We start from the raw sequence: 53,055 nt of genomic DNA, 5'->3' as shown, positions 1-53,055 counted from the left end.
GCCGACCCGCGCCGCCGGGATGCCCCGGGCGATGTTCAACGCCTCGTTGAGGTCGCGGGCATCGACCAGGTAGAAGCCGGCCAACTGCTCCTTGGTCTCGGCGAACGGGCCATCGGTCAGGCTCATCTGCCCGCCACGCACGCGCACCGTGGTGGCGGTCTGCACCGGCTTGAGCGCCTCGGCGGCGAGCATGCGCCCGGAGCCCTGGATGGATTCGGCGTAGGCCATGCATTCGGCGTCTTCGGGGCTGTCGGGCAGGCTGTGCAGCAGCCCTTCTTCACAATAGACCAGGCACAGGTATTTCATGGTCGTCTCCAGCGCGGGGGAAGCGATGTTTGCCGACGGGCGGCGGCTCAGGGCTTGAGGTCGAACAGCGCCTTCTGGGTTTGCATGTCGAACGGCGCCGACCAGTGCTCGTGGATCACCTGCCATTGCCCACCGCGACGACGATAGCCCACGGTGGCACGCATGAAGCCGCACTGGCTCTCATCGTCCGACGGGCCGCAGCGGTTCAACCAGTGGGCCAGGGCCAGGTCGCCATCGGCATGCACAGTCAGTTGCGCCACTTCGAAGACCATCGGGCCGGTGCACAAGCCCATGCACATTTTCCAGTGCTCGAGGTAGGGGGCCTTGCCCTTGAATTGCAGGGACTGGATGGCGTCGAAGGCGACGATGTCATCGGCGTAGGGGGCGGCGATGCCCTCCAGGTCACGTTCGCGCACAGCGTGAACCCAGCGCTCGATCAGTTGTTGGATCTCGGTTTCGGCGGCAGTGCTCATAGGGTGTTCCTCCAATCGCTCAGGCGCGGGTGGCGCCGGTGCATCCGGCGCCTTCACTCATGGTCGATGGGGGATTGGGGAAATCGACAGGGGTGGGGGATATTTTCTTTGGCGGTTTGTCGAGGGGATTGAGGGCGGCTCAGAGGTGCATGACATGAGGTTTTCCTGCGCTCGCTTTCTGCGGCACCAGAAGGCTCAAGCGCACACTTCGCGATTCGAGCGCAGACAGCCTGCCCCTGAAAATCACTCCCCCTTCAACACCCGCGCATACCGCTCGCGATCCACATTCGCCCCACTGAGCACCACCGCCACCCGTCTGCCAGCCTGGCGCGCACGCTCCTGTAGCAAGGCCGCCAGCGCCGCCGCGCCCGCCCCTTCAGCGGTGTTATGGGTGGTTTCGTGGTACAGCCGCATGGCCTCGGCGATCTCCTCGTCACTGACCCGCACGATCCGCGCCGCATGCTCGCGCACCAGGGCGAAGGCATCAGGGTGCGGCACTCGGCAGGCCATGCCATCGGCGAAGGTGTCGGCCGTGGCGGTGGTGACGATGCGCCCACGCTCGAAGCTCTGGGCGTAGGCATCGGCCGCGCTCGACACCACGCCGACGATCTCGGTCGACAACCCCAGCAGGTTGCGCGCCTGGATCAGCCCACAGATACCCGAGCCCATGCCGATCGGCACGTAGACGCAATCGAGGTCGGCCACCGCCTCGAACAGCTCCAGCGCGTAAGTGGCCACGCCGCGCACCAGCTCCGGGTGGAACGACGGCACCATCAGGTAGCCGCGCTCCTCGGCAAGCCGCGCGGCCTCCTCCCGGGCCACATCGAAGTCCACGCCATGCTCCACCAGTTCCGCACCCAAGGCGCGCATGGCGGCATTCTTCTCTCGCGAGTTGCCCTCGGGCACCACGATCACCAGCGGCAGTCCGGCCTGGCGCGCGGCCAGGGCCATGCTCTGGCCGTGGTTGCCACGGGTGGCGGTGACCAGCCCGCGCGGCGGCTGACCGCCTGCCAGCAGCGAGCGCACATAGACCAGCCCGCCGCGTACCTTGAAGGCGCCGGTAGGCGCATGGTTCTCGTGCTTGACCCACAACTGGCAGCCCGCCCGTTCGGCCAGCAACGGCCAGACGCGCTGCGGGGTGGCGGGAACATGCTGGTGGACGAAAGCAGCGGCTTCGCGCAGGGCGGGCAGGTCGAACATGACGATCAATCCTTCATCGTGGTGGGTTGATCCGATCCTAAGCGCGGCGCATTGTATGGGTAAAACCCTATATTGCATGGGCGGCAATTTTCGTGTGGATCCCTCAATTGGTTGACGACGACCAGCCCCGCTACCTGGCCCTGGTCGAGGCCATCGCCAGCGCCATCGAGCGCGGCGAACTCAAGGTGGGCGAGCGCCTGCCGCCACAACGGCGCCTGGCCTGGAAGCTCGGCCTGAACCCCAGCACCACCCAGCAGGCCTACCGCGAGGCCGCCGCGCGCCACCTGGTGGCAGGTGAGGTGGGCCGGGGCACCTACGTGCTGGCCGGCAGCAAGGAGGCCACGTTGTTCCGCCTCAAGCAGCACGACCAGGCACGGCGGGTGATCGACCTGTCGACCAACGTGCCGGTGGCCGGCCCGCACAACCGCGATCTGCAATACAGCTTGCAGGCCCTGCTCACCGACGACAGCGCATTGCTCGACCATTACCTGGGGCCCGAGCAATTGCTGCTTGGCCGCCTGCATGGCGCACGTTGGCTGGCCCAGCGCGGCCTGGCCGTGACGCCGGACGAACTGCTGCTGTGCGGCGGCGCGCAGCAGGCCCTGGCCACGGTGTTGCAGTCGTTGTGCCAGGCCGGCGAGCCGGTCATGGTCGAAGCGCTGACCGCCCCGGGCATCAAGGCCGCCTGCCGGCAACTGCGCCTGCCGGTGCATGGCGTGGCGCTCGACCACCAGGGCCTGCGCCCGGACGAACTGGAGCGGGTGGCGCGCGCCAGCGGAGCGCGTGTGCTGGTCACCACCCCGACCCTGCACAACCCTACCGGTGCGTGCATGGACGACACCCGCCGCCAGGCCTTGGCCGAGGTGGTGAAGCAGCATGGCCTGTGGGTGATCGAGGACGATGTCTATGGCGCGCTGAGCGACCGGCCGCCACTCTATCCGCTGCTCGACGGCCAGGGGGTGCTGGTCACCAGCCTCTCGAAAACCGTCGCAGCAGGCCTGCGCCTGGGGTGGATCGCCGCCTCGCCGGCATTGCTCGAGCAGATCGACCCGCACACCCGCGCCACCCACTGGCCGGTATCGCCGCTGAACCTGCGCATCGCCTGCCAGTGGATCGCCGACGGCACGGCGGCGCGGCGCCTGGCCTGGCAACGCGAGGAAATTGGCGAACGCTGGAAGCTGGCGCGGCGGGTGTTGGGCGAGGCGCTGATCGGCGCGCTGCCGTCACCGCATGTGTGGGTGGCGACGCCGGGCAGCGCCGAGGTGCTGGTCACGGCATGCCGGGTGCGTGGGGTCGAGGTGGTGCCTGCCAGCGTGTTCGCCCTGGGGGCCACGGAGGTGCGGGCGGTGCGCATCAGCCTGTCGGCGGCGGTGGGCCGGGCGGAGTTGAAACAGGGGCTGGAGGTAGTGCGGGAGGTGTTGGCGGGTAGCTGAGGGGATGTCCGTGACGGCCCTCATCGCGGGGCATGCCCCGCGATGAGGGCCATGAAACATCAGCCCTGGTTACAGCCCTCACCCATCACCCGGTAGCGAATGGTGTGCACCTGGCCCTGGTGGTCTTCGTAGGTCATGGTCGCCGGCTCTACCTGGCAGGTTTCCGGGATGCCCGACAAGTTGATCACCCGCTTGATATCCAGGTGCATGCCGTATTCGTATTGCACGACGGGCTCGGTCGAGGTGGCATTGGCCTCGTGCGCCAGGGCGAACGAAGACATACCGACCAAAGCAAGTATCAGTAGTGGTTTCATGAAAGGTTGGCCTTGAAAGCAATCCAGCTGATCGATTGACTTCTTATGCCGTCCTGGCGCGGAGAAGTTGTCATCGCAAGCGATGACACGAAGCACCGATCCCGCTTCATCTAACGGCGGAAGGGATGGAGGGAATTCTACGCCCGCCCCGGAATACTTGAACCCCGCACTCGGATATTCACCCTTGCAAGATTTGCAACAATCTGCGACAAAGCCGCCCCATGAATCCACCCCACTATCAGCTCCTGGGCAGCGACCAGCGTCGCCTACTTGACCGCTTCTACCGCGAACAGGGCTCGCGCATGCGGGCAGTGGCCGAGGGTCAGCTGTGGGTGGCGCGGGCCGGTACGCTGGTGGCCGGGTTGAACCTGAGCGCGGTGGAGGACGGCCAGTGGCTCACCGGGCTGTTCGTGGCGCCCGCATGGCGCAGCCAAGGCGTGGCAGGCGGGCTGGTCGACGCGGCGCTGGCGGGCACCACGACGTCGACCTGGCTGTTTTGCCACCCGGACCTGCAGCGGTTCTACCAGCGCCTGGGTTTCGCCGCCACTGAATCGCTGCCCGCGGCATTGACCTCGCGCCTGGAACGCTACCGACGCGGCAAGCGCCTGGTAGCGATGGCGCGCACTCAATCGTCGCTCGGGTCGAGCCCAGGGAACAGCACCTCGGTGTAGCCGAACTTGGCGAAGTCCTGGATACGCGAGGGGTACAGGCGGCCGATCAGGTGGTCGCACTCGTGCTGCACCACCCGGGCGTGGAAACCGTCGGCGAAGCGGTTGATCGGGTGGCCCTGGGGGTCGATGCCGTCGTAGCGGATGTGCTTGTAGCGCGGCACCACGCCGCGCAGGCCAGGCACCGACAGACAGCCTTCCCAGCCGTCCTCGACCTCGTGGGACAGCGGCGTGATCACCGGGTTGAGCAGAATGGTCTGCGGCACCGGCTCGGCATCCGGGTAGCGCTCGCTGCGCTCGAAGCCGAAGATCACCAGTTGCAGGTCGATGCCGATCTGCGGCGCGGCCAGGCCGACACCGCCGACGTGGCGCATGGTCTCGAACATGTCGTCGATCAGTTGCTGCAGCTCGGCGCTGCCGATCAGGTGGTCAGGCACGGGCGGGGCGATGCGCAGCAGGCGCTCGTCGCCCATCTTGAGGATGTCACGAATCATCGGGTGTTCGGCTCGCGGGTCTGGGGTTCGGGGTCCACGGGGTGTGCATGGCCGAGCACGGTGATCGTTTCCTGGGGCTTGGTGCTTGTGAAATCCTTCTCGCCGGGGTCTTTGCCCTCGGCCGACATGTGCTCGATCACCGCGTTCATCTCCGCGCCCAGCAATAGCACGGCGGCAGAGATATAGAAATACAGCAGGAGCACGATGATCGCGCCGATGCTGCCGTACATCGCGTTGTAGTCGGCGAAGGTCTTTACGTAGTAACCGAAGGCCAGCGAGGCGATGATCCACACCACCACCGCCAGCACCGAGCCGGGGGTGATGAAACGAAACTTCTGCTTCACGTCGGGCATCACGTAGTAGATCAGCGCCACCGCCACCATCATCAGGATGATGATCGCCGGCCAGCGCAGGATGGTCCACACCGTGACGATCACCTCCTGCATGCCGATCTGGGCGGCGATCCACTCCATCACCTGCGGCCCCAGCACCATCAACGCGGCGGCGGCCAGGAGCATGCCGGCGATGCCGACGGTGTAGATGATCGACAGCGGGATGCGCTTCCACACCGGGCGCCCCTCCGGCACGTCGTAGGCGGCGTTCATCGCGCTCATCATCAGGCGCACGCCGGCCGAGGCGGTCCACAGGGCGATGACGATACCCACCGAGAGCAGCCCGCCCTTGGACTGCTGCAACTGGTCGATCACCGGGTTGACCTGTTCCAGCGCCTGGGGCGGCAGCACCAGCTCCGATTGCAGGCGCAGCCAGGAGAAGAAGTCCGGCAGGTGCAGGAAGCCGATCAGGGCGATGAGGAACAGCAGGAAGGGAAACAGCGAGAAAAGCATCTGGTAGGCCAGCGCGGAGGCATAGGTGGACATCTCGTCATCGAGGAATTCGCTGACGGTGCGCACCAGCACGCGGTGCAGGGGCAGGCCGCGCAGGTCGGGAAAAATCATAGCGTCTCCTTTCGCCGCTTGATCGTCGTGGTTGCAAGTCTAATAGACCACGGCGATGGCGTACTGCTCCGTCGGGATAATCAGAAAATACGGCGGCCTCATCGCGGGGCGAGCCCGCTCCCACAGGTGCCCCGCCGGATTCACGCTCAGCGGGGTGCTGTGGGAGCGGGCTCGCCCCGCGATGAGGCCGCCCGGTCAAGCACCGATCAAGGCTTCTTCACGGCGTCCTTGACCTTGCCCACCACCTGCTGGGCCTCGCCCTTGCGTTCCTGCAGCTCGCCTTCGGCGCGCAGGCGCTCATTGCCGGTGGCCTTGCCAACGCCTTGCTTGACATTGCCGGCCGCTTCATTGGCCAGGCCTTTCACTTTGTCTTTGGTACCACTCATGGGAATTGCTCCTGAGGCAAAGACACGAGAAAACGTGTCGACAAAAGGTCGACCCCCGCCCCTTCGCCAGAGTTTCAATGCATTTCATCGGCGCACGCCAAACGGCAGGCGCGCTTGCCCGGCGCCCGCCCACCCCGCACAATGGCGGGCCTCACCAAGCGTCAACACGCAGGAACCTGCATGAAACTCGACAAACCCACCGCGATTGCCCGGCGCAATCAAGCGCTGGCGCGGCCGGTGCTCGACCGCGACAACACCCTGTTCGCCATCCTCGACAAGAAGCGCAACCTGTGGTGGTTCGAAGTGCCCGTGGCGCTGTTGCGCAAGGGCCAGCCCGACTGGGTCAACCTGCTGCTGCACACCCCGGAAAGCGACGAGTTGCGGCACCTGAAGGTGCCGATCAACTTCCTGCGCGCTCACCAGGAGCACATGGAAGTGCGCCACCCCGGCAAGCGCCGCTCGACCATCAGCCTGGCCCTGAGCGCCGACCGCGACTCACTGCTGCGCGACACCCGCCCCGGCGGCGAGCAGCTGGATTTCAGCCCATTCGTGCAGGGCTGATCAGGCCTTCTCGATACGGTCGTCATGGATGACGATGCGGCCCTGCTTGAACAACGCGCCAATGGCCTTCTTGAAATTGCCCTTGCTGACGTTGAACAACTGGCTGATCAGCGCCGGGTCGCTCTTGTCGCACACCTGCAACACACCGCCAGCCGCCTCCAGGCGCTGCATGATCTGCTCGGACAGACCATCGGCCAGGGCCTGGCCGACCGGCTGCAGGCTCAGGGCGATCTTGCCGTCGTGGCGCACTTCCTTGATGAAGCCCTTCTCGTGCATGCCTGAGCGCAGGAACTTGAACACCTCGTTCTTGTGGATCAGGCCCCAGTGGCGGTTGTTGATGATCGCCTTGAAGCCCATGGGGGTCTGCCCGGCCACCAGCAGCTCGACGGGCTGGCCGACCTTGTAGTCGGCCGGGGTGCGGTCCAGGTAGCGGTCCAGGCGCGCGGTGGCGGTGATGCGCCGGGTGCGTTTGTCCAGGTACACGTGGACCACGCAGTAGTCGCCGATCTTCAATGGCCGCGACTCTTCCGAATACGGCATCAGCAGGTCCTTGGACAGCCCCCAGTCGAGGAAGATGCCGGCACCGTTGATGTCCTTGACCTTGAGGCTGGCGAACTCGCCGACCTGCACCTTGGGCTTTTCGGTGGTGGCGATCAACTGGTCTTCGCTGTCGAGGTAGATGAACACGTTCATCCAGTCGTCCAGCTCCAGCGCCGCGTCCTTGGGGAAGTAGCGCCGGGGCAGGAGGATCTCGCCGTCGGCGCCGCCGTCCAGGTACAGGCCGAATTCCACGTGCTTCACGATTTGCAAACTGTTGTAACGCCCAAGCAGAGCCATTTCCGATGTTCCTCAAGACAAGGCGGCTATTCTACACCTGAACCCAAGCCGCTGCCCGACCCGGGGGGGAACCACCCGGCGCAGGCTGCGTCTACTGCCTGGCACGCCCCAGCAAGGATTCGCTCATGCCGCTTCGCCTGACCAAGCCCCTGCTCGTCGCCCTCGCCTTTCTCCTGGCCCTGGCGGCGTGCAGCCGTATCGACCTGGCCTACCGCAACCTCGATCGCCTGGTGCCTTGGTCGCTGGGCGACTACCTGGACATGAACCGCGAACAAAAGGCCCTGCTCGACGAACGACTCAAGGAGCACCTGGCCTGGCATTGCCGCACGCAGTTGCCCGGCTACCTCGACTGGCTCGACCAGGTACGCCTGATGGTCGCCAACGATGCGGTCACCGACCAGGCCCTGCAACAGCGCACCACCGAGGCGCGCCAGGCCATCGGCCGGGTCGCCGAGGCGATCACACCCTCCGCCACCGAACTGCTGCGCGGCATGAGCCAGGCGCAGGTGGAGGAAATGCGCGAGGCCTTCCGCGCCGATATCGACAAGCGCCAGAAGCAGTACGTCGACACCCCGCTGCCGCGCCAGATCGAAACCCGCGCCGCACGGATGGAAAAACGCCTGAAACCCTGGCTGGGCGAACTCAACGCCACCCAGCGCCTGCGTGTGATGACCTGGTCGCAGGCACTGGGCGACCAGAACCGCCAATGGATCGCCAACCGCGCGCACTGGCAGCAGCAGTTGTTGCTGGCGATGAACCAGCGCGAGACGCCAAGCTTCGAGCCGCGCCTGGCGCAGTTGCTGCAGCGCAAGGAGAGTTTGTGGACGCCGGAGTACCGCATGGCATTCCAGAACACCGAACAGCAGGCGCGCAACCTGCTGGTGGACCTGATGCGCGAGAGCACGTCGGCGCAGCGCCAGTACCTGCAGGAACGGCTTGGCAAGGTGCGCAGCGATTTCGGCGAGCTGAAGTGCCTGAAGAACTAGCGACCACCCTGGTCATCGCGCTTTACGCCGGTACGGGAACACATCGATCACCTTCCCCTCCCGAATCTTCCCCTGCAACCCCTGCCAGTAATCGGCGTCGTACAACTCCCCGTGCAACCGGCTGAACAACCGCCGCTGGCCGATATCGGCGAACAGGAACGGCGGAAACTCCTCGGGAAACACGTCGTGCGGGCCGATCGAATACCACGGCTCACCCGACATCTCGTCCTCCGGGTAGCGCGGCGGCGGGATATGCCGGAAGTTCACCTCGGTGAGAAAGCTGATCTCGTCGTAGTCGTAGAACACCACCCGCCCATGCCGGGTAACGCCGAAGTTCTTCAGCAGCATGTCGCCGGGGAAGATGTTCGCCGCCGCCAGTTGCTTGATCGCCAGCCCGTAGTCTTCCAGCGCCTCGAGCACCTGCGCCTCGCTGGCCTGTTCCAGGTACAGGTTCAACGGGGTCATGCGCCGCTCAGTCCAGCAGTGGCGGATCAGCACCGTATCGCCCTCCAGCGCCACCGTCGAAGGCGCCACCTCCAGCAGCTCGGCCAGGCACTCGGGCTCGAACTTGCCGCGAGGGAAGCGAAAATCGGCGAACTCCTGGGTATCAGCCATGCGCCCGACGCGGTCGACGCTCTTCACCAGGCGGTACTTCTCGATCACCGTGGCGCGGTCGACCGTCTTCGACGGTGAGAAGCGGTCCTTGATGATCTTGAACACCGTGTTGAAGCCCGGCAGGGTGAATACGCTCATGACCATTCCTCGCACCCCCGGGGCCATGATGAAGCGGTCGTCGGTGCTGGCCAGGTGGTTGATCAACGCCCGGTAGAACTCCGACTTGCCGTGCTTGTAGAAACCGATCGAGGTGTACAGCTCGGCGATGTGCTTGCCCGGCAGGATGCGCTTGAGGAAATTGACGAACTCCGCCGGCACCGGCACGTCGACCATGAAGTACGAGCGGGTGAAGGAGAAGATGATCGACACCTCGGCCTCGTCGGTGATCAGCGCGTCGGCCTCGATGCCGTGGCCTTCGCGGTGCAGCAGCGGAATCACCAGCGGCCACTGCTCGTCCTGGGTGTGCAGGCGGCCGACCAGGTAGGCGCCCTTGTTGCGGTACAGCACCGGCGAGAACAACTCCACGGCCAGGGCTGGGTCCTTGCACACCCAATCGGGCAGGCATTCGCGCAGCTGTGCCTCCAGGCGCGCCAGGTCGCCGTGCAGGTCGCCGTAGGGCACGTCGAACGGGTAGTCGTCGAAGATCGCCCGCAACAGGCCGCCGAGGTGGCCCTGAAGCGAGTAGGTACGGGTTTGCGCGGCGCGTTCGTGGCTGCGCATGGCCGGCCGGGTGGTATGGATGAACATGCAACCGTCGCTGATCTGGTCGTGGCTGAACAGGCTGCAGAACAGCGAGTTGTACCAGGTCTCGGACAACTCGTCGTCCAGCCGCGGGTCGATCAGGTGGATGTAGGCGCTCTTGACCAGCGGCCACTGCTCCACGTCGAGCAACACACCGGGCTCAAAGCCTTCGCGCAGCCAGCCGTTGACCTCGGCGACCTTCTCTTCATAAAGATTGATGCGCGCTGCGGCGGCCTGCTGGATGGCCTGCCACTGGGCCTGCTCGAAGCGCTGGCGGGCGCCAAGAGTGATCTGGCGGAAGTGTTCGCGGTAGTTGTCGAAGCCATCGAGGATCATCCGGGCGATGGCGGCGGCCGGCCATGACTGGGACATACGGGGGGTCTCTGCGCGGGGTTCAACGGGTGAGCTTAGCCCGATCCAGATGATTCGCAGGTTTTGCCGGCCCTATGGCGCAAGCCAAATACCTGCGCAAGAAACGGCAGGCAACCCTACCCTGCCTCACGTACACTCCCGCCCCTGCCTGACTGCCGGAGCCCCCTGTGACCCCCATCGCCCTCGCCCGCCTGCTGACCCTCGCCGCCGTCTGGGGTGCGAGCTTTCTGTTCATGCGCATCATCGCCCCGGAACTCGGCACCGTGCCCACGGCCTTCTTCCGCGTGTCGATCGCCTGCCTGGGGCTCGTGGCGATCGTCGCCGCCGCGCGCATACGCTGGGATTTCAACGGCAAGCTCGGCGCCTGCCTGCTGCTGGGGATGATCAACTCGGGCATCCCGGCGACCTTCTACTCGGTGGCCGCCCAGGTGCTACCCGCCGGCTACTCGGCGATCTTCAACGCCACCACACCGCTGATGGGCGTGCTGATCGGCGCGCTGTGCTTTCGCGAAGCGATGACCCTGCCTAAGCTGTGCGGCATCTTCCTCGGCCTGTTCGGCGTCGGCATCCTCAGCGGCGCCGGCCCCGTGGCGCTGGACCTGGCGCTGCTGCAAGGCGCCCTGGCATGCCTGGCGGCGACCACCTGCTACGGCTTTGCCGGGTTCCTCGCGCGGCGTTGGGTCAGCGGGCTGGACAGTCGCCTGTCGGCCTTGGGCAGCATGATGGGCGCCACGTTGATGCTGGTGCCGCTGTTCGCCTGGAGCGCACTGACCCAGCCGCCCGCCAGTTGGGGCGGCTGGCAGGTGTGGCTGTCGTTGCTGGGCCTGGGGCTGTTGTGCACGGCGTTCGCCTACATTCTGTACTTCCGCCTGCTGGCCGAGATCGGACCGGTGAAGGCCAGTACCGTGACCTTCCTGATCCCGGTGTTCGGGGTGTTGTGGGGGGCGTGGCTGCTGGATGAGCCACTGTCGATGGCGCACCTGTATGGCGGGCTGTTGATTGGTGCGGCGTTGTGGCTGGTGTTGCGGCCGGCGCGCGGCTGAAGATCGCGTCGCGATGGGGCCGCAATGCGGCCCCCCGCGCACTCAGGCCTCAGCCGCCTTCATGGCTGGCCTGCGGAACACGAACAACAACCCGACCACGATCAAGCCCATTCCCAGCAGGCTCAACGGCGCCAGGCGATTACCGAAGATCAGGAAATCCATCACCGCGGTCACCGCCGGCACCAGGTAGAACAAACTGGTGACATTCACCAGGTTGCCCCGGGCGATCAGCCGGTACAGCAGCAAGGTGGCCAGCAACGACACCACCAGCCCCATCCACAGCAACGCCGCGACGAAGCTGCCCGACCACTGCACGTGCAGCGGCTGGAACGGCGCGAACAGCGCGCACATCAGCAACCCCGCCAGGTACTGCAACGGCAAGGTGCCCATGGGGTTGTCGGCGATGCGCTTCTGCATGATCGAACCGCAGGTCATGCTGGCCAACGCCAGCAGGGCGAACAGCATCCCGGCCAGGGACACCCCGCCCAAGTTGATGCCCTCGCACACCACCATCACCAGCCCACCCAGGCCAAGCCCCAGGCCGAACAAGCGGCTCCAGGAGCGTTGGCGCTCCATCAGCGCCACGGTGAGGATCGGTTGCACCCCCATCACCGTGGCCATGACACCGGGGGTCACATGGGTATTGAGCGCCAGCAGGTAGAAGATCTGGTAGGCGCCCAACAGCACACAACCGGTGGCCAGGGCCTGAAGGATCGCGCCGCGCCGGCGCGGCCAGCGCAGGCCGAGCATTGGGCCGACCAGCAGCAGGCCGCTCAGCGCCAGCAGCGAGCGCAGCAGCAGGAAGGCGAAGGGGCTGGCCTGGGCCAGGCCGAGCTTGGAGACGATCGCCCCGCTGCTCCACAGCAGGACGAACAGGCTGGTAGTGGCCGCCGAGGCCACGGATGCTTTGGAAAGGAAAGACATTGATGCCACCTGTGTTTGGCGAATGAGCCGAACGGCGGGCCTTGTCGCAGAACGAGGAAAGGGCCGGCCGTGTTCAGTGGGTTGCGTAGGTGATGGGATGCGGCCAGAAGCCGATCAGCCCAGCACGACCACGCAGGGAGGCGCTGCTACGCCCCGCACGACGCCACTGACAGGTGGTGGGTAGTGACTGATCATCGCCGGCTGCTGGCTGCCACGCACGACCACGCCCGCGACAGGCGCGAGGACGAAAGCGGTGGTGGGAGGGAGGGCTGGCATGAACAGGTCTTCGGATGAAGTGAATGTATCGGAATATATCGGTGAAGCCATCGAGGGGCAAGCCCGCTCCTACAAGGAGCGGGCTTCGTCGGCGCAGACGCCGCGCGGCCTCAGAACAACCACTTGATCAACAGGTACGCCATCACCACCGCCAACACCGGCCGCAGCACACGGTAGGCCTTGGGGTTGGCCCGCTTGAACTGCTTCACGTGGGTGCTGATCCGGTTGCTGAAGCGCTTGCTCCAGGCATACGCCTGGTTGATCCCGCCCACGCGCTCGTCATCGGTGTTCTGCGGCGCCGTGGCGCGGCCGAGGAAGGCGCTGACCTTGCGGTTGATGCGGGTCATCAGCGGGCTGCTCAGTGGCCGCTCGATGTCGCAGAACAGGATCACCCGGGTCACGTCGGTCTCGTTCTTCACCCAGTGCACGTAGGTCTCGTCGAACATCACGTCCTCGCCGTCACGCCAGGCATACACCTCGCCGTCGACGTAGATGCGGCAGTTGTCCGAGTTCGGCGTGGACAGCCCCAGGTGATAGCGCAGGGAGCCGGCGAACGGGTCGCGGTGCGGGTTCAGGTGGCTGCCGCCAGGCAGCAAGGCGAACATCGCGCCTTTCACGTTGGGGATGCCGCTGACCAGCTCGACGGTCTTCGGGCACAGCGCCTCGGCCGACGGCAGCGGTTTGTCGTACCACTTCAGGTAGAAACGCTTCCAGCCCTTCTTGAAGAACGAGCCGAAGCCGGCGTCGTTGTCTTTCTCGGCGGCGCGGATGTAGCCCTCGTCGAACAGGCGCATGGCCTCCTCGCGGATCACCTGCCAGTTGTCCTTGAGCACGTCCAGTTCGGGGAAGCGCTGGCGGTCCAGGTAAGGCTTGGACGGCACGCCGGAGAACAGGTACATCAGGCTGTTGTAAGGGGCGAACAGCGCAGAATGGTTGACGAACTGGCGCAGTACCGGCAGGCGCGCCTTGCCGCGCAGGTGCACGAACAACACACTGCCAAAGAACACCAGCAGCACGCCGGCCTTGGCGAGGAAGGAAAAGGTCATGCAACACTCCTTTGAGGGGAAATCTGGCCATCCCCGGATAGCCGGACATGATAAACCCATCAGGAGCAGCTGCAAGCTGCGAGCGGCAAGCTTCATAGGCAAAGCCGCGACGCCTTGACCCGGATCAGCCCATCCCCACCCGCAGCTCGAAACTCGAAACTCGAAACTCGAAACTCGAAACTTACTGCTGGTTCTCCTGCTCGGTGAACAGGTCGGCGAACAGCATGCTCGACAGGTAGCGCTCGCCGGAGTCCGGCAGGATCACCACGATGGTCTTGCCCTGCATCTCCGGTTTCTCGGCCAGGCGAACCGCGGCCGCCATCGCCGCGCCACAGGAAATGCCACAGAGGATGCCCTCCTCCTGCATCAGGCGCAGGGCCATGGCCTTGGACTCGTCATCGGTGACCGTCTCGACCTGGTCGACCAGCGATAGGTCGAGGTTTTTCGGCACGAAGCCGGCGCCAATGCCCTGGATCTTGTGCTGGCTGGGCTTGAGTTCGTCACCGGCCAGGGTCTGGCTGATCAGCGGCGAGGCCACGGGCTCGACGGCCACCGAGAGGATCGACTTGCCCTGGGTCTGCTTGATGTAGCGCGACACACCGGTGATGGTGCCGCCCGTGCCGACGCCGGCCACCAGCACATCGACCGCGCCGTCGGTGTCGTTCCAGATCTCGGGCCCGGTGGTCTTCTCGTGGATCGCCGGGTTGGCCGGGTTGTCGAACTGGCCCGGCTGGTAGTACTTGGACGGGTCCGAGGCGACGATCTCGTTGGCCTTCTCGATGGCGCCCTTCATGCCCTTGGCGGGCTCGGTCAGCACCAGCTCAGCGCCCAGCGCCTTGAGCACCTTGCGCCGTTCCAGGCTCATCGACGCGGGCATGGTCAGCAGCAGCTTGTAGCCACGGGCGGCGGCGACGAACGCCAGGCCGATGCCAGTGTTGCCCGAGGTCGGCTCGACGATGGTCATGCCCGGCTTGAGCTTGCCGCTGCTTTCGGCGTCCCAGACCATGTTCGCGCCGATCCGGCACTTGACCGAATAGCCCGGGTTGCGCCCCTCGATCTTGGCCAGGATGGTCACCCCACGCGGGGCGAGGCGGTTGATCTGCACCAGCGGCGTATTGCCGATGGAATGGGCGTTGTCTGCGTAGATGCGGCTCATGGCAGCGGTCCTTGAACGGAGCGGGAAAGCTTCAAGGGTAAGCCTGCCCCGGGGGGCCGTAAAGCCCGTTCGAACCGACCGGCGCGCGCTGCGGTCAACCGCACATGCCGCCCGTGGAGAGCCTGTGATGAAAGCCCGCTACCGCTGGCCACTGGTCGCGCTGGGCAGCCTGCTGGCGCTGCTGGTGGCGCTGCACCTGGCGCTGCCCTACCTGGTGCGCGACTACCTGAACGACAAGCTCGCCGACATGGGCGAATACCGCGGCCAGGTCGCCGACGTGGACCTGGCCTGGTGGCGCGGCGCCTACCAGATCAACGGCCTGAAGATCGTCAAGGTCACCGGCAAGGTGCCCGTGCCACTGCTCGACGCGCCGTTGATCGACCTCTCGGTCAGTTGGCATTCGCTGTGGTACGACCAGGCGGTGGTCGCCGAAGTCGTCTTCGTCGAACCGGTGTTGAACTTCGTCGATAGCGCCAGCAAGCAGAACGCCCAGACCGGCCAGGGCACCGACTGGCGCCAGCAACTGGAAAAGCTCGTGCCCATCACCCTCGACGAAGTGCGCATCGACAACGGCACCCTGACCTTTCGCAACTTCACCTCCAAGCCCCCAGTCGACCTCAAGGCCAGCCAACTCCAGGCCAGCATCCGCAACCTGACCAACGTGCGCGATGAAAAGGGCCGGCGCGATGCCAGCTTCGAGGCCACCGCCCTGTTGCTGGGCGATGCCCGGGTGGAAAGCCGCGCCACCTTCGACCCGTTCAGCGACTTCGACGACTTCGAGTTCCGCCTGCGCGCCACCGGCATCCAGCTGCGCCGGCTCAACGACTTCGCCAGCGCCTACGGCAAGTTCGACTTCAATGCCGGCCATGGCGACCTGGTGATCGAGGCCCAGGCCGAACAGGGCCGGCTCAATGGCTACATCAAACCGCTGTTGCGCGATGTCGACGTGTTCAACTGGCAGCAGGATGTCCAGGACAAGGACAAAGGCTTCTTCCGTTCGGTCTGGGAAGCGCTGGTGGGGGCCAGCGAGACGGTGCTGAAGAACCAGCCGAAGAACCAGTTCGCCACCCGTGTGGAACTCAGCGGCAGCGTGCACCAGCAGGACATCAGTGCGTTCGAGGCGTTCTTGCAGATCCTGCGCAACGGCTTCGTGCAGGCGTTCAATGCACGCTACGAGCAACCTGCGCCCAATTCCGACTGAGGGCGGGGTGACGGACCATTCAGGGACTGAATGACCGGTCTGCGTTTCCAGCTGCCAGGGGGCGGGTTATAGTCGCTGACGACCTATAGATAATTGCTGCCAGTGCCCCGCGATAGGCCCGGCACTGCCCCCAGAGGATCGGTTCATGAAGTTCGAAGGCACCCGCGACTACGTCGCCACAGACGACCTCAAGCTCGCGGTCAACGCGGCGATCACCCTGGAACGCCCGCTGCTGGTCAAGGGCGAGCCCGGCACCGGCAAGACCATGCTCGCCGAGCAACTGGCCGCCTCGTTCGGCGCGCGCCTGATCACCTGGCACATCAAGTCCACCACCAAGGCCCACCAGGGCCTCTACGAGTACGACGCGGTCAGCCGCCTGCGCGACTCGCAACTGGGCGTGGACAAGGTCCACGACGTGCGCAACTACCTGAAGAAGGGCAAGCTCTGGGAAGCCTTCGAGGCCGAAGAGCGGGTCATCCTGCTGATCGACGAGATCGACAAGGCCGACATCGAGTTCCCCAACGACCTGCTGCAGGAACTCGACAAGATGGAGTTCTACGTCTACGAAATCGACGAGACCATCAAGGCCAAGCAGCGCCCGATCATCATCATCACCTCCAACAACGAGAAAGAGCTGCCCGACGCCTTCCTGCGCCGCTGCTTCTTCCACTACATCGCCTTCCCCGACCGCGAGACGCTGCAACGCATCGTCGACGTGCACTACCCGAACATCAAGCAGTCGCTGGTCAGCGAAGCGCTGGACGTGTTCTTCGACGTGCGCAAGGTGCCGGGCCTGAAGAAAAAGCCTTCCACCTCCGAACTGGTCGACTGGCTCAAGCTGCTGATGGCCGACAACATCGGCGAGGCGGTGCTGCGCGAGCGCGACCCGACCAAGGCCATCCCGCCACTGGCCGGGGCCCTGGTGAAGAACGAGCAGGACGTGCAACTGCTCGAGCGCCTGGCCTTCATGAGCCGGCGCGGTAACCGCTGAGGGGCTGGCCATGCTGCTCAACCTGTTCAACGAAATGCGCGCGGCCAAGGTGCCGGTGTCGGTGCGCGAACTGCTCGACCTGCTCAATGCCTTGCAGCAGCGCGTGGTGTTCGCCGACATGGACGAGTTCTACTACCTCGCCCGGGCCATCCTGGTGAAGGACGAGCGGCATTTCGACAAGTTCGACCGCGCCTTCTCCGCCTACTTCAAGGGCCTGGAGAACCTCGACCGGCACCTGGAGGCGCTGATTCCCGAGGACTGGCTGCGCAAGGAGTTCGAACGCTCGCTGAGCGACGAGGAACGCGCGCAGATCCAGTCGCTGGGCGGCCTCGACAAGCTGATCGAGGCATTCAAGAAACGCCTCGAGGAACAGAAGGAACGCCACGCCGGCGGCAACAAGTGGATCGGCACCGGCGGCACCAGCCCGTTCGGCTCCGGCGGCTTCAACCCCGAGGGCATCCGCGTCGGCGACGCTGGCAAGCGCCAGGGCAAGGCGGTGAAGGTATGGGACCAGCGCGAGTACAAGAACCTCGACGACCAGGTCGAGCTGGGCACGCGCAACATCAAGCTGGCCCTGCGCCGGCTGCGCAAGTTCGCCCGCGAAGGCGCCGCCGAGGAGCTGGACATCGACGGCACCATCGACCACACCGCGCGTGACGCCGGGCTGTTGAACATCCAGATGCGCCCGGAGCGGCGCAACACGGTCAAGCTGCTGTTGCTGTTCGACATCGGCGGCTCGATGGACGCCCACGTGAAGGTCTGCGAAGAGCTGTTCTCGGCCTGCAAGACCGAGTTCAAGCACCTGGAGTACTACTACTTCCACAACTTCGTCTACGAGTCGGTGTGGAAGAACAACCTGCGCCGCACCTCGGAGCGTTTCTCCACCTTCGACCTGCTGCACAAGTACGGCGATGACTACAAGGTGGTGTTCGTCGGCGACGCGGCCATGGCGCCCTACGAGATCACCCAGCCAGGTGGCAGCGTGGAGCATTGGAACGAAGAAGCGGGGTATGTGTGGATGCAGCGCTTCATGGAGAAGTTCAAGAAGCTCATCTGGATCAACCCGTACCCGAAGCAGACCTGGGACTACACGGCGTCGACGCACTTGGTGCGTGAGCTCGTGGAAGACCGGATGTTCCCGTTGACCTTGCAAGGGTTGGAAGACGGGATGCGCTACCTGTCCAAATAGCTTCGCGGCGCCTGTGCCGACCCTATCGCGGGGCAAGCCCGCTCCAGGCCCCCACCGTTCTCTGGTTCGGCAGGGTACCTGTAAGAGCGGGCTTGCCCCGCGATAGGGCCCGAAGGCTCACCCCCAACGCCGCAGATACCCCTGCTGCTCGCGCCACGCCTCGTCCTGCACCACCGCCCGGAACCGCACCGGCGCTCCGGGCATGCACTGCGCCAACTGCGCCAACGCCAACGGCGTCAACGCGCCGAGCCGCGGATAACCGCCAATGGTCTGGCGATCATTGAGCAGCACGATCGGCTGCCCATCCGGCGGCACCTGCACGGCCCCCAGTGGAATCCCCTCGGAAATCATCGGCGCGCCCTGGTACTGCAACTGCGGCCCCAGCAAACGGATGCCCATGCGGTCGGCGCGGCTGTCCAGCGCCCAGTCGCTGTTGAACGCCTCGAACAGGCTGGTGCCGCTGAAATAGCCGATCTGCGCCCCCATCACCAAATCCAGCAGCGGCTTGGCCGCATCCACCGGTCGCAGCGCCTCGGGCACCTCACGCACTGCCGGTGAAACGCCGCAGAAGCGCAGCAGGTCACCCTTGCCGAGCGCCTTGCCGCGTCCCTCGATGCCGCCCAGCTCCTCGCGCACCACCGTCGCGCAACTGCCCAGCACCGCTTCGCCGTGGAAGCCCCCCGGCGCCGCCAGGTAGGCACGAATGCCCTGGCGCGGCTGCTTGAAGGCCAGGCGCTGGCCCTTGCGCAGGGAGAAACTGCGCCACGGTGTAATGGGCTGATCGTCAACACGCGCGTCCAGGTCGGCGCCGGCCAGGGCCAGCACGCAATCGGCCTCGGCGACCACGCTGAAACCACCCAGCGCCACCTCGACCACCGGCGCGTCCAGGGCATTGCCCAGCAGCCAGTTGGCCCAACTCATCGCCACCCAGTCCAACGCGCCGCCCTGGGTCACGCCCAAGTGCCGCACGCCGAAGCGCCCGCCGTCCTGCAACAGGCACAACGCGCTGCTGGCCTCGATCCTCAACTGCGTCATGCCTGGGCCTCCAACGGGCTGTCGTCGCCGCCCAATGCCATGAATTCGCCGTGCGATACCGCCACGAAGCGCACCCGGTCACCCGGTTGCAGCAAGCTGTAGCCCTCGCGGTCGCGGTCGAACAGGCGCACCGGGGTGCGCCCGATCAGGTTCCAGCCGCCCGGCGACACCGCCGGATACGCGGCGGTCTGCCGCTCGGCGATGCCCACGCTGCCCGCCGCCACGCGCTTGCGCGGGGTGCTCAGGCGCGGTGTGGCCAGGCGTTCGTCCACCAGCCCCATGAAGCCGAAACCGGGGGCGAAGCCCAGGGCGAACACCGGGTACTCGCGCTCGCTGTGCAGGCGCACCACCTCGGCCTCGCTCAGGCCCTCGCGCGCGGCCAGCACTGGCAGCTCAGGGCCGACGCTGGCGTGGTACCACACCGGGATCTCATGCCGTCGGCCGCTGTTGCCGGCATCCGGCTGCAAGCCTTCCAAGGCTTGGCCGATGCGTGCACGGGCCTCGGCCGGAGGCAGGTTGGCCTGCACCATCAAGGTGGTGTAGGACGGCACCAGGTCCACCAGGTGCGCGCCGAACGCCTGGCTCAGGCGCTGGCTGGCGGCGAGGATCCACGGCATGTTGGCTTCGTCGATGGCCTCGAACAGGCGCACCATCAAGGTGTCGATCGCCACCACTTCGATGCGTGGGTTCATGCGTGCTCCAGGGCATCGAGCGCCTGACGGATCTCGCGCACCGCCGCCACCGAGCTTGCGTTGTCGCCGTGCACGCAGAGGGTGCTGGCCTGCAGGCGCACGGCGCTGCCGTCGTCGGCCACCAGCGCCTCGCCACGGGCCAGGCGCAGTGCTTGCTCCAGTACCTTGGCCGGCTCGTGGTGCACCGCATTCGGCAGGCGCCGCGACATCAGGTGGCCGCTGGCGGTGTAGCCACGGTCGGCGAAGGCCTCGAACCACAGCGGCACGCCGATTTCATCGCCCAGGGCACGGGCGGCGCTGTCGTCGGCGGTGGCCATGAGCATCAGCGGCAGGCTGGCGTCGTAGGCCGCCACCGCTTCGAGCACGGCGCGCAGCTTGAGCGGGTCGGCCATCATGTCGTTGTACAGCGCGCCGTGCGGCTTGACGTAGGCCACGCGACCGCCGAGCACCTTGCAGATGCCGTCCAGCGCGCCGATCTGGTAGTGCAGCAGGTCGCGGATCTCCTCGACGCTGCAGGCCATGGAGCGGCGGCCGAAGCCGACCAGGTCCGGGTAGGCCGGGTGCGCGCCGATGGTCACCCCGTGCTCCAGCGCCAAGGCCACGGTGCGGCGCATGGTGCCGGGGTCACCGGCGTGGTAGCCGCAGGCGATGTTGGCGCAATCGACGTGAGGCATCACCTCGGCATCCAGGCCCATGCGCCAGTTGCCGAAACTCTCGCCCATGTCGCAGTTGAGTAGCAGGCGTTTCACGGGGCGGACTCCTGTTTGACTGTTCATGTGCCTACCTTACCGTGCCTGGAGTTCTTTGCCGCGGGTTTCCGGCAGGCTCAACGCCGCCAGGATCACCACGCCGTAGGACACCGCGGCGAACGCGCCGATGCCCAGGCCCAGCGACACCTTCTGGCTGAGCAGGCCGATCAGCAGCGGGAACAGCGCGGCGATGGCGCGGCCGATGTTGTAGCAGAAGCCCTGCCCCGAGCCGCGGATGCGGGTGGGGAACAGCTCGGTGAGGAACGACCCCATGCCGCTGAAGATGCCCGAGGCGAAGAAGCCCAGCGGGAAGCCCAGCCACAGCATCACGCCATTGCTGACCTGCATCTGCGTATACAGCAGCACGATCACGAACGAGCCCACGGCGAACAGCACGAAGTTCTTCTTGCGGCCCAGCAGGTCGGTCAGGTACGCGCTGATCACGTAGCCGACATAGGAGCCGACGATGACCATCGCCAGGTAGCCGCCGGTGCCCAGCACACTCAGGCCACGCTCGTTCTTCAGGAAGGTCGGCAGCCACGAAGTGATGGCGTAGTAGCCGCCCAGGGCGCCGGTGGTCAGCAGCGAGGCGCGCAGGGTGGTCCACAGCATGCCCGGGGCGAAGATCTCGTAGAAGTGCGACGGCGCCTCGGCCTGCTCGACCTTCTTGGCCTCGCGGTACACCTCCGGGTCCTTGACCAGGCGGCGCACGAAGATCACGAACAGCGCCGGCAGCAGCCCCAACAGGAACAGCGCGCGCCAGGCGTGCTCAGGCGGCAGCAGCGAGAACAGCAGCGCGTAGAGGATCGCCGTCAGGCCCCAGCCGATGGCCCAGCCCGACTGCACCATGCCCACCGCCTTGCCGCGGTCCTGGGCGCGGATCACCTCGCCGATCAGCACCGCGCCGGCGGTCCACTCGCCGCCGAAGCCAAAGCCCATCAGGGTCCGGGCGATCAGCAGTTGTTCGTAGTTCTGGGCGAAGCCGCAGAGGAAGGTGAAGAAGGCGAACCACAGCACGGTCAACTGCAAGGTGCGCACCCGGCCGATGCGGTCGGAGAGAATGCCGGCGATCCAGCCGCCGAGGGCGGAGGCGATCAGCGTGCTGGTGTGGATCAGCCCCGCCTCGGTGGTGCTGATGCCCCACAGGGCGATCAGGGTGGGGATCACGAAGCTCAGCATCTGGGTGTCCATGCCGTCCAGGCCGTAGCCGATCTTGCAGCTCCAGAAGGTGCGTCGTTGCTGGGTGTCGATGTCGCGGTACCAGGCGAAGGGGCCGCTCGAAGAACGGGCGGGTGCCTGCTGCTGAACGCCGGTCGGGTTCATGGTTGCCTCGGCTTGTTGGTATTGTTTTACGGACGACGCTTGGCGTCGTGGCCTGGGCGACATTGTTCAAAGGCCATGGCGCTTGCGTCCAACGAGAAAAACCGCCGGTCTGGAACAAGAAAAACTGATCATGAACCTACGCTTCCTCGAAACCTTCGTCTGGGTCGCCCGGCTCAAGAGCTTCCGCCTCACCGCCGAGAAGCTGTTCACCACCCAGGCCTCCGTTTCCAGCCGCATCGCCGCGCTGGAGGCCGACCTTGGCGTGAAGTTGCTGCTGCGCGACTCGCGCGGCGTGAGCCTGACGCCCGAGGGCAGCAAGGTGCTGGAGTACGCCGAGCGCATGCTCGACACCGCCCAGGCGATGAAGCAATCGCTGGACGGTGACCGAGCCAAGGTCGGGCGCATCCGCCTCGGCGTGATGGACACGGTGATCCACACCTGGATGAGCGCGCTGGTGGCCGAGCTGAGCGAGCGCTACCCGCAGGTGGAGATCGAACTGGTGGCCGATACCTCGCTGAACTTGCGCGATCAGCTGCAAAAAGGCTTTCTCGATGTGATTCTGCAAACCGACCTGGTGCGCGAGACGACGATCCGCAGCCTGGACCTGGCGCGCTACCCCATGGGCTGGATCGTCGCCGCCGGCTCCGTGCAACACCGCAGCTATGCGTCACTCGCGGAGCTGGCCCGCGAGCGCATCGTCACCTTCTCGAAGAACTCGCGCCCGCACCAGGAGGTGTTGAGCCTGTTGCAGGCCGCCGGTGCCCAGGCGCCACGGCTGAACTGCGTGAACTCGGTGGCGGCGATCACCCGCCTGCTGCGCGACGGCTTCGGCATCGGCGCCCTGCCCCCGGCGCTGGTCGATGCGGAGTTGGCGCGCGGTGAGCTGGTGCTGCTGGCCGGCCTGCAACCGCCGCCGAGCCTGGAGCTGGTGGTGACCTGGCAGACGGGGGTGGAGTGGGTGGACGAGGTGGTGGGGCTATGCCGGCAGGTGCTGGGGCGCTATGCGCAGGATGTCGGGGAGCAGCGGATCGTGCTGGTGTAGGGGACCTGCCCCGCGATAGGGCCGCCCCAGCCCCCCTACCGCCAGCTTTCCTTGACCGCCTTGCGCCGCCCGCCCAGGATCACCCAACCGATCACCAGCAACAGGCTCTCGACCACGAACGCCAGCACGAACCCGGCGCCGATCCCCCAGCCGATCGCCTCGGGCACCAGCAAGATCTGGTAGCTGTAGCCCTTGAGCGTTTCCTCGCGCAACTGCGGGTCCGGCTGCGCCAGCACGTGCCAGCTGCGGCTCGCCCAGCTCCCCTGCAACGCCTGCCACTCGCGCTCCAGCAACTGATTACGGATCAGCAGGCTGTCGATGCTGTTGGCATCGCTGTTGAACACCGGGTCGTCACTGGTGCGGTAATGCCGCACCAGCGCCTGCAAGTCGCCATTGAAGAAGCGCTGGGCGGTTTCCTGGAAGCCCTTGAGCGCCTGGCGCGACTCCAGCAGGTGCGCCTCGACGCGCTGGCTGTAGTCTTTGACCAACCCGGGCACCTGAATGCCGGCCAGCAGCCCGAAGGTGAACAGCAACAAGCGCAGGTAGCTTCTGAACATGGTGTGTCCTTACCCCTTGGCCACGCACTCGCCATGCCGCCACAGGGCCCATTGACCCGGTTCGTAGCGCTGCCAGGTCTCGTTCTCGGTCAAGGCCTCGGTGGCGATCACCGTGACCACGTCGTTGGGGGTGGTTTCGGCCTGAAAATCCACGATCAGGTCGACATCCTTCAACCGCGCCGCGCCAAACGGCGCGCGACGGGTGATGTGCACAAGCTTGGTCGAGCAGAAGCAGAACAGCCAGTCGCCATCGCTGAGCAGGCAGTTGAACACGCCTTTGCCGCGGTACTCGGCGCAGGCCTCGACCAGCACCGGCAGCAGTTGCTCGACCGCGACTGGCTCGGGAAACGCCTCGCGCACGCGGTTGAGCAAATCGCAGAAGGCCGCCTCGCTGTCGGTGTCGCCGACCGGGCGGTAGAAGGTGGTGCGGCCTTGGAAGTCGGCCAGCTGGCCGTTGTGCGCGAAACACCAGTTGCGCCCCCACAGCTCGCGCACGAAGGGGTGGGTGTTGGACAGGCAGACCTTGCCGACGTTGGCCTGGCGAATGTGGCCGATGACCACCTCGCTCTTGATCGGGTAGCGCTGCACCAGGTTGGCCACCTCCGACTCGCTGCTCGCCGCCGGGTCCTGGAACAGGCGCAGGCCGCGCCCTTCGTAGAAGCCGATGCCCCAGCCGTCGCGGTGCGGGCCAGTGCGGCCGCCGCGCTGCATCAGGCCGGTGAAACTGAAGACGATATCGGTGGGGACGTTGGCGCTCATGCCCAGCAGTTCACACATGCACGTGGCTCCGTCCTAGATCCGTGGCTCGACGCGGCCACCGCCGGCGCTCGGGCGACGCGGTGGCACCGGAGGCGGCTCGTCGCGGTAGCGGTCGCGGCGGTCGGCGGCGAACGGCAGCTCATCGACCCCCTGGGCGTCTTCGGCGGCCTGGCGCTGGGCGGCGGCCTCGGCCTTCTCGCGGCGCTCGCGGGCGCGTTTTTCCAGGGGCCAGCGCAACAGCACGAAGACGATGTACAGGGCGAAGGCGATCATGCCGTACATGGCCAGGTCAGAGGCGGCGCGCCAGGCGTTGTTGCCGACCTTGAAGGCGATGTCCAGGGCGGTGATGGCGATGGCCGGGGCGAAGGCCTCCTTGACCGGGTCGACGATGGTCGGGGTCAGCAGCAGCACTGCCAGGATCACCCGCAGCGGCTCGCGCAGCCAGCGCCACATCCAGCCGGTGAGCTTGAAGCCCACCCACAGGCAGCCCAAGGCGGCAAGGGCGTACAGGCCCCAGGCGAGCGTATAGTCGTTCTCGGTCATGGTGTTCGTGCAAGCCAGGCAAAGAGGCGCCTATGATAAACACTTTTACGGGCGCAGGCGCCCCCCCTGTCCGCGCCGGCCCTGTCGCGGGGCAAGCCCCGACACCCCAGCCCAGAGATCCCGAATGCCAACCACCCAGCCCCCCATCGCCCACGCTGCCAACGCCGCCGATCCCTACGCCTGGCTGCAGCAGCGCGACACCCCCGAAGTCCTGGCCTACCTCAACGCCGAGAACGCCTACCAGGAAGCCTGCCTCGCCGCGCAGGCGCCCTTACGCGAACGGCTGTTCGAGGAGATCAAGGGGCGCATCCAGGAAACCGACCTGTCGCTGCCCTCGCCCTGGGGCCCGTACCTGTACTACACCCGCACCACCGCCGGCGACGAATACCCGCGCCACTACCGCTGCCCGCGCCCGGCCGACGACAGCAACAGCGTCGACGAAAGCCAGGAGCAACTGCTGCTCGACCCCAACGCCCTGGCCAACGGCGGTTTCCTCGCCCTCGGCGCGTTCAACGTCAGCCCCGACCACAACCTGCTGGCCTACAGCCTCGACACCAGCGGCGACGAAATCTACACCCTGTACGTCAAGGACCTGTCCAGCGGCGCCGTGAGCACCCTGCCCTTCGACGACTGCGACGGCAGCCTGACCTGGGCCAACGACAGCCGCACGCTGTTCTTCGCCGAGCTGGACGACACCCACCGTCCCTGGCGCCTGCGCCGCCATACTCTCGGCGAGCGCGGCGCCAGCACCGTGTTCGAAGAGCCCGACGGGCGCTTCTTCCTGCACTGCTACCGCACCAGCTCCGAGCGCCAACTGGTGCTGCTGCTCAACAGCAAGACCACCAGCGAAGCCTGGGTGCTCGACGCCACCACCCCGCAAGCCGACTTCCAGTGCCTGGCACCACGCGTCGAAGGCCACGAGTACTTCCCCGACCACGGCCAGCTCGACGGCCAATGGCGCTGGTTCATCCGCAGCAACCAGGACGGCATCAACTTCGCCCTGTTCCATGCCCCAGCCGAATCGGTACCGAACCGCGCGCAGTGGCAGTTGCTGGTGCCGCACCGCGACGACGTCATGCTCGAAGGCCTGAGCCTGAACGCCGGCGCCCTGAGCCTGAGCCTGCGCGAAGGCGGCCTGCCGATCATCGAGGTGCACCCCCAGGGCCTGCCGGCCTACCGCGTCGAACTGCCGGACGCCGCCTACAGCCTCTACGTGCAGGACAGCCTGGAGTTCGCCAGCACGCGCATCCGCCTGCGCTACGAGGCACTCAACCGTCCGGCCCAAGTGCGCCAGCTGGAGTTGGCCACGGGCGCGCAGCAGGTGCTCAAACAAACGCCGGTGCTCGGCCCGTTCGACGCCGACGCCTACGTCAGCCAGCGCCTGTGGGCCACCGCCGCCGATGGCACGCGGGTGCCGATCAGCCTGGTGCGCCGACGCGACACCGTCGGCCAGTGCACAGCGTTGTACCTCTATGGCTACGGTGCCTATGGCGAAAGCCTCGACCCGTGGTTCTCCCACGCCCGCCTTAGCCTGCTCGAACGCGGCGTGGCCTTCGCCATCGCCCATGTGCGCGGCGGCGGTGAGCTGGGGGAGGCCTGGTACCGCGCCGGCAAGCAGGAACACAAGCAGAACAGCTTCGACGACTTCATCGCCTGCGCCGAGCACTTGATCGCCAACGGCATCACCGCCCGCGACCGCCTGGCCATCAGCGGCGGCAGCGCCGGCGGCCTGCTGATGGGCGCAGTGCTCAACCAGCGCCCGGAGCTGCTGCGCTGCGCCATCGCCGAGGTGCCGTTCGTCGACGTGCTCAACACCATGCTCGACCCCGAGCTGCCGCTGACCGTCACCGAGTACGACGAGTGGGGCAACCCCGAGGAGCCCGAGGTGTACGCGCGGATCAAGGCCTACGCCCCCTACGAGAACGTCAAGGCCCAGGCCTACCCGGCCATGCTGGTGATCGCCGGCTATAACGACAGCCGTGTGCAGTATTGGGAAGCGGCCAAGTGGGTGGCACGCCTGCGCACCTTGAAAACCGACGACCACCTGCTGCTGCTCAAGACCGAGATGGGCGCCGGCCACGGCGGCATGAGCGGGCGCTACCAAGGGCTGCGTGACGTGGCGCTGGAGTATGCGTTCGTCTTCAATGAGCTGGGCGTGGTGTAAAACGCGTTTTTCGTTGTCATAGGCTTCGCGAACGACACGCTGCCCCTGTAGAGCGGGCTTGCCCCGCGATGGCGGCCGATCGGGCAAATGAGGTTGTCCAATCGGCCGCCATCGCGGGGCAAGCCCTCTCCTACAGGGGGCCGCGCCCCGACCGGCCCGTTGCCTGACAGAAGAACACCCCATGCCCGACGCAACCCACCTGAACGCCGAAATCCGCGACATGCTCCTGGACTGCGGCCTGTTCGACAGCCTGCAACCCGCCGACTGCCTCGCCGCCGCCGGCTACTTCAGCCTGGCCAGCATGGCCGAGGGCGAGGCGATCTTCGACGAAGGCGACGCGGGCACCTTCATGTGCATCCTGCACCGCGGCGTGGTTTCGGTGCGCAAGACCGACGGCAACGGCCAACAGGTGGAGATCGCCACCCTGCGCAAGGGCCGGGCGTTCGGCGAGATGGCCGTGCTCGACGGCGAACGACGCTCGGCCAGCTGCGTGGCGGCCAGCGACTGCCAACTGCTGACCCTGGGCAAGGACTCGCTGGACAAAATGCTCAACGAAGCCCCACGCATCGCCGCGCGCATCATCCGCGCCCTGGCGGTGGCGCTGTCCAAGCGCCTGCGCATGCAAGATGGCCAGCGCGTGGCGCAGCAGGTCTAGTCATCCTTGGCTGGCGCCTTGTCGGGGTCGGGTGAGAGCCCCGGCAACGGCTGGTCCTTCGGCGGGCCCGGCAGCGGGATCGGTGGCAGCAACGGCGCACCGGGCTGGCTGTCGCCGGCCTTGGGCGGCGTGCTCGGGGTGATCTGCGGGTACGGCGTGGGCGTCGCCGTGCCGGGCGCGCCCGGTGCCGGGGTGAGAATGGGCGGCGGCTGGCCAGCTTCAGCCGGGGGCATCGCCGCCAGCAGCACGGTGACGAGGAGCGCGGGGAACATCAGCAACCTCCGGTCGGGAACCTTCCTACAGGCTATGCCCAATTGCGCGTTCTTGCCTGTCCGACGGGCGTCGAGGCGCGCTAGACTCAAGGCATAACCGTCATTCGCCTGATCAGATACCAAGGAACCACCATGAGTTCTGCTTCCACCGCCGCCGCCACCGCCCGCCTCGACCGCATCCTCGCCGACGCCAAGCGCGACAAGGAAATGGGCTACCGCGACAAGGCCCTGAAGATGTACCCCCACGTGTGCGGCCGCTGCGCCCGCGAGTTCTCCGGCAAGCGCCTGTCGGAGCTGACTGTGCACCACCGCGACCACAACCACGACAACAACCCCCAGGACGGCTCCAACTGGGAGCTGCTGTGCCTGTACTGTCACGACAACGAGCATTCGCGCTACACCGACCAGCAATACTTCAGCGACGGCTCGCTGAGCACCCAGAAGGTCGCCGTGGCCACCCACAACCCCTTCGCCGGGCTGGCCAGCCTGCTGAAGAAGGACTGACCGTCGATTCCTCCGCCCACGCTGTCGGCAAGCCCGTATAATCGCGGTTTTTTTGCGAAGGGCCCCGACACGTGGCGAACAAACGGTACAGCTGCATCGGCCTGTACAACCCCAAGTCCGCCGAGAACGTAGGCTCGGTCATGCGCGCGGCGGGTTGCTATGGCGTCAACTCGGTGTTCTACACCGGCAAGCGCTACGAGCGCGCCCGCGACTTCGTCACCGACACCAAGCGCGTGCACTACGACATCCCGCTGATCGGCATCGACGACCTGCAGCGCATCATCCCCCTGGGTTGCACGCCGGTGGCCGTGGAACTGGTCGAGGGCGCCCGTCCCCTGCCCGAGTACACCCACCCCGACCGCGCGATCTACATCTTCGGCCCGGAAGACGGCAGCCTCGACGCCAGTGTGCGCGCCTGGTGCGAAGAGACCATCTACATCCCCACCAGCGGCTGCATGAACCTCGCCGCCACGGTCAATGTGGTGCTCTACGACCGCCTGGCCAAGGGCCTGAACACCCGCTCGGGACCAAAATTCAAGTAGACCCGCCACGCCTTTGGGCAATTGCCTGGAACAGCGCGCCGCCGCGCGCTGTCAGCTGCTAACACCCCCAAAGGAGACTTCGCCATGCTCGATATCCATTCCTCGCCCGAACACAACGTCCAAGGCTGGGAGCGCGTCAGTTCGCTGGCCGGTGGTGCCTTGATGATCGGCAAGGGGCTGCGCCAGGGCGGTGCGCTGGGCCTGTTGCAGGTGGTGGTCGGCGGCCTGGCCGTGGCCCGTGGCGCCAGCGGGCATTGCTCGACCAAGGCATGGTGGCAGCGCCACCGCGCGGAGTACCTGCGCCTGCGTGCGGATATCCAGCGCAGCGCGGCCGACCTGGAGGCGCTGAAGGCCAGTGCCGAGGCGGCGACCCGGGCAGTGACGGTGAACGGGCGCTGAAGGTGGTGGCGGTACCGGCGCTATCGCGGGCTTGCCCCGCGATAGCGCCGGCCTGAACAGCGCAAACCCCAAAGGCTCACTCCAGCAACTTGCTGCGCAACACCTCGGAATCCCGCCCCAGCACGCTCTCGGCCAATTGCACGAACTCCTCGGTGCTGACCCGCGTAACGCGCATCAACGCCCGGGTCACGTCGTCCAGCGAGCGCTTGTCATGGTTGTGCAGGCGAATTTCCCGGTCCAGCGCCTGCAACAGCAGCACACCACGCGCCACCTGCGCCGCATCGGCCTGCTCAGCGCGCAAGGTCTTGGCCTTGGCCCCCAGTTTCTGCAGCCGCGCCTGCAACGCCTGGTAACGATCATCGCTGATCCCCCCGGCGCGGCGCAGCAATTCGGTCGCGTAGTAGTCGGTCAGGCTTTCCCCCAGCCAGTCGCTGCGGTCGCGGTCGTCGATCTGCGCGAACAACTGCACCAGCTCACGCAACAATGGGCTCGCACCGTTCTCGCCGATCAGTGGACGGCTGCTGTGCAGGTACAGCGAGTTGTACGAAGCCCGCGCCCCACGCCACATGCCGTCACGCGCGCCGACCACCAGCAGCTTGGGCGGGTTGCGCGGGAACACCGCCTGCAACTGCGGCCAGACGAAGGTCAGCAAGGTCAAGGTATCCATGCGCCGCATGCCCTGCCCTTGCGGCGCGGCGACGGTCACCTCGGTATCGCCCAGGCGCGCGCGGCGGCTGCCGAGGTTGCCGGCGAGAATCCAGCCGGTGGGGCGGTCGAACAGGCGCGAGACATTGTCGATGCGGAACTTCTGCTTGCCGATGCGCGGCCAGGCGGTTTCCACGCCGCTCCAGCCCTTCGGCAGTTCGAAGGCCAGGCGTGCCACCAACTCGGTGCCGTCCTGCTGGTCGAGGCGCGCGGGCGGCACCAATTGCTCGCCACGCAGCAGTGCCCAGTGCGCGGTGATACGCGCGTCATGGCTGGCGCCCTTGGGTTGCTGGTCGAGCTGCACGCGGTAGCTGAGGCTGGTCTTGCCCGGCGCCGGGCGCCAGATGCCGCGCGGGCCCTGCTGCTGCCACTGGCCGTCGGCATGGAAGTCACTGTAGGCGCCCGCGCTGCCCAGCTCGAAGTCCAGGCTGCGCACCGCGCTGCCCTCGGCCAGGGTCAGCTGCACCTCGGCCTGACCGCTTTGCGGCAGCAGGCGCACGCGGTAGTCGAGGTCGACCTTCTTGGCCCAGGCCGGGGCGCAGGCCAGCAGGCCCAGCAGCAGCAACAACGGGCGACGCATACAGAAACTCCTTGTTCCCAGCCTCAGCCGGCGCGAAAGATCAGGTGGTCTTCCCAGTCGTCTTCGTCGACGTCGTGCTCGCTGAGCATGCGCCCGGACTGGGAAATGCGCTGCTCGTGCACCTGGCTGCGGTCGCCGCAAACCAGGTGGTGCCAGGCGGGCAGGTCCTTGCCCTCGCTGACCAGGCGGTAGCCACAGGTGCTCGGCAGCCATTTGAACTGGTCGGCCTTGCCTGGGGTGAGCTGGATGCAGTCCGGCACGTGGGCGAAGCGGTTGGGGTAGTCGCTGCACTGGCAGGTGGTCAGGTCCAGCAGCTTGCAGGCGATGCGCGTGTAATAGACGCTGTTGTCGTCCTCGTCCTCGAGCTTTTGCAGGCAGCACAGGCCACAGCCGTCGCAGAGCGACTCCCACTCGCTGGGGCTGAGCTGGTCGAGGGTCTTGCGCCGCCAGAAGGGCGCGGGGTCGGCGATCATCACACGGGTTCCTGCTGTGGTCTTGAGTCCGCGGCGCGCGGCGGCGCCAGTCTAGAGCCTGGCTTTCGGCAACGCCAGACCGCTTGTCAGTGTTGGTCGGAAGCAGTAGCGTGCGGTCTTTCCCATCCTTTCGCAGGAGCCCCGCATGAGCGCCACCCCACGCATCGCCGACTATGCCATCAACGAGCAGTTCATCAACCGCTGGTCGCCGCGGGCGTTCAACGCCGAGCCGATCAGCGAAGAGACCCTGCTGAGCTTCCTGGAGGCCGCGCGCTGGGCGCCCTCGGCCTACAACTCGCAGCCTTGGCGCTTCCTCTATGCACGTCGCGACACGCCAAACTGGGAGCGTTTCCTGAGCCTGCTGGTGCCGTTCAACCGCAGCTGGGCGCAGCAGGCCTCGGCGCTGGTGGTGATCATCTCCAAGACCACCTTCACCGCCCCCGGCGCCAGCGAAGAGCAACCGGCGCTGTGGCACACCTTCGACACCGGTTCGGCCTGGGGCCACCTGGCATTGCAGGCGAGCATCAGCGGCTGGCACACCCACGGCATGGCCGGGTTCGACCAGGAGCTGGCGCGCAGCGAGCTGAAGGTGCCCGAGGGCTACGTGCTGCACGCCATGGTGGCGATCGGCAAGCTGGGCGACAAGGCGACCCTGGCCGAGGCGCTGCAAGCGCGCGAGACGCCCAGCCCGCGCCGCCCGCTGAGCGAGCTGGCGGCCGAGGGGGATTTCAGCCTGTAAGGTTTGCGTTGTCCATTGCGGCCCTATCGCGGGACCAGCCCGCCCCCACCGTTCTGCCAGTGCGCAGGACCTGTGGGAGCGGGCTTGCCCCGCGACAGGGCCGGCACCGACACCTCAATACCCCCGCTGGAAATCCACTTCCCCGCGCAACCCCTCCCCCGCCTGGTACGCCCGCACGTTCTCGACGAACAACCGCACCATCGCCACCGGCGAGGTCGGCGCCGAGCTGTGCCCGGTCAGCAGCAGCCCCCAGGCGGTCCAGAACGGGTGGCGCTGGGGCAGCGGTTCCTGGCGGCAGACGTCGATCACCGCCGAGGCCAGGTGGCCCTGCTTCAGTGCCTCGACCAGGTCGGCATCGACCACCGCCACGCCCCGCCCGGCATTGATGAACTGCGCGCTGGGCTTGAACCGGCGAAACAGCGAGGCGTCGTACAGGTCATGGGTCGCCGGGGTGTCCGGTAGCAGGTTGAGCACGTAGTCGGCCTGCGTCACCAGGCGCGGCAGCTCGGCAAGCCCCGCCACCTCGACGAACGGTGCCTGCTCCCGGGCACTGCTGGCCACCCCACGCAGGGTCACGCCGAACGGCGCGAGGAACTCGGCAACACGCTGGCCGATGTCGCCGGTGCCGACGATCAGCACTTCACGCCCTTCCAGCCCGTGCCCCGGGCGACCATCCCAGCGCCGCTCGACCTGGCTGACCAGGCGGCTGAGCACATCACGCTCGTGGATCAGCATATAGGTCAGCATGTACTCGGCCATCACCTGGCCGAAGATGCCCACGGCGCGGGTCAGGCGATAGTCGCGTGGCAAACCGTCGCCCAACAGCGGGGTGATGCCCGCCCAGGTCGATTGCACCCAGGCCGGTTGGTGGCCCTGGCGCAGCAGGCTGGCGAGCAGGTCCGGCTGGCCCAGCCACACCGGGCAATCCGGCGCATAGCGCGCCAGTTCGGCGGAATCGCCACTGGTCAGGACCTCCAGGTCCGGTGCCGCCTCGCCCAGCAGGCGAGCGTAATTGGCATGATCCTGTTCAGCGATCAGAACGCGCATTCGAAGACAACCTTCACAGACAACGAAGGCGACCGCTGAGGGGGTCGCCTTGGGGGGGGATCGGAACCGCCGGCCAGGGTCAGGCCGGGTCGTTACGGCGCAGCAGCTCTTCGGGGAGGTGCTCGATGTAGTCGTCTTCCGGCGGCGGCATCTGCAGGTGGTAACCCTGGCTGTCGAGGTTCGCCAGCACCTTGGCGATGTCCTCGCGGGCCAGCTTGCGCTCGGGCGTGAGCACCAGGTCGAAGGCGTGCACCGGGGTGCCGAAGAACGGCAGCAGGCCCTCGGGCACGCGCTCCAGGCCCTCGGCCTTGAGCACGTAGAGGTACATCTCGTTCTTGCGGGGGCTTTTGTAGATCGAACAGATACGTTTCATCAGGATTCTCCAGCGCCCGCCAGGCTGTCCAGCAGGGCCTGGCCCATGCGTTCGCGGCGCCAACCGCGCAGCGACTCGGGCAGTTGATAGGGGCCGTTGGGGAAGCCGCTCTTGAGCAGGGCTTCAAGGGTTTTCTTGCGCAGCATCAGCTCCGGGGCGATGCCCAGGCGCTCGCCTTCGGCCTGGCCGACCGCACGCAACTGCTTGAGGATGCCGGCGGCCTCGATCGGCAGCGGCTCGGGCAGCGGCTGCGGCCATTGCTCGGGCGGCAAGGCGGCGGCGCGCTTGATCAGCTCGATCAGGTACTCGCCGTCCTGGCGGATGGTGCGCGGGTGCATGTCGTCGATCTTGGCCAGCGCCGACAGGGTCGCCGGCTGCCCCTTGGCCATCGGCCACAGGGCGTGCTCCTTGAGGATGCGGTTGCGCGGCACATCGCGCTGGCGCGCCTCGCGTTCGCGCCAGGCGCACAGCTCGCGCAGCACCGACAACTGCTGGGGCGCCAGCTTCCAGGCCAGCTTGACGTCGCGATACAGGGTCTCGGGCTCGACCTCACGGCGCAGTTGGGCGACCAGTTCGGCGCCATCATCCAGCACCCAGGCGTACTTGTCGTCCGACAGCCGTGGGCGCAGGGCGGCGAACAGCTCGGCAAGGTGCACGGCGTCCTCGGCGGCGTAGCTGACCTGGGTCTCCGACAGCGGGCGCTGCAGCCAGTCGGAGCGGGTCTCGCCTTTGGGCAGCTCGATGCCCAGCACCTCCTGCACCAGGCGCGAGTAGCCCATGGAGAAACCGATGTTCAGGTAGCCGGCGGCCAATTGTGTGTCGAACAGCGGCTGCGGCAGCTTGCCGGTCAGGCGCAGGAGCACTTCGAGGTCTTCGCTGCAGGCATGCAGCACCTTGACCACGCCGCTGTCTTCGAGCAGTTCGGCCAGCGGTTGCCAGTCGCGGATCGACAACGGGTCGATGAGGAAGGCGCGCTGGCCGTCGCCAACCTGCACCAGGCCGGCTTTCGGGTAGAAGGTGTCGACCCGCATGAATTCGGTGTCGACGGCCACGAAGGGCAGTTCGCGCCAGCCCCGGCAGCGTTCGGCCAGGGTCTGGTCGTCACGGATCCAGTGAATTTCGATGGCCACGAGGCTCTCCCACAAACATTGGCGCGCAGTATATACGGGGCGGGCACTGCGGGTGAAACCCGGCTATCAGCGGTGTGCCGACAGGCCCTGTCGCGGGCAAGCCCGCGAGGGTTTCACCCCAGCATTCAATTCTTCGTCGCCAGCCATGGTCGGCACCCGGCGAACAGGTCCAGCGACTGCTGGTACACCCCGGTGCGCACCTGCAACAACCCCAGCATCGAATGGAACAGGTTGTCCTGGCTCAACGGCGCCTCGCGCAGCTTGCCCAGGCACTCGGTGTCGACGCCGAAATCCTGTCGGTAACTGTCGGAGAACCACGCCAGCAACGGCACGTGTTTCTGCTGGTCGGGCGCCAGCATGTAAGGGGTGCCATGCAAGTACAGGTTGTACTCGCCCAGCGACTCGCCATGGTCGGAAAGGTAGAGCATCGCCGTGTCGACCTTGTCCTGGCGGCTGCGCAGGGTGTCGATCAGCGTGGCGAGCAGCGCGTCGGTGTAGGTCACGGTGTTGTCGTAGCTGTTGACGATGTCCTGCTGGCTGCACTGGTTCAGCGCGTTGCTGCGACACACCGGGGTGAAACGCTCGTACCCCTCGGGGTAGCGCTTGTAGTAGTCCGGGCCGTGGCTGCCCATCTGGTGCAGCACCAGCACGGTGTCCTGGGTGAGGTTGTCGAGCAGTTCGGTGAGGTTCTGCAGGAGGATCTGGTCGTGGCATTCGCCATCGGGGCACAGGGCGGGGTCCTTGAGGTTGCTCAGGTTGACGTACTTGACCCGGTCGCAGGTGCCCTTGCAGCCGGACTGGTTGTCACGCCACTGCACGTCGAGCCCGGCCCGCTTGAGGATGTCCAGCAACCCCTCGCGGCTGCTGGCCACGCGCGGGTCGTAGTCCTTGCGTTGCATGCCGGAGAACATGCACGGCACCGACACGGCGGTCTCGGTGCCGCAGGAGTGCACGTCGGTGAAACCCAGCAGGCCCGCTTCCTTCGACAAGCGCGGCGTGGTGTCGCGGCCATAGCCGAGCACGCCGAAGTTGTCCGCCCGCGCGCTTTCGCCCACCACCAGCACGGTCAGCGACTTGCGCTCATGCTGCTGCCAGGCCGCGTCGCGCCTGGCATCTTCGCCATATGCCTGGAACGGCCTGGCTGCGCTGCCCAAGCGCTCGCTGACGTACCCGAGCGAGGCGCCGACGATATTGCTCGGGGTGAGCATCAGGCGGATCTCATGGTGGTTGCGAAACAGCGAAGCCAGCCCCTGGTAGTTGACCAGTGCCACCGAGCCCACGGCCGCCACGCAGGCACCGCTCACCACCAGCTTGCCCAACAGTTCACGGTGCCAGGTACGGTAGGCGACGGGCGCCTTCCACACCAGCTGCGAGGGCAAGATACCGAGCAATGATATATACAGTGCAAACTTCAACGACAGCAGGTCGCGCACTTCACTGATATTGGTTTCAGCGACATTGCGGAACATGCCACTGTCGATCAGCACGCCATATTGATTCATGAAGTAGGCCACACCTGCGCCGCTCATGAACAAGAGCATCAATACCGGTTTCAGTACATAGCGAAAGGCAATAAGCGTGAGTACCAGGTTGAACGCGAACAGCATCATCACGGCGAACGCCAGTAATAGCCAGAGCCCTACCAAGCCGGGCGGCACCACGTCCTCCAAGTGCTTCCAGAGGTAGGCGTTGAGGCCGATCAAGAGGTAAAGGCTGGCCAGCAGCGTGACCCATTCGGCCCGCAGGTTCTTGAAGTTGAGCATGATGTTCGCATCACAGTTTGATGATCGGCCGGTGTGCCGGGAGGCACCTGGGAAAGTTGGCCGAATTCTGCGAAGCGTACCATCAATGTTTTGTGAAAAAGACGCCAACAATCGGTTGGCTGGCGTCTTTCATGATTAATTAAGTTTCATTCAGCCGCCATTCAGCCCGGCAGGCGAAGTTTGGCGTACGGCTCGCGGTCGATGTCCAGCACTTCCACGCACAGTTGGATGTCCAGGCCGGCTTGCGCGGGAATGGCCTCGTGCAGCACCTCGAGCAAGCTGTCGGAGAGCTGCTTCTTCACTTGCGGCGAACGGCCGCTGAGGATCGCCAGGCGCACGTGGGCGAAGGCCCGTTCACTGGGGGCGGTGCCGACGCGGTACTGGGCGAAGGCCTGGGCGCGACTCTTGATGTCCAGTTCGTCGGCGAACTGGCCGCTGACCAGCAGGGTGTGGTTCAGGCGCAAAAGCAGCACGTCGACCTTGAGCTCACGCAGGTTGTCGCTGTATTCCAAGTTCAGGTGGGGCATGGCGCAGGGGTCCGGTGGTGTCAGGAAAGCGACAGCCTACGCCCTCCCCCGCGGGTGCGCAAAGCGACTATCCTCAAGGATCAGCACCATTCGCCAAGCCCAGTAGAAGAGGTGAAGAAATGCCAGTTCCGCATGATTTGCTCGCTGACCTGCATGTCACTGCCGATGCCTTCCAGGCACTGATCGACCAGGATCAGGCGCTGCACAAGCTGCACAAGGAATACAACGCCAAGGACAAGGAAGTGCTGGCTGCCGAAGGCAATGGCACCCCCGACGAGGCGGTCAATCGGCTGCGCAAGGAGCGCCTGCTGCTCAAGGACAAGATCGAGCGGATCGTGCATCCGCCCAAGGCTTGATAGCGAGGTTGGCTTACCGACGTCATCGCGGGACAAGCCCGCGCCCACACCCGCGATGACATCCGCCGCCGTTACGCGCAAGCCGCTGCCGCGAGCCCCGTCTCCAGGTCGTCGATCAGGTCGCGATGATCCTCGATCCCCATCGACAACCGCACCAGGTTCTCGCTGATGCCCATCACGCCCTTCTGCTCCGGGCTCAGGGAATTGTGCGACATGCTCCAGGAGTGGTTGATCATGCTCTCCACCCCGCCCAGCGAGTCGGCCAGCACGAAGATCGACAGCGCCTCCACCAGGCGGTTGACCGCCGCGCGGTCGCCTTTCACACGCACGGCCACCACCGCGCCGCCGGTGCGCATCTGGCGTTTGCACAGCGCGTGCTGCGGGTGGCTTTCCAGCCCCGGGTAGAACACCTGCTCGACCTGCGGGTGACGCTCCAGGTACTGCGCCACGCGCAGGGCGTTGGCGCTCTGGCGCTCCATGCGCACGTCGAGGGTCTTAAGGCCACGCAGTGCCAGGTAGCAGTCGAACGGGCCCTGGATCGCGCCCACCGCCATGCTGATCTTGCGCAGGCGCGCCAGCAGCTCGGCGTTGCCAGCGACCACCACGCCGCCGGTCAGGTCGGAGTGGCCGCCGATGTACTTGCTCGCCGAGTGCATCACCAGGTCCACGCCGAGGGTGATCGGCTGCTGGTTCCACGGCGAGCAGAAGGTGTTGTCGATACAGGTGAGGATGCCGCGCGAGCGCGCCAGGTCGCACAGCGGCTTGATGTCGACCAGGTGCAGCAGCGGGTTGGTCGGCGACTCGATCCAGATCATCTTGGTATCGGGGCGAATGGCTGCGGCCACGGCGTCCAGGTCGTTGAGGTCGACGTAGGTGGTGGTCAGCCCCGAGGTCACGGCGCGGTAGTCTTCCATCAGGCGGAAGGTGCCACCGTAGACGCCGTTCATCACCACCACGTGGGCGTCCTTGGGCAGCAGTTCAAGCACCGTGGCGGTTGCGCTCACGCCCGAGGCGCAGGCCACCGCGCCGACCCCTTCCTCCAGCGCCGCCACGCAGGTCTCGTAGGCGTGGCGGGTGGGGTTGGAAACACGGCTATAGGCGTATTCGGGGTTGTCGTCCAGGCCGCGCTTGATGAACGAGCTGGAGGTGACGATGGCCGGGAAGATGGCGTTGTCGGCGATGCTGGACTGCTCGCCCGCATGGATGGTACGGGTGGCGAAATTGCGCGGTTTCTCGGACATGCTCGGGTCCATTGACTGAAGTGGCGGATGGAAAGGCGCCACTATCGCATATCCGGCGACGCCAGGCTGCGTGCGCCGTCGATCGTGGAAAACGATTCCTCGTCTGGGCTATTCTGGAGAAACTTTTTCCCCTAGCAGTCGCCCAGGTTCATGGACACTTTCGACCAGCACATTCTCACCCTGCTCCAGCGCGATGCCTCGATCTCCCTCAAGGACCTGGCCGAGGCCGTCAACCTGTCCACCACGCCCTGCTGGAAGCGGGTCAAGCGCCTGGAAGAGGACGGCTACATCCGCGGCCGCGTCGCCCTGCTCGACCCTGAGCGACTGGGGCTGGGGCTGAGTGTGTTCGTCCAACTCAAGACCCAGCGCCACGACAGCGCCTGGCTGGAGCATTTCGCGCGGACAGTGACCGGGTTCGAGGAGGTGATGGAGTTCTATCGCATGTCTGGCGACTGGGACTACATGCTGCGCGTGGTGGTCAGTGATATCGCGGCGTATGACCGGTTCTACAAGAAGCTGATCACCAGCACCGAGGGGTTGTCGAACATCACTTCCAGTTTTGCCATGGAGCAGATCAAGTACACCACGGCGTTTCCGGTGCGCCGCTGAGCCCTGCGGCGGTCATGCCGGCCTCATCGCCCCTGATGACCTACTGCGACACCGCAGCCGCCGCAATGCGGTTCCCCTCCTTGGCCTTCTCCAACCGAATCGCCACGAACTTCGAGGTCGGCGTCCAGGTCCGCTCGCCATAGCTCTCCAGTGGCACCAGCGGGTTGGTCTCCGGGTAATAGGCCGCCGCCTGCCCCTCGGGCACGTCATACGCCACCAAACGGAACCCCGACACCCGCCGCTCACGGCCATCCTCCCAGAGCGACACCAGGTCCACGTGCTCGCCCGGCGCGAAGCCCAGCCGGCGGATGTCCGCCTCATTGACGAAGACCACCTCGCGCAGGCCGAACACCCCACGGTAGCGGTCGTCCAGGCCATACAACGTGGTGTTGTACTGGTCGTGCGAGCGCATCGTCTGCAGGATCAGGTCCGGCTTGTCGCCTCGCGCCAGCACCTGGGCGTTGACCAACTGCTCAGGCAGCACGCTGGGGCTGAAGCGCGCCTTGCCGGTGGCCGTGCGCCAACTGCGCTCGGCGGCGCTGTTGCCCAGGTGGAAGCCGCCCGGGTGCTGCAAGCGCTGGTTGAAATCGGCAAAACCAGGGATAACGTCGGCGATCATGTCGCGTATGCGCGCATAGTCGGCCACCGCATGCGCCCAGTCGATGGGCCGGTCGCCCAGGGTGGCCTTGGCCATGCCGGCGATGATCGCCGGCTCCGAGCGCAGGTGCGGGGAACGCGGGCGCAGTTGGCCGTGGGAGAGGTGCACCATGCTGAAGGTGTCTTCCACGGTCACGCCCTGCGGCCCCTCGGCCTGCAGGTCGATCTCGGTGCGGCCCAGGCACGGCAGGATCAACGCATCGCCCCCGGTCACCAGGTGCGAGCGGTTGAGCTTGGTGGAGATCTGCACGGTCAGCGCGCACTTGCGCAGCGCTTCATGGGTGCGCGGGGTGTCCGGCGTGGCCTGGGCGAAATTGCCGCCCAGGCCGATGAACACCTTGGCGCGCCCGGCTTCCATGGCCTGGATCGCCATTACCGCGTTGTGCCCATGCTCGCGCGGCACCTTGAACTGGAAACGTCGTTCGATCGCCTCGAGCAACGGCGCCTTGGGTTTCTCATCGATGCCCATGGTCCGGTCGCCCTGCACGTTGCTGTGCCCGCGCACCGGTGACAGGCCCGCGCCGGGCTTGCCGACGTTGCCGCGCAGCAATTGCAGGTTGACGATCTCCTGCACCGTCGGCACCGAGTGGCGGTGCTGGGTGATGCCCATGGCCCAGCACATGATCACGCGCTCGGCCTTGCGGTACATGCGCGCGGCCAGCTCGATCTCGGCCAGGGTCAGGCCCGACTGCTCGACGATGTGTTCCCAGGCGGTGGCGTCCAGCACCGCCAGGTAGTCGTCGACGCCGCTGGTGTGGGCGGCGATGAAGGCATGGTCGAACACGGCGGGCTCGCCCTTGGCCTGGGCCTCGCGTTCCCATTGCAGGAGGAACTTGGCCATGCCGCGCAGGGCCGCCATGTCACCCCCCAGGGCCGGGCGGAAGTACGCGGTGGTGGTCGGCTCAGAGCCATTGCTGAGCATCTCGAACGGGTGCTGCGGGTGCTGGAAGCGCTCCAGGCCGCGCTCCTTGAGCGGGTTGAAGCACACCACCTGGGCCCCGCGCTTGACCGCCTCGCGCAGCGGTTCGAGCATGCGCGGGTGGTTGGTGCCGGGGTTCTGGCCAATGACGAAGATCGCATCGGCCAGCTCCAGGTCATGGAACACCACGGTGCCCTTGCCCACCCCGAGGCTCTCGGCCATGCCCACGCCACTGGCCTCGTGGCACATGTTCGAGCAGTCGGGGAAGTTGTTGGTGCCGTAGGCGCGCACGAACAGTTGGTAGAGGAACGCCGCCTCGTTGCTGGCCCGGCCGGAGGTGTAGAACTCGGCCTGGTCGGGAGACTCCAGCGCGTTGAGGTGCCGCGCGATAAGGGCGAAGGCCTCGTCCCAGGAGGTTTCGACGTAGTGGTCGGTGGCGGCGTCGTAGCGCATCGGGTGGGTCAGGCGGCCCTGGTATTCAAGCCAGTAGTCGGTCTGCGCGGCCAGGGCGCTGACGCTGTACTGGGCGAAGAACGCCGGGCCCACCGAACGGCCGGTGGCTTCCCAGTTGACCGCCTTGGCACCGTTCTCGCAGAACTTGACCCTGTCGTTTTCCGGCGACTCGCCCCAGGCGCAGCCGGGGCAGTCGAAACCACCGTTCTGGTTGGTCTTGAGCATGGCCCGCAGGTTCTTGAAGGCGTTTTCACTGCCCAGCCAGCTCTTGGTCACGCTCTTGAGCGCGCCCCAGCCGGCGGCGGGGCCTTTGTAGTCCCTGATGTGTGGGTCCTGGCTCATGCGCTTGGTCCTCGCGAGGCATCGAAAAGTCGCCGGCTCGGTGAGGCCGGCTTTTTTCCAGCCTAAGAAGCGCGGCGCGCGGGCGTCCAATCGAAAGATGTGAAAGCCTGATAAGCGCGGTCGATGACGCGGTATCCATCCCCTGTAGGAACGGGCTTGTCCCGCGCCTACAGGGGCGTGACGGTGGGACGCGGAGGCGTGATAGAGCAGACCTATCACGCAGTCGGGCAAAGCAATTTGACGCCCGTGCGCGCAGGTTATAGCGTGAACCTTATCCCTTCCCCCACCCTTCCGAGCGCGAACGTGGAACACAGCACCCAGGCCCTGATCGACGGTTTCAACCGAAGAATCGACTACCTGCGGATGTCGGTCACCGACCGCTGCGACTTCCGTTGCGTCTACTGCATGGCCGAAGACATGCAGTTCCTGCCGCGCCAGCAGATCCTCAGCCTCGAAGAGCTGTACCAGGTCGCCGAACGCTTCGTCGCCCTCGGCACCCGCAAGATCCGCCTGACCGGTGGCGAGCCGCTGGTGCGCCAGGGCATCGTCGAGCTGTGCACGCGCATCGCCGCCCTGCCCGGCCTGCGCGAACTGTGCCTGACCAGCAACGGCTCGCAGCTCGGGCGCCTGGCCCAGCCGCTGTTCGACGCCGGCGTGACCCGCCTGAACATCAGCCTCGACAGCCTCGACCCGGCGCGCTTCAAGGCCCTGACCCGCACCGGCGACCTCGCCCAGGTGATCGCCGGTATCGACGCCGCGCGCCGCGCCGGGTTCCAGCGCACCAAGCTCAACTGCGTGGTGCTCAAGGGCCGCAACGACGACGAATTGGTCGACCTGGTGCGCTTCGCCATCGACCGCGAGCTGGACATCTCCTTCATCGAGGAGATGCCCCTGGGCGTGATCAGCGAGCACGAGCGCGGCGAGTCCTTCTACTCCAGCGACGACGTGCGCCAACGCCTGGCCGAGCACTTCACCCTGGTCGAGTCCGCCGAATCGTCCCAGGGTCCGGCGCGCTACTGGCGCCTGGCCGAGGCGGCGCGCACCCGGGTCGGCTTCATCTCGCCACACAGCCACAATTTCTGCGCCACCTGCAACCGCGTGCGCCTGACCGTCGAAGGCCGCCTGCTGCTGTGCCTGGGCAACGAGCACTCGATGGACCTCAAGCAGGTGCTGCGCGCCCACCCCGGCGACAGCGCACGCCTGGAGCAGGCCATCCGTGACGCCATGCACCTGAAGCCCTACCGCCACCACTTCGAGGTCGGCGGCGAGGTGCAGATCCTGCGCTTCATGAACATGACCGGCGGCTGACCGCCTCTGGACCTCCATGATCGTCCACTCCCGCCCCGACCTGCTGCGCGTGCTGTTCACCCTCAAGGGTTCGATCGTCAAGCGCATCGCCCTGCGCTGCCTGATGGTCACCCTGCTGGCCGCCTTGATCGTGCTGGTCGAGCGGCACTACCCGGCGCTGTTCTACCCGGTCAGCGCCACGCCCTTCACCTTGCTGGGCCTATCGCTGTCGATCTTCATGAGCTTTCGCAACAACGCCTGCTATGACCGTTGGTGGGAGGGGCGCAAGGCGTGGGGCAAACTGATCATCGAGACCCGCGCGTTCATCCGCGAAAGCGCGGTGATCGCCGACCCGGCCCTGCGCGCCGAGCTGCTGCGCGGGCTGTGCGGTTTCGCCCACGCGCTGAACGCGCGCCTGCGCAACGAAGACGAGCTCAAGGCGGCGCGGCCATGGCTGAACGAAGCCCAGGCCATCGCCCCGCACAACCTGTGCGACGGCATCCTGCGCGAGGTCGGCGGGCACTGTTCGCGCTTGGCCGAGCGCCAGCAGATCAGCGAGTTCCGCTACACCCTGCTGGAGCAGCGGCTGCTGGGGCTGTCGGAGGTGCAGGCGACTTGCGAGCGGATCAAGGGCACGCCGCTGCCCTTCCCCTACACCCTGCTGCTGCACCGCACCATCTACATCTTCTGCCTGCTGCTGCCGTTCGCCCTCGCCGAACCGCTGGGTTGGCTGGCACCGCTGTTCACCACCCTGGTCAGCTACACCTTCTTCGGCCTGGACGCGATCGGCAATGAACTGGAAGACCCGTTCGGTCGTGACGAGAACGATCTACCGACCGATGCCCTGGTGCGCACCGTCGAGCGTGACGTGCTGGGGGCGCTGGGGCACGCGCCGCTGCCGCCGGTGCTGATGCCGGTGGAGCATGTGTTGAGCTGATACCTCGCGAGAGGGCCGGTACAGACGATAGAACCCGTCGATGAGCCAGTACGCCATATCGATTGGACGCCTCCAGCCCATGGCTCTAGCGTGATCGCCAAACCACCCAGGAGAGCCCCTCGTGAGCGTCAAACCCGACGCGGTCTTCGTACCGCTGAACATCGCCGTGCTGACGGTCAGCGACACCCGCACCTTCGACACCGACACCTCCGGCGAACTGCTGGCCACCCGCGCCCTGGGCGTCGGCCATCGCCTGGTCGCGCGGGTGCTGCTCAAGGACGACCTGTACAAGATCCGCGCCCAGGTCGCCACCTGGATCGCCGACGAGCAGGTACAAGTGGTGCTGATCACCGGCGGCACGGGCTTCACCGGCCGCGACAGTACCCCCGAGGCGGTCACCTGCCTGCTGGACAAGCAGGTCGACGGTTTCGGCGAACTGTTCCGCGCCCTGTCGATCCTCGACGTCGGTACCTCGACGCTGCAAAGCCGGGCCCTGGCCGGTCTGGCCAATGGCACGCTGGTGTGCTGCGTGCCAGGTTCGACCGGCGCCTGCCGCACAGCGTGGGAAGGGATTCTGGTGGAGCAGTTGGATGCCCGGCACCGGCCGTGCAATTTCGTGCCGCACCTGAAGGCGGTCGGGTTGTGCGATAGCCGGGGGTGAATGGGGTCGGGAAATGGGCTGGGTGAGCCGGCCTTATCGCGGGGGCCTTCCCGCCACCAATTAATGATGGCCTGCCCCCCAACTCTTGGTTAAGGTCGTCACACCCCCAACCCCAGGCCGCCCCATGGACATCAAGCAGCTCAAGTTCCTCCTCGCCCTCGACCAGACCCGCCACTTCGGCCAGGCCGCCGCGCTGTGCCACATCACCCAGCCGACGCTGTCGATGCGCCTGCGCAACCTGGAGGACGAACTGGACCTGGTGCTGGTCAAGCGCGGCCAGCGCTTCGAAGGCTTCACCGAAGCCGGCGAGCGCATCCTGGCCTGGGCCCGCACCCTGCTCGCCGCCCACGACGGCCTGCAGGCCGAGGCCGCCAGTTGCCGCGGCCAGGTGGTCGGCAGCCTGCGCCTGGGCACCGTGCCGCTGGCCAGCTTCAACCCCATGCAACTGCTGCTGCCGCTGCGCGAGAAGTACCCCGAGCTGCACTTCCAGCTCTCGTCGCTGAGTTCCGAGCAGGTCATCGACGGCCTGAGCCGCAACCAGCTGGACCTGGGCATCTGCTACCTCGACCAGGTCAACGCCAGCTTCTTCGAAGTGATCGAACTGGGCACCACCACCATGGGCCTGCTGCACGACACCCGGCACTTCAGCTTCGACGCCACGCCGCTGCGCTGGGAAGACCTCGGCAACCTGCCCCTGGGCCTGCTGAGCAAAGGCATGCACTACCGCCAGTCGCTGGACCTGAGCTTTCGCAGCCGAGGCCTGGAGCCCCAGGCAGTGCTGGAGAGCGACTCGACCTTCCAGCTGATTCAGGCGATCAGCGCCGGCGTGTGCTGCGCGGTGATGCCGCTGGACTGCGGGCTGGAGGAGCTGAGCGAGCACCTGCGCATCATCCCGGTGGCCGAGGCCAGCATCCACAGCCCGGTCGGCCTGCTGCTGCGCCGCAGCGAACCCCGCTCGGCGATTGCCGAGCAGTGCTTCGCCGAGGCCAGGGCGTTGTTCAGCGTGCCTTGAGGAAGTCCAGCATCACCTTGTTGAACACTTCAGGCTTCTGCAGGAAGGCGAAGTGGCTGGTGCCTTCGATGAATTGCAGCTTGGCGCCGGGGATGCTCTTGGCGATGTAGCGGGTGTGCTCGGGCTTGATCGCCTCGTCGTGGTCGCCGTCGACGATCAGGGTCGGGGCATGGATGGTCGCCAACTGCGCCGGGGTCCAGTTCGGCTGCTGCTGGTACATCTGCGCCAGGGCGGTATTGAGCTTGTCGAAGCCATCCGGGGTCGGCGACAGCTGCTTGTATTCGTCGGCGGCGCGGCTGACGAAGGCACCGAAGGCCGGCTTCTTGTCGGCGTCGGGGAAGGCGCCGGTCGGGTCGGTGTTGGCGCCGAAGGCGATGATCCGGCCAACCTTGTCGGGGTAGCGCATGGCCAGGTCCAGGGCGGTGATGCCACCGTCGCTCCAGCCGACCACGTCGGCTTTCTTCAGGCCCAGCTGCTTCATCAGCCCGACCACGTCGTCGGCCATGGCGTCGTAGCTCAGCGGCAGGCCGTTGGCGTTGCTGCGGCCGTGACCGCGGGTGTCGACCGAGATGACCTGGTAGTGGGCCGAGAGCACCTTGGCCTGGCCGGCCAGGTAGTCGGCGTTGGCCGGGCCGCCGTGCAGCAGGAACACCGGGGCGCCCTTGCCTTCGATGTGGTAGGCCAGTTGCACACCGTTGACCTCGACGGTCTTGAACGGGCCCTCGAGTTTCGGGGTGGGCGGCAGGACCTCCCAGGGTTGGGCGGCCTGGGCGGTGGCGCTGAGGGCGGCGAGGCCGAGGGTGCCGAGCAGGAAGGTGCAACGGGCCATGGTGCGAAGGTGCGGCATGTTTACGACTCCGGGTTGTTGGGGGTTCTGGTCGTAAACGCGCGGGCAGGGCGTTTATTCCACACCCGGTGGGAATTTGCTGTTTTGCCCCGCGAGAGGGCCGGCAAAACCAAGCTCACCCCTCCAGCGCCCCCACCAGAAAATCCACCACCTGCTGCTGCACCCGGGTCAGCAGCTTGCTCGACGCCAACAGCGCCAGCTCGGTGCTCGGCGGTCGGCTGAACGGCCCTTGCCCGGTGACGATGCGCTGCCCCGGCAGCACCGCGCTGGCCGGCAGCAGGCTCACCCCCAACCCTGCCGACACCGCCGCCTGGATGCTCGCCAGGCTCTGCGAGGCGAAGGCGATGCGCCAAGGCCGCCCGGCCGCCTCCAGGCAACGCACGGCACGCTCGCGGTACAGGCAACCCTGGTGGTAGACGATCAACGGCAAGGGGCCGTGGGCCAGGTCCACCTCGGCGCCGCAGACCCACTCCAGGCGCTCGTCCCAACGGGCGATGGCCGCCTCGCCGGTGGCATTGCGCTTGACCAGCGCCAGGTCCAGCTCCTTGCGCTCGAGCATGCTGTGCATCTGCACGCTCAGGCCGTTACAGGTATCCAGGCGGATGTCCGGCAGCCGCTCACGCGCCGCCACCAGCAACGCCACCAGGCGCTCGGTGGGGAAATCCTCGGGCATCCCCAGGCTCACCACACCGCTGACATCACGCGCAGTCATCATGTAGCGCGCCTCGTTGGCCAGGCCGATCAGGCGCCGGGCGTAGCCGAGCAAGCGCTCGCCGTCCTCGGTCAGTTGGATGCTGCGCGAGGCGCGGTGGCGCACCAGCAGCGGGCGCGCGGCCTGTTCCTCGAGCTTGCGGATCTGCTGGCTGACGGTGGACTGGGTGCGATTGACCTGCTCGCCGGCACGGGTGAAACCACCGGCGTCGACCACCGAGACGAAGGTTTGCAACAGTTCGAGGTCGAACATCATTAATGCCTTTAATGAATTTATTTTCGAGAATAATCGAATTTATAAATCCATGGCAGCACCGCATGATGAATGGGCACTTCAATCGACAAAGGCCACCATCATGCCCCTCGAATTCTTCAGCAAGCCCAAGTGGCTCACCTTCGACTGCTACGGCACCCTGATCCAGTGGGACGAGGGCCTGCTCGACTCCATCGTGCGGCTGCTCGAACGCAAGGGCCTGGGCCAGCTCGACCCGGACCGCTTCATCGCCGTCTACGACCATTACGAACACGAACTGGAACAGGGCCGCCCGCACCGCAGCTTCCGCGAGGTGTCCAGCCTGTCGCTGCGCTATGCCCTGGAGGAATTCGGCGTGGGCTACGACGAGGCCGACGGTGAGGCGTTCGCCGACCGCATCTCGCGCATGCCGCCGTTCCCCGAGGTGGTGCAAACGCTGGCCTGGCTCAAGCGCCAGGGCTTCAAGCTGTGCATCGTGTCCAATACCGACGATGCGATCATCGCCGGCAACGTGGCGCAGCTTGGCGGGCATATCGACCGCGTGGTGACCGCCCAGCAGGCGGGGGCCTACAAGCCGGACCACCAGCTGTTCAACCATGCCCATGAGCAGCTTGGGGTGAACCGGGGCGAGGTGCTGCACATCTGCGCCAGCCCGCACCTGGACCTGGTGGTGGCGCGTGACCTGGGCTTCCATTGCATCTGGATCGACCGCGGCACCAAACGTCAGCCGCTGGCCGACTACGTGCCGGATGGGGTGTTGCCGAGGTTGGATGGGTTGGTGCCGCTGTTCACCGAGTTGGGCTGGGCAAGCGAGTAATCGCGCAACGACCCTACCTTGTAGAGCGGGCTTGCCCCGCTCTACAAGGACGGTGGCGTACCCTCAATAGCGAATCATCACCGACTTCAGCTCGGTGTAATCCTCGATGAACGCACTGCCGAACTCACGCCCCACCCCCGACGCCTTGCTCCCGCCGAACGGCACCGCCGGGTCGAGGAAGGTGTGCATGTTCACCCATACCGTCCCCGCCTCGATCCGCGGGATCAGCCGCAGGGCCTTGGACAGGTCGTTGGTCCACAGGCTCGCGGTCAGGCCATACGGTGAGTCGTTCATCAGCTCGACCAGTTGCTCCTCGTCATCGAACGGCAGGATGCAAACGATCGGCCCGAAGGTCTCCTCGTGCAGCAGCGGGTCGTCCGCGCCCGTTGCCAGCACCACGGTCGGCTCGACGAAGTACCCCGGTCGCTCCAGCACCTTGGCCCCGCACACCACCTGGTCGGCGGCCCGCGCCCGCGCGAAGAACCCGGCGATCTTGTTCAGGTGCGCCTGGTTGGCCAGCGGCCCGAACTGCGCCTCGGGGTCCAGCGCCGAGCCGATCTTCAACTGCCCCAACGCCGCCGCCAGCTTGCTGGTGAACTCATCGACCTTGCTGCGGTGCACGTACAACCGCTCGGGCGACGCGCACACCTGCCCCTGGTGCACGTAGGCGGTCTGCAGGATGCCCGCCACGGCGCCATCGACATCGACATCGGCCAACAGCGCCGCCGGGTTCTTGCCACCCAGCTCCAGCGTGGCGCGGGTCAGGTTGGCGGCCATGGCCGCCTTGCCCACGGCGATGCCGGTGGGCACCGAGCCGGTGAACGCCACCTTGGCCACCCGCGGGTGGGCGATCAGCGCCTGCCCCACCTGGCCCGCGCCGTTGACCACGTTGAACGCCCCCGCCGGCACCCCCGCCTGCACCGCCAGCTCCGCCACCCGCAGCAGCGTCAGCGGGGTGAACTCGCTGGGCTTGATGACCACGGTGCAGCCGGTGACCAGCGCCGAGGCGATTTTCCAGATGCCGATCATCACCGAGAAATTCCACGGCACAATGCCCGCCACCACGCCCACCGGCTCGCGCAGGGTGAAGGCGGTGTAGCGCTCGCCGCCGAACGACGGCAGCGACGGGGTCATGGTCTGCCCCGTGATCTTGGTCGCCCAGCCGGCGAAGTAGCGCAGGAACACCACGCTCTGGGCGATCTCCAGGCCGCGGGAAAGGTTGATCGACTTGCCCGAGCACAGGGTCTCGAGCTGCGCCAACTCCTCGGCGTTGGCCTCGATCAGGTCCGCCAGTCGGTTGAGCACCACACCTTTCTCATAGGGCGAGACACTCGCCCAGGCGCCCTTGAAGGCGCGCGCGGCGCTGTCCACCGCGCGCTGCACATCGGCCTCGCTGGCATCGCGCACGCGGCTGATCACCTGCCCGCTGGACGGGTCGTGGATATCGAGGGTGGCCGTGGCCTCGCCCGCCTGGTACTGGCCCTCGATGAAATGCCCGTGGGTCTTGCCGAGAAACTCGACCACGGCCGGTAGCAGCTGGATATCGCTCATCGGATCACTCCTGGTGTGTTCGCCGGCATCTTCAGAGGCCTGCGAAGCCCGCGCCAGCCCCGGCTAGCGTTTTGTCAGGGAGCCAAAAGAGAATGTCACGCACGGCAAATCGTTGCGCCGCCCCAGGCGGCACACTGCGAACATTGCCGAACCCCCTATAAGAAAAACGGAGACAGCCAATGCGTCGCGTAGACAGGCTTTGCATCTCGACGGCTCTGGCGCTGGCCATGAGCGCGGCGACGAACGCAGTGTGGGCGGACCTGCCGGCCGAGGAGATCGGCCAGGAGGTCCTGCCTTTCCCGCCCGACCCTCACCGGGTCTACATCCTCGATGTGGACTTCAAGAACCCCATCGCCGGCAAGGTGCTGGTGGTCGACCCCAAGACCAAGCGCATGCTCGGCATGACCACCAACGCGTTCGTCGCGCCCACCGCCCTGAGCCCGGACAACAAGGCCTTGTACTCGGCCAACCTGTTCTACTCGCGCGGCACCTACGGCGAGCGCACCGATGTGCTGGTGGCCTGGGACACCCAGACCCTGCGCCCGAACTGGGAAGTGGTGCTGCCGGCCAAGCGCGCCTCGACCCTCACCGAGAAGTACGCCCTGGGCGTGAGCAGCGACAACAAGCTGGTGTACATCTTCAACCTCACCCCTTCCACCTCGGTCACCGTGGTCGACACCCAGACCAAGGCGGTGGCCAGTGAAATCGCCATCAGCGGGTGCGTGCTCAACTACCCGGCAGGCAAACGCAGCTTCGCCTCGCTGTGCGGCGACGGTCAGTTGCAGGTGGTGACCCTCGACGACCAGGGCAAGGAAGTCGGCCGCACCCAGACGCCGTTCTTCGACCCCAACAAGGTCAAGCTCAACGAACGCGCGATCGCCAACGGCGACACCTACTACTTCACCACCACCACCGGCGAGGTCTACCCGGTGCGCTTCGCCGACGGCAAGGCCGAGCCGCTGCCGACCTGGTCGCTGGTCACCGAGCAGGAGCGCAAGCAGGGCTGGGCGCCGGGAGGCTGGCAGGTGCTGGCCGTGGCGCCGGGGCTCAACCGCCTGTACGCGCTGATGCACGAGCAGCACACCGACGGCAAGTGGGAAGACCCCAGCACCACCATCTGGGCCTTCGACCTGAAGACCGGCAAGAAGGTCGCCACGCTCGAATCGCCAAAACCGGTGTGGAGCCTGCAGGCCAGCCACGACAAGGCGCCGATCCTCAGCGCCACCGACCTCGAAGGTGGCGTGCAGTTCTTCGACCTGACCACCCACAAGCACACCGGCGCCATCGACCAGATCGCCGCCACCCCGGTGCTGACCTTCAACCCCTGGTAAGTGGAGGCCGACCATGCTCGACCCTGTACTGATAAGCGCCAGCAGCACGGCGCTGGCGGTGCTGCTGGCCTCGGCGGCCAGCCACAAGCTGCGCGCCCCGCGCCTGTTCAGCCACACCGTGCGCCGCTACGAAGTGCTGCCCCAGGCCCTGGCCCTGCCGGCGACCCTGGGCCTGGCGGCGCTGGAACTGGCCCTGGCCCTAGGCCTGCTGCTGCCGGCCTCGCGTAGCCTCGCCGCCCTCGGCGCGGTGCTGCTGATGGCGTTGTACGCCGCGGCCATCGGCCTGAACCTCTGGCGCGGCCGCCGCGACATCGACTGCGGCTGCTCCGGCCCCGGCGCCAGCCAGCCGCTGCGCCCGGTGCTGCTGCTGCGCAACCTGGCCTTCGCCGTGCTGGCCCTGGTCGCCGCGCTGCCCAGCAGCCCGCGCGCCCTTGGTGCCGCCGACCTGCTGCTGATCGTCGCGGCCACAGCCGTGGCGCTGTTGATCCACGTGGCGGTGGATGGCCTGCTGGCCAACCAGCCACGCCTCGCCAAATTGACTGGAAGATAACCATGGAACTGCTCATCGCTTCGAACGTACTGCTGTGGCTGCTGCTGATCGGCCTGGCCTTCACCGTCATGGCGCTGGTGCGCCAGATCGGCGTACTGCACGGGCGCATCGCCCCGGCCGGCGCACTGATGGTCGACAAGGGCATCGCGGTCAACGACCCAGCCCCGCAGGTCACCGCCGCCGACCGTCATGGCCGCCCGGTGAACATTGGCTACCAGGGCGAGCGCGCCCAGTTGCTGTTCTTCCTCGCCCCCGGCTGCCCGGTGTGCAAGTCGCTGCTGCCGGCGGTGCGCTCGATCGCCCGTGACAACCAGGGCGCGCTCGACGTGGTCTACGTCAGCGACGGCGACCTGGCCGAGCAACAGGCGCTGATCGAAGCCAACGACCTGCACAAGGCCACCTACGTGGTCGGCCCGGAAATCGGCATGACCTACCAGATCGGCAAGCTGCCCTACGCCGTGCTGATCGACAAGGCCGGGGTGCTGCGCGCCAAGGGCCTGGTCAACTCCCGCGAGCACCTCGACAGCCTGTTCGAGACCCAGCACCTGGGCAGCGCCAGCCTGCAGCAGTACCTGCACGGCGACGGCCAGCACGCCCATCACCACCACGCACCGCACTGATCGCCGGAGCCCGAACATGAAGTTTCTCGACAAGCTCTTCGAACGCTCCACCCGCCATGTCGCCGACACCACCTCGCGGCGCAAGCTCCTGGCGCGCCTGGGCTCGCTGATGGTGGCCGGCGCCGCGCTGCCGGTGCTGCTGCCGATCGACCGCACCGCCAAGGCCCTGGCCGCCGAACAACCGAAGATGGGCGACCCGGGCGACCCGACCAGCTGCGACTACTGGCGCAACTGCTCGATCGACGGGTTCCTGTGCTCGTGCTGCGGCGGCTCGATCACCTCGTGTCCACCCGGCACCGACGTGTCGCTGGTGACCTGGATCGGCACTTGCCGCAACCCGGCGGATGGCAAGAACTACATCATTTCCTACAACGACTGCTGCGGTAAGCACGCCTGCGGCCAGTGTGCCTGCTCGCGCAACGACGACGAGCAGCCGCTGTACCGGCCGTTCAACAACAACGACATCAACTGGTGCCTGGGCGCGGAGTCGAAGATCTACAACTGCACCGTCACCATCATCCGCGGCGTGGCGGTGTAGCCGTGGCCTGGCGCAGCGGTTGGTTGGCGCTGGCGTGCCTGGTCTGCCTGGCGGCATACCCGCCCGTGCACGCCCGCACCCTGCCCAACCCCAACCAGCGCCCGGCCCCGGGCAACGAAGTGCCGCCCCCGCCGATCGCCGCGGCAGGCTATTCAACACCGGTGAACTACCAGTTGCAGTGCGCCGGCTGCCACCTCGATCACGGCCAAGGCTCGGCGGCCAACGACACCCCGCGCATGGCCGGTTTCGTCGGCAACTTCCTCAAGGTGCCGGGGGGGCGTGAGTTCCTGGTGCGGGTGCCGGGTATTTCGCAGTCGGCGTTGAGCGACGGGCAGATCGCCGATCTGCTCAACTGGCTGCTGGCGCCAGGGGGCATGGCGGGGGCGAGCACCCCGGCGCGCTGGGCGCCCTATACCCGCGAGGAGGTGGCGCGCGTGCGTGGGCAGAGCATGCTCAACCTGCCGGATGTGCGGGCGGGGTTGATTGGCGAAATGAAAGCGCAAGGGATTGCCATCGAGGATGGCATGACGCGGTAACCGGGCGGCTTGGCTGCCCCATGGATTGCAAGGCCATTGCCGCATGCTTGTCATGCGGCTTTTTTTTGCCTGGGGGTTTTGGGCTG

60 protein-coding genes (1 of these 60 running past the window's edge) are annotated in these 53,055 nt (G+C 66.5%); 27 read left to right on the top strand and 33 right to left on the bottom strand.

Features of this window, described 5'->3' with window-relative positions; genetic code table 11:
* From P0Y43_RS20970 to P0Y43_RS20960, 3 genes are all read right to left on the bottom strand, one after another.
* Positions 1 to 306 carry the 5' portion of a YciI family protein gene (locus tag P0Y43_RS20970; protein WP_275639187.1) on the bottom strand. The gene continues 39 nt to the left of window position 1, outside the view, so only the first 306 of its 345 coding nucleotides appear in the window; its start codon is at positions 304 to 306; its stop codon lies beyond the left edge, outside the window.
* A 47-nt stretch (positions 307 to 353) separates the two neighbouring features.
* Positions 354 to 779, bottom strand: a complete 426-nt coding sequence (locus P0Y43_RS20965) for a YybH family protein (RefSeq protein ID WP_275639186.1) — start codon at positions 777 to 779, stop codon at positions 354 to 356.
* A gap of 243 nt (positions 780 to 1,022) precedes the next feature.
* A complete protein-coding gene (locus P0Y43_RS20960) occupies positions 1,023 to 1,979 on the bottom strand; it encodes a threonine dehydratase (RefSeq protein ID WP_275639185.1) in 957 nt (318 codons plus the stop codon).
* 92 nt (positions 1,980 to 2,071) lie between these two features.
* Here P0Y43_RS20960 and P0Y43_RS20955 point away from each other — a divergent pair, with 92 nt between their 5' ends.
* Positions 2,072 to 3,412, top strand: a complete 1,341-nt coding sequence (locus tag P0Y43_RS20955) for a PLP-dependent aminotransferase family protein (RefSeq protein ID WP_275639184.1) — start codon at positions 2,072 to 2,074, stop codon at positions 3,410 to 3,412.
* Between the two features lie 59 nt (positions 3,413 to 3,471).
* On the opposite strand, the gene P0Y43_RS20950 is transcribed toward P0Y43_RS20955, so the two are convergent.
* Positions 3,472 to 3,726, bottom strand: coding sequence for a DUF2790 domain-containing protein (locus tag P0Y43_RS20950; protein ID WP_275639183.1), 255 nt, complete (start codon positions 3,724 to 3,726; stop codon positions 3,472 to 3,474).
* 221 nt (positions 3,727 to 3,947) lie between these two features.
* Here P0Y43_RS20950 and P0Y43_RS20945 point away from each other — a divergent pair, with 221 nt between their 5' ends.
* Positions 3,948 to 4,397 carry a GNAT family N-acetyltransferase gene (locus P0Y43_RS20945; RefSeq protein WP_275639182.1) on the top strand — a complete coding sequence of 150 codons (450 nt, stop codon included), beginning with the start codon at positions 3,948 to 3,950 and terminating at the stop codon, positions 4,395 to 4,397.
* On the opposite strand, the gene def is transcribed toward P0Y43_RS20945, so the two are convergent.
* The 3 genes from def to P0Y43_RS20930 all read right to left on the bottom strand — a co-directional run bounded on the left by def (position 4,352) and on the right by P0Y43_RS20930 (position 6,230).
* Positions 4,352 to 4,888: a peptide deformylase gene (gene def / locus P0Y43_RS20940; protein WP_275639181.1), complete on the bottom strand. Its 537-nt coding sequence runs from the start codon at positions 4,886 to 4,888 to the stop codon at positions 4,352 to 4,354. The genes P0Y43_RS20945 and def overlap by 46 nt on opposite strands.
* Positions 4,885 to 5,844, bottom strand: coding sequence for a YihY/virulence factor BrkB family protein (locus tag P0Y43_RS20935; protein ID WP_275639180.1), 960 nt, complete (start codon positions 5,842 to 5,844; stop codon positions 4,885 to 4,887). Before P0Y43_RS20935 ends, def begins: the two co-directional genes overlap by 4 nt.
* Positions 5,845 to 6,050: 206 nt before the next feature.
* Positions 6,051 to 6,230, bottom strand: a complete 180-nt coding sequence (locus P0Y43_RS20930; RefSeq protein ID WP_275639179.1) for a CsbD family protein — start codon at positions 6,228 to 6,230, stop codon at positions 6,051 to 6,053.
* A 180-nt stretch (positions 6,231 to 6,410) separates the two neighbouring features.
* Between P0Y43_RS20930 and P0Y43_RS20925 the strand changes: the two genes are divergently transcribed.
* Entirely contained in the window at positions 6,411 to 6,791 is a 381-nt protein-coding gene (locus P0Y43_RS20925; RefSeq protein ID WP_275639178.1) for a hypothetical protein, read from the top strand.
* Here the strand turns inward: P0Y43_RS20925 and P0Y43_RS20920 are convergent, their stop codons facing one another.
* On the bottom strand, positions 6,792 to 7,628 hold the full coding sequence (locus P0Y43_RS20920; protein ID WP_275639177.1) for a CvfB family protein: 837 nt from the start codon (positions 7,626 to 7,628) through the stop codon (positions 6,792 to 6,794). It lies immediately after the preceding gene.
* Between the two features lie 125 nt (positions 7,629 to 7,753).
* Here P0Y43_RS20920 and P0Y43_RS20915 point away from each other — a divergent pair, with 125 nt between their 5' ends.
* Entirely contained in the window at positions 7,754 to 8,614 is an 861-nt protein-coding gene (locus tag P0Y43_RS20915; protein WP_275639176.1) for a DUF6279 family lipoprotein, read from the top strand.
* Positions 8,615 to 8,626: 12 nt separating this feature from the next.
* On the opposite strand, the gene aceK is transcribed toward P0Y43_RS20915, so the two are convergent.
* Positions 8,627 to 10,342, bottom strand: coding sequence for a bifunctional isocitrate dehydrogenase kinase/phosphatase (gene aceK / locus P0Y43_RS20910; protein WP_275639175.1), 1,716 nt, complete (start codon positions 10,340 to 10,342; stop codon positions 8,627 to 8,629).
* Positions 10,343 to 10,509: 167 nt separating this feature from the next.
* Between aceK and P0Y43_RS20905 the strand changes: the two genes are divergently transcribed.
* Entirely contained in the window at positions 10,510 to 11,385 is an 876-nt protein-coding gene (locus P0Y43_RS20905; protein WP_275639174.1) for a DMT family transporter, read from the top strand.
* A gap of 42 nt (positions 11,386 to 11,427) precedes the next feature.
* Here the strand turns inward: P0Y43_RS20905 and P0Y43_RS20900 are convergent, their stop codons facing one another.
* The 4 genes from P0Y43_RS20900 to cysK all read right to left on the bottom strand — a co-directional run bounded on the left by P0Y43_RS20900 (position 11,428) and on the right by cysK (position 14,787).
* Complete coding sequence (locus P0Y43_RS20900) at positions 11,428 to 12,309, bottom strand: DMT family transporter (protein ID WP_275639173.1); 882 nt, start codon at positions 12,307 to 12,309, stop codon at positions 11,428 to 11,430.
* 114 nt (positions 12,310 to 12,423) lie between these two features.
* Positions 12,424 to 12,585, bottom strand: coding sequence for a hypothetical protein (locus P0Y43_RS20895; protein WP_275639172.1), 162 nt, complete (start codon positions 12,583 to 12,585; stop codon positions 12,424 to 12,426).
* Positions 12,586 to 12,695: 110 nt separating this feature from the next.
* A complete protein-coding gene (locus P0Y43_RS20890) occupies positions 12,696 to 13,631 on the bottom strand; it encodes an aspartyl/asparaginyl beta-hydroxylase domain-containing protein (protein ID WP_275639171.1) in 936 nt (311 codons plus the stop codon).
* A 181-nt stretch (positions 13,632 to 13,812) separates the two neighbouring features.
* Positions 13,813 to 14,787: a cysteine synthase A gene (cysK, locus tag P0Y43_RS20885; protein ID WP_275639170.1), complete on the bottom strand. Its 975-nt coding sequence runs from the start codon at positions 14,785 to 14,787 to the stop codon at positions 13,813 to 13,815.
* A gap of 127 nt (positions 14,788 to 14,914) precedes the next feature.
* On the opposite strand from cysK, the gene P0Y43_RS20880 reads away from it, so the two are divergent.
* The 3 genes from P0Y43_RS20880 to P0Y43_RS20870 all read left to right on the top strand — a co-directional run bounded on the left by P0Y43_RS20880 (position 14,915) and on the right by P0Y43_RS20870 (position 18,168).
* Positions 14,915 to 15,988, top strand: coding sequence for a DUF748 domain-containing protein (locus P0Y43_RS20880; protein WP_275639169.1), 1,074 nt, complete (start codon positions 14,915 to 14,917; stop codon positions 15,986 to 15,988).
* Positions 15,989 to 16,133: 145 nt separating this feature from the next.
* On the top strand, positions 16,134 to 16,979 hold the full coding sequence (locus tag P0Y43_RS20875; RefSeq protein WP_275639168.1) for an AAA family ATPase: 846 nt from the start codon (positions 16,134 to 16,136) through the stop codon (positions 16,977 to 16,979).
* A 10-nt stretch (positions 16,980 to 16,989) separates the two neighbouring features.
* Positions 16,990 to 18,168: a vWA domain-containing protein gene (locus P0Y43_RS20870; RefSeq protein ID WP_275639167.1), complete on the top strand. Its 1,179-nt coding sequence runs from the start codon at positions 16,990 to 16,992 to the stop codon at positions 18,166 to 18,168.
* A gap of 117 nt (positions 18,169 to 18,285) precedes the next feature.
* Here P0Y43_RS20870 and P0Y43_RS20865 read toward each other — a convergent pair whose 3' ends face one another.
* The 4 genes from P0Y43_RS20865 to P0Y43_RS20850 are packed head-to-tail and all read right to left on the bottom strand — an operon-like array spanning position 18,286 to position 21,967.
* On the bottom strand, positions 18,286 to 19,203 hold the full coding sequence (locus tag P0Y43_RS20865; RefSeq protein ID WP_275639166.1) for a biotin-dependent carboxyltransferase family protein: 918 nt from the start codon (positions 19,201 to 19,203) through the stop codon (positions 18,286 to 18,288).
* A complete protein-coding gene (pxpB, locus tag P0Y43_RS20860; protein WP_275639165.1) occupies positions 19,200 to 19,895 on the bottom strand; it encodes a 5-oxoprolinase subunit PxpB in 696 nt (231 codons plus the stop codon). The genes P0Y43_RS20865 and pxpB overlap by 4 nt, the downstream gene beginning before the upstream one ends.
* Entirely contained in the window at positions 19,892 to 20,671 is a 780-nt protein-coding gene (locus P0Y43_RS20855) for a 5-oxoprolinase subunit PxpA (protein WP_275639164.1), read from the bottom strand. Before P0Y43_RS20855 ends, pxpB begins: the two co-directional genes overlap by 4 nt.
* 9 nt (positions 20,672 to 20,680) lie before the next feature.
* Positions 20,681 to 21,967, bottom strand: a complete 1,287-nt coding sequence (locus P0Y43_RS20850; RefSeq protein WP_275639163.1) for an MFS transporter — start codon at positions 21,965 to 21,967, stop codon at positions 20,681 to 20,683.
* A 130-nt stretch (positions 21,968 to 22,097) separates the two neighbouring features.
* On the opposite strand from P0Y43_RS20850, the gene P0Y43_RS20845 reads away from it, so the two are divergent.
* A complete protein-coding gene (locus tag P0Y43_RS20845; RefSeq protein WP_275639162.1) occupies positions 22,098 to 23,009 on the top strand; it encodes a LysR family transcriptional regulator in 912 nt (303 codons plus the stop codon).
* A 35-nt stretch (positions 23,010 to 23,044) separates the two neighbouring features.
* Here P0Y43_RS20845 and P0Y43_RS20840 read toward each other — a convergent pair whose 3' ends face one another.
* From P0Y43_RS20840 to P0Y43_RS20830, 3 genes are read right to left on the bottom strand one after another with little or no spacing between them, the layout of a single operon-like run.
* Positions 23,045 to 23,566, bottom strand: coding sequence for a DUF2937 family protein (locus P0Y43_RS20840; protein WP_275639161.1), 522 nt, complete (start codon positions 23,564 to 23,566; stop codon positions 23,045 to 23,047).
* A gap of 9 nt (positions 23,567 to 23,575) precedes the next feature.
* Complete coding sequence (locus P0Y43_RS20835; RefSeq protein WP_275639160.1) at positions 23,576 to 24,343, bottom strand: class II glutamine amidotransferase; 768 nt, start codon at positions 24,341 to 24,343, stop codon at positions 23,576 to 23,578.
* A gap of 15 nt (positions 24,344 to 24,358) precedes the next feature.
* Positions 24,359 to 24,868, bottom strand: coding sequence for an MFS transporter (locus tag P0Y43_RS20830; RefSeq protein ID WP_275639159.1), 510 nt, complete (start codon positions 24,866 to 24,868; stop codon positions 24,359 to 24,361).
* A gap of 124 nt (positions 24,869 to 24,992) precedes the next feature.
* On the opposite strand from P0Y43_RS20830, the gene P0Y43_RS20825 reads away from it, so the two are divergent.
* The gene (locus tag P0Y43_RS20825) at positions 24,993 to 27,032 is read left to right on the top strand and encodes a S9 family peptidase (RefSeq protein WP_275639158.1); all 2,040 of its coding nucleotides are present in this window, start codon (positions 24,993 to 24,995) and stop codon (positions 27,030 to 27,032) included.
* 181 nt (positions 27,033 to 27,213) lie between these two features.
* Entirely contained in the window at positions 27,214 to 27,687 is a 474-nt protein-coding gene (locus P0Y43_RS20820) for a Crp/Fnr family transcriptional regulator (RefSeq protein ID WP_275639157.1), read from the top strand.
* Here the strand turns inward: P0Y43_RS20820 and P0Y43_RS20815 are convergent.
* Positions 27,684 to 27,959, bottom strand: coding sequence for a hypothetical protein (locus tag P0Y43_RS20815; protein WP_275639156.1), 276 nt, complete (start codon positions 27,957 to 27,959; stop codon positions 27,684 to 27,686). The genes P0Y43_RS20820 and P0Y43_RS20815 overlap by 4 nt on opposite strands.
* Before the next feature lie 132 nt (positions 27,960 to 28,091).
* Here P0Y43_RS20815 and P0Y43_RS20810 point away from each other — a divergent pair, with 132 nt between their 5' ends.
* The 3 genes from P0Y43_RS20810 to P0Y43_RS20800 all read left to right on the top strand — a co-directional run bounded on the left by P0Y43_RS20810 (position 28,092) and on the right by P0Y43_RS20800 (position 29,404).
* The gene (locus tag P0Y43_RS20810; protein ID WP_275639155.1) at positions 28,092 to 28,463 is read left to right on the top strand and encodes a YajD family HNH nuclease; all 372 of its coding nucleotides are present in this window, start codon (positions 28,092 to 28,094) and stop codon (positions 28,461 to 28,463) included.
* A 71-nt stretch (positions 28,464 to 28,534) separates the two neighbouring features.
* Entirely contained in the window at positions 28,535 to 29,005 is a 471-nt protein-coding gene (locus P0Y43_RS20805; protein ID WP_275639154.1) for an RNA methyltransferase, read from the top strand.
* Between the two features lie 84 nt (positions 29,006 to 29,089).
* The gene (locus P0Y43_RS20800) at positions 29,090 to 29,404 is read left to right on the top strand and encodes a YgaP family membrane protein (RefSeq protein ID WP_275639153.1); all 315 of its coding nucleotides are present in this window, start codon (positions 29,090 to 29,092) and stop codon (positions 29,402 to 29,404) included.
* Between the two features lie 76 nt (positions 29,405 to 29,480).
* Here P0Y43_RS20800 and P0Y43_RS20795 read toward each other — a convergent pair whose 3' ends face one another.
* Positions 29,481 to 30,689, bottom strand: a complete 1,209-nt coding sequence (locus P0Y43_RS20795) for a hypothetical protein (RefSeq protein ID WP_275639152.1) — start codon at positions 30,687 to 30,689, stop codon at positions 29,481 to 29,483.
* Between the two features lie 23 nt (positions 30,690 to 30,712).
* Positions 30,713 to 31,162 carry a YcgN family cysteine cluster protein gene (locus tag P0Y43_RS20790; RefSeq protein WP_275639151.1) on the bottom strand — a complete coding sequence of 150 codons (450 nt, stop codon included), beginning with the start codon at positions 31,160 to 31,162 and terminating at the stop codon, positions 30,713 to 30,715.
* Between the two features lie 145 nt (positions 31,163 to 31,307).
* Here P0Y43_RS20790 and P0Y43_RS20785 point away from each other — a divergent pair, with 145 nt between their 5' ends.
* Entirely contained in the window at positions 31,308 to 31,901 is a 594-nt protein-coding gene (locus P0Y43_RS20785; protein WP_275639150.1) for a nitroreductase family protein, read from the top strand.
* Positions 31,902 to 32,015: 114 nt separating this feature from the next.
* On the opposite strand, the gene P0Y43_RS20780 is transcribed toward P0Y43_RS20785, so the two are convergent.
* From P0Y43_RS20780 to P0Y43_RS20760, 5 genes are all read right to left on the bottom strand, one after another.
* Entirely contained in the window at positions 32,016 to 32,948 is a 933-nt protein-coding gene (locus P0Y43_RS20780) for a D-2-hydroxyacid dehydrogenase (RefSeq protein ID WP_275639149.1), read from the bottom strand.
* A 79-nt stretch (positions 32,949 to 33,027) separates the two neighbouring features.
* Complete coding sequence (locus tag P0Y43_RS20775) at positions 33,028 to 33,321, bottom strand: YcgL domain-containing protein (protein WP_275639148.1); 294 nt, start codon at positions 33,319 to 33,321, stop codon at positions 33,028 to 33,030.
* Positions 33,321 to 34,451, bottom strand: coding sequence for a ribonuclease D (gene rnd, locus P0Y43_RS20770; RefSeq protein WP_275639147.1), 1,131 nt, complete (start codon positions 34,449 to 34,451; stop codon positions 33,321 to 33,323). Before rnd ends, P0Y43_RS20775 begins: the two co-directional genes overlap by 1 nt.
* A gap of 125 nt (positions 34,452 to 34,576) precedes the next feature.
* Entirely contained in the window at positions 34,577 to 36,214 is a 1,638-nt protein-coding gene (locus P0Y43_RS20765) for a phosphoethanolamine transferase (protein ID WP_275639146.1), read from the bottom strand.
* Between the two features lie 161 nt (positions 36,215 to 36,375).
* On the bottom strand, positions 36,376 to 36,741 hold the full coding sequence (locus P0Y43_RS20760) for a 5-carboxymethyl-2-hydroxymuconate Delta-isomerase (RefSeq protein WP_275639145.1): 366 nt from the start codon (positions 36,739 to 36,741) through the stop codon (positions 36,376 to 36,378).
* 119 nt (positions 36,742 to 36,860) lie between these two features.
* On the opposite strand from P0Y43_RS20760, the gene P0Y43_RS20755 reads away from it, so the two are divergent.
* A complete protein-coding gene (locus P0Y43_RS20755) occupies positions 36,861 to 37,097 on the top strand; it encodes a YdcH family protein (protein WP_275639144.1) in 237 nt (78 codons plus the stop codon).
* Positions 37,098 to 37,168: 71 nt separating this feature from the next.
* On the opposite strand, the gene P0Y43_RS20750 is transcribed toward P0Y43_RS20755, so the two are convergent.
* Positions 37,169 to 38,350: a trans-sulfuration enzyme family protein gene (locus P0Y43_RS20750; RefSeq protein WP_275639143.1), complete on the bottom strand. Its 1,182-nt coding sequence runs from the start codon at positions 38,348 to 38,350 to the stop codon at positions 37,169 to 37,171.
* A 138-nt stretch (positions 38,351 to 38,488) separates the two neighbouring features.
* Here P0Y43_RS20750 and P0Y43_RS20745 point away from each other — a divergent pair, with 138 nt between their 5' ends.
* Complete coding sequence (locus P0Y43_RS20745) at positions 38,489 to 38,947, top strand: Lrp/AsnC family transcriptional regulator (protein WP_275639142.1); 459 nt, start codon at positions 38,489 to 38,491, stop codon at positions 38,945 to 38,947.
* 40 nt (positions 38,948 to 38,987) lie between these two features.
* Here the strand turns inward: P0Y43_RS20745 and P0Y43_RS20740 are convergent, their stop codons facing one another.
* On the bottom strand, positions 38,988 to 41,318 hold the full coding sequence (locus P0Y43_RS20740) for an FdhF/YdeP family oxidoreductase (RefSeq protein ID WP_275639141.1): 2,331 nt from the start codon (positions 41,316 to 41,318) through the stop codon (positions 38,988 to 38,990).
* Positions 41,319 to 41,621: 303 nt separating this feature from the next.
* Here P0Y43_RS20740 and moaA point away from each other — a divergent pair, with 303 nt between their 5' ends.
* From moaA to P0Y43_RS20720, 4 genes are all read left to right on the top strand, one after another.
* The gene (gene moaA / locus P0Y43_RS20735) at positions 41,622 to 42,626 is read left to right on the top strand and encodes a GTP 3',8-cyclase MoaA (protein WP_275639140.1); all 1,005 of its coding nucleotides are present in this window, start codon (positions 41,622 to 41,624) and stop codon (positions 42,624 to 42,626) included.
* 16 nt (positions 42,627 to 42,642) lie between these two features.
* Positions 42,643 to 43,542 carry a bestrophin family protein gene (locus P0Y43_RS20730; protein ID WP_275639139.1) on the top strand — a complete coding sequence of 300 codons (900 nt, stop codon included), beginning with the start codon at positions 42,643 to 42,645 and terminating at the stop codon, positions 43,540 to 43,542.
* 121 nt (positions 43,543 to 43,663) lie between these two features.
* The gene (moaB, locus tag P0Y43_RS20725; RefSeq protein WP_275639138.1) at positions 43,664 to 44,203 is read left to right on the top strand and encodes a molybdenum cofactor biosynthesis protein B; all 540 of its coding nucleotides are present in this window, start codon (positions 43,664 to 43,666) and stop codon (positions 44,201 to 44,203) included.
* A 124-nt stretch (positions 44,204 to 44,327) separates the two neighbouring features.
* Positions 44,328 to 45,215: a LysR family transcriptional regulator gene (locus P0Y43_RS20720; RefSeq protein ID WP_275639137.1), complete on the top strand. Its 888-nt coding sequence runs from the start codon at positions 44,328 to 44,330 to the stop codon at positions 45,213 to 45,215.
* Here P0Y43_RS20720 and P0Y43_RS20715 read toward each other — a convergent pair.
* Positions 45,202 to 46,062 (bottom strand): alpha/beta fold hydrolase, encoded by an 861-nt coding sequence (locus P0Y43_RS20715; protein WP_275639136.1) that lies wholly within the window; start codon positions 46,060 to 46,062, stop codon positions 45,202 to 45,204. The two genes, P0Y43_RS20720 and P0Y43_RS20715, sit on opposite strands and share 14 nt — an antisense overlap.
* Positions 46,063 to 46,177: 115 nt before the next feature.
* Positions 46,178 to 47,026, bottom strand: a complete 849-nt coding sequence (locus tag P0Y43_RS20710) for a LysR substrate-binding domain-containing protein (protein ID WP_275639135.1) — start codon at positions 47,024 to 47,026, stop codon at positions 46,178 to 46,180.
* Between the two features lie 103 nt (positions 47,027 to 47,129).
* Between P0Y43_RS20710 and P0Y43_RS20705 the strand changes: the two genes are divergently transcribed.
* Entirely contained in the window at positions 47,130 to 47,843 is a 714-nt protein-coding gene (locus tag P0Y43_RS20705) for a haloacid dehalogenase type II (RefSeq protein WP_275639134.1), read from the top strand.
* Between the two features lie 63 nt (positions 47,844 to 47,906).
* Here the strand turns inward: P0Y43_RS20705 and P0Y43_RS20700 are convergent, their stop codons facing one another.
* Positions 47,907 to 49,394 (bottom strand): aldehyde dehydrogenase family protein, encoded by a 1,488-nt coding sequence (locus P0Y43_RS20700; RefSeq protein ID WP_275639133.1) that lies wholly within the window; start codon positions 49,392 to 49,394, stop codon positions 47,907 to 47,909.
* A gap of 179 nt (positions 49,395 to 49,573) precedes the next feature.
* Between P0Y43_RS20700 and P0Y43_RS20695 the strand changes: the two genes are divergently transcribed.
* The 5 genes from P0Y43_RS20695 to P0Y43_RS20675 are packed head-to-tail and all read left to right on the top strand — an operon-like array spanning position 49,574 to position 52,969.
* Positions 49,574 to 50,725, top strand: a complete 1,152-nt coding sequence (locus P0Y43_RS20695; RefSeq protein WP_275639132.1) for an amine dehydrogenase large subunit — start codon at positions 49,574 to 49,576, stop codon at positions 50,723 to 50,725.
* A gap of 13 nt (positions 50,726 to 50,738) precedes the next feature.
* Positions 50,739 to 51,275 (top strand): MauE/DoxX family redox-associated membrane protein, encoded by a 537-nt coding sequence (locus P0Y43_RS20690; RefSeq protein ID WP_275639131.1) that lies wholly within the window; start codon positions 50,739 to 50,741, stop codon positions 51,273 to 51,275.
* A 2-nt stretch (positions 51,276 to 51,277) separates the two neighbouring features.
* Positions 51,278 to 51,895 (top strand): methylamine dehydrogenase accessory protein MauD, encoded by a 618-nt coding sequence (gene mauD / locus P0Y43_RS20685; protein ID WP_275639130.1) that lies wholly within the window; start codon positions 51,278 to 51,280, stop codon positions 51,893 to 51,895.
* Positions 51,896 to 51,911: 16 nt separating this feature from the next.
* Positions 51,912 to 52,433: a methylamine dehydrogenase light chain gene (locus P0Y43_RS20680; RefSeq protein WP_275639129.1), complete on the top strand. Its 522-nt coding sequence runs from the start codon at positions 51,912 to 51,914 to the stop codon at positions 52,431 to 52,433.
* A gap of 2 nt (positions 52,434 to 52,435) precedes the next feature.
* Positions 52,436 to 52,969, top strand: a complete 534-nt coding sequence (locus P0Y43_RS20675; RefSeq protein WP_345774574.1) for a cytochrome C — start codon at positions 52,436 to 52,438, stop codon at positions 52,967 to 52,969.
* Positions 52,970 to 53,055: the final 86 nt, after the last annotated feature.

The sequence above is a fragment of the Pseudomonas entomophila genome (genome assembly GCF_029193575.1).
GTDB classification, from domain to species: domain Bacteria; phylum Pseudomonadota; class Gammaproteobacteria; order Pseudomonadales; family Pseudomonadaceae; genus Aquipseudomonas; species Aquipseudomonas entomophila_G.
This window is presented reverse-complemented; position numbering and strand designations above follow the sequence as displayed.

What these genes read in the sequence shown, in the direction of transcription:
- P0Y43_RS20965 (WP_275639186.1), bottom strand. Translation starts at nt 779, where the DNA reads ATGAGCACTGCCGCCGAAACCGAGATCCAACAACTGATCGAGCGCTGG.
- P0Y43_RS20960 (WP_275639185.1), bottom strand. Translation starts at nt 1,979, where the DNA reads ATGTTCGACCTGCCCGCCCTGCGCGAAGCCGCTGCTTTCGTCCACCAG.
- P0Y43_RS20950 (WP_275639183.1), bottom strand. Translation starts at nt 3,726, where the DNA reads ATGAAACCACTACTGATACTTGCTTTGGTCGGTATGTCTTCGTTCGCC.
- P0Y43_RS20945 (WP_275639182.1), top strand. Translation starts at nt 3,948, where the DNA reads ATGAATCCACCCCACTATCAGCTCCTGGGCAGCGACCAGCGTCGCCTA.
- def (WP_275639181.1), bottom strand. Translation starts at nt 4,888, where the DNA reads ATGATTCGTGACATCCTCAAGATGGGCGACGAGCGCCTGCTGCGCATC.
- P0Y43_RS20935 (WP_275639180.1), bottom strand. Translation starts at nt 5,844, where the DNA reads ATGATTTTTCCCGACCTGCGCGGCCTGCCCCTGCACCGCGTGCTGGTG.
- P0Y43_RS20930 (WP_275639179.1), bottom strand. Translation starts at nt 6,230, where the DNA reads ATGAGTGGTACCAAAGACAAAGTGAAAGGCCTGGCCAATGAAGCGGCC.
- P0Y43_RS20925 (WP_275639178.1), top strand. Translation starts at nt 6,411, where the DNA reads ATGAAACTCGACAAACCCACCGCGATTGCCCGGCGCAATCAAGCGCTG.
- P0Y43_RS20920 (WP_275639177.1), bottom strand. Translation starts at nt 7,628, where the DNA reads ATGGCTCTGCTTGGGCGTTACAACAGTTTGCAAATCGTGAAGCACGTG.
- P0Y43_RS20915 (WP_275639176.1), top strand. Translation starts at nt 7,754, where the DNA reads ATGCCGCTTCGCCTGACCAAGCCCCTGCTCGTCGCCCTCGCCTTTCTC.
- aceK (WP_275639175.1), bottom strand. Translation starts at nt 10,342, where the DNA reads ATGTCCCAGTCATGGCCGGCCGCCGCCATCGCCCGGATGATCCTCGAT.
- P0Y43_RS20900 (WP_275639173.1), bottom strand. Translation starts at nt 12,309, where the DNA reads ATGTCTTTCCTTTCCAAAGCATCCGTGGCCTCGGCGGCCACTACCAGC.
- P0Y43_RS20895 (WP_275639172.1), bottom strand. Translation starts at nt 12,585, where the DNA reads ATGCCAGCCCTCCCTCCCACCACCGCTTTCGTCCTCGCGCCTGTCGCG.
- P0Y43_RS20890 (WP_275639171.1), bottom strand. Translation starts at nt 13,631, where the DNA reads ATGACCTTTTCCTTCCTCGCCAAGGCCGGCGTGCTGCTGGTGTTCTTT.
- cysK (WP_275639170.1), bottom strand. Translation starts at nt 14,787, where the DNA reads ATGAGCCGCATCTACGCAGACAACGCCCATTCCATCGGCAATACGCCG.
- P0Y43_RS20880 (WP_275639169.1), top strand. Translation starts at nt 14,915, where the DNA reads ATGAAAGCCCGCTACCGCTGGCCACTGGTCGCGCTGGGCAGCCTGCTG.
- P0Y43_RS20875 (WP_275639168.1), top strand. Translation starts at nt 16,134, where the DNA reads ATGAAGTTCGAAGGCACCCGCGACTACGTCGCCACAGACGACCTCAAG.
- P0Y43_RS20870 (WP_275639167.1), top strand. Translation starts at nt 16,990, where the DNA reads ATGCTGCTCAACCTGTTCAACGAAATGCGCGCGGCCAAGGTGCCGGTG.
- P0Y43_RS20865 (WP_275639166.1), bottom strand. Translation starts at nt 19,203, where the DNA reads ATGACGCAGTTGAGGATCGAGGCCAGCAGCGCGTTGTGCCTGTTGCAG.
- pxpB (WP_275639165.1), bottom strand. Translation starts at nt 19,895, where the DNA reads ATGAACCCACGCATCGAAGTGGTGGCGATCGACACCTTGATGGTGCGC.
- P0Y43_RS20855 (WP_275639164.1), bottom strand. Translation starts at nt 20,671, where the DNA reads ATGAACAGTCAAACAGGAGTCCGCCCCGTGAAACGCCTGCTACTCAAC.
- P0Y43_RS20850 (WP_275639163.1), bottom strand. Translation starts at nt 21,967, where the DNA reads ATGAACCCGACCGGCGTTCAGCAGCAGGCACCCGCCCGTTCTTCGAGC.
- P0Y43_RS20845 (WP_275639162.1), top strand. Translation starts at nt 22,098, where the DNA reads ATGAACCTACGCTTCCTCGAAACCTTCGTCTGGGTCGCCCGGCTCAAG.
- P0Y43_RS20840 (WP_275639161.1), bottom strand. Translation starts at nt 23,566, where the DNA reads ATGTTCAGAAGCTACCTGCGCTTGTTGCTGTTCACCTTCGGGCTGCTG.
- P0Y43_RS20835 (WP_275639160.1), bottom strand. Translation starts at nt 24,343, where the DNA reads ATGTGTGAACTGCTGGGCATGAGCGCCAACGTCCCCACCGATATCGTC.
- P0Y43_RS20830 (WP_275639159.1), bottom strand. Translation starts at nt 24,868, where the DNA reads ATGACCGAGAACGACTATACGCTCGCCTGGGGCCTGTACGCCCTTGCC.
- P0Y43_RS20825 (WP_275639158.1), top strand. Translation starts at nt 24,993, where the DNA reads ATGCCAACCACCCAGCCCCCCATCGCCCACGCTGCCAACGCCGCCGAT.
- P0Y43_RS20820 (WP_275639157.1), top strand. Translation starts at nt 27,214, where the DNA reads ATGCCCGACGCAACCCACCTGAACGCCGAAATCCGCGACATGCTCCTG.
- P0Y43_RS20815 (WP_275639156.1), bottom strand. Translation starts at nt 27,959, where the DNA reads ATGTTCCCCGCGCTCCTCGTCACCGTGCTGCTGGCGGCGATGCCCCCG.
- P0Y43_RS20810 (WP_275639155.1), top strand. Translation starts at nt 28,092, where the DNA reads ATGAGTTCTGCTTCCACCGCCGCCGCCACCGCCCGCCTCGACCGCATC.
- P0Y43_RS20800 (WP_275639153.1), top strand. Translation starts at nt 29,090, where the DNA reads ATGCTCGATATCCATTCCTCGCCCGAACACAACGTCCAAGGCTGGGAG.
- P0Y43_RS20795 (WP_275639152.1), bottom strand. Translation starts at nt 30,689, where the DNA reads ATGCGTCGCCCGTTGTTGCTGCTGCTGGGCCTGCTGGCCTGCGCCCCG.
- P0Y43_RS20790 (WP_275639151.1), bottom strand. Translation starts at nt 31,162, where the DNA reads ATGATCGCCGACCCCGCGCCCTTCTGGCGGCGCAAGACCCTCGACCAG.
- P0Y43_RS20785 (WP_275639150.1), top strand. Translation starts at nt 31,308, where the DNA reads ATGAGCGCCACCCCACGCATCGCCGACTATGCCATCAACGAGCAGTTC.
- P0Y43_RS20780 (WP_275639149.1), bottom strand. Translation starts at nt 32,948, where the DNA reads ATGCGCGTTCTGATCGCTGAACAGGATCATGCCAATTACGCTCGCCTG.
- P0Y43_RS20775 (WP_275639148.1), bottom strand. Translation starts at nt 33,321, where the DNA reads ATGAAACGTATCTGTTCGATCTACAAAAGCCCCCGCAAGAACGAGATG.
- P0Y43_RS20765 (WP_275639146.1), bottom strand. Translation starts at nt 36,214, where the DNA reads ATGCTCAACTTCAAGAACCTGCGGGCCGAATGGGTCACGCTGCTGGCC.
- P0Y43_RS20760 (WP_275639145.1), bottom strand. Translation starts at nt 36,741, where the DNA reads ATGCCCCACCTGAACTTGGAATACAGCGACAACCTGCGTGAGCTCAAG.
- P0Y43_RS20755 (WP_275639144.1), top strand. Translation starts at nt 36,861, where the DNA reads ATGCCAGTTCCGCATGATTTGCTCGCTGACCTGCATGTCACTGCCGAT.
- P0Y43_RS20750 (WP_275639143.1), bottom strand. Translation starts at nt 38,350, where the DNA reads ATGGACCCGAGCATGTCCGAGAAACCGCGCAATTTCGCCACCCGTACC.
- P0Y43_RS20745 (WP_275639142.1), top strand. Translation starts at nt 38,489, where the DNA reads ATGGACACTTTCGACCAGCACATTCTCACCCTGCTCCAGCGCGATGCC.
- P0Y43_RS20740 (WP_275639141.1), bottom strand. Translation starts at nt 41,318, where the DNA reads ATGAGCCAGGACCCACACATCAGGGACTACAAAGGCCCCGCCGCCGGC.
- P0Y43_RS20730 (WP_275639139.1), top strand. Translation starts at nt 42,643, where the DNA reads ATGATCGTCCACTCCCGCCCCGACCTGCTGCGCGTGCTGTTCACCCTC.
- P0Y43_RS20720 (WP_275639137.1), top strand. Translation starts at nt 44,328, where the DNA reads ATGGACATCAAGCAGCTCAAGTTCCTCCTCGCCCTCGACCAGACCCGC.
- P0Y43_RS20715 (WP_275639136.1), bottom strand. Translation starts at nt 46,062, where the DNA reads ATGCCGCACCTTCGCACCATGGCCCGTTGCACCTTCCTGCTCGGCACC.
- P0Y43_RS20710 (WP_275639135.1), bottom strand. Translation starts at nt 47,026, where the DNA reads ATGTTCGACCTCGAACTGTTGCAAACCTTCGTCTCGGTGGTCGACGCC.
- P0Y43_RS20705 (WP_275639134.1), top strand. Translation starts at nt 47,130, where the DNA reads ATGCCCCTCGAATTCTTCAGCAAGCCCAAGTGGCTCACCTTCGACTGC.
- P0Y43_RS20700 (WP_275639133.1), bottom strand. Translation starts at nt 49,394, where the DNA reads ATGAGCGATATCCAGCTGCTACCGGCCGTGGTCGAGTTTCTCGGCAAG.
- P0Y43_RS20695 (WP_275639132.1), top strand. Translation starts at nt 49,574, where the DNA reads ATGCGTCGCGTAGACAGGCTTTGCATCTCGACGGCTCTGGCGCTGGCC.
- P0Y43_RS20690 (WP_275639131.1), top strand. Translation starts at nt 50,739, where the DNA reads ATGCTCGACCCTGTACTGATAAGCGCCAGCAGCACGGCGCTGGCGGTG.
- mauD (WP_275639130.1), top strand. Translation starts at nt 51,278, where the DNA reads ATGGAACTGCTCATCGCTTCGAACGTACTGCTGTGGCTGCTGCTGATC.
- P0Y43_RS20680 (WP_275639129.1), top strand. Translation starts at nt 51,912, where the DNA reads ATGAAGTTTCTCGACAAGCTCTTCGAACGCTCCACCCGCCATGTCGCC.